The sequence below is a fragment of the Shinella sp. CPCC 101442 genome (assembly GCF_024704725.1).
Lineage (GTDB): Bacteria > Pseudomonadota > Alphaproteobacteria > Rhizobiales > Rhizobiaceae > Shinella.
Genome location: NZ_JALIQS010000003.1, coordinates 849608 through 906663 on the forward strand (window position 1 = coordinate 849608; position 57056 = coordinate 906663).

A 57056-nucleotide genomic window follows, 5' to 3' on the forward strand; every position below is an offset into this window, starting at 1 on the left:
CTCGGCGCCCTCGACCGGGCGATCAGCAGCCTGACGCCCACGCAGATCGCAGCCCTCAGCACCACGCAGATGAAGGCGCTCACGGAAGACCAGGCCGAGGCGCTGACATCGGCGCAGATACGGGTCCTCAGCGCCGCACAGCTTGCCGCCATGGACCCGCAGGATATCGCCACCTTCGCGACCGAGGACATGGCCGCAATCAGCTACAAGGCCGTGCAGGGCCTGAGCACCGCCGCCATCGCGCTATTTTCCGACGAGCAGATCAGCACGCTGAGCCTTCAGGCGCTTGCCGGCTTTTCGCAGGCGCAGACCGCGGCGATGACGCCGGAGCAGATCGCGGCCCTTTCGACCGCACAGGTAGCCCAGCTGAAGCCAGCGCAGATCGCCGCCCTCTCCACCGCCGCCGTCGCCGCCTTCTCCGAAACGCAGATTCCTGCCCTCAGCAGCAGCGCCATCACCGGTCTCAGCGCAGCGCAGATCCGCGCCCTCGGCACCGACCAGATCGAGGCCCTGACACCGGTCCAGACGAAGATGCTGACCGCGACACAGCTCACCGCGATGGGCTCGGATGGCGTCCTCACCTTCTCCTCGGCCGACATCGCCGCCCTTTCCGCCGGCGCTCTCCCCGGCATTACGACCGCTGCGATCGCCGCCCTTTCCAGCCAGCAGATCGCCGGCCTCACCGCAAAGACCATCGTTGGGCTCACCGCCGCGCAGATCGGCGCACTGACCGCTGAACAGGTGGGCGACCTGACATCCGCCCAGGTCCGCGCCATGAGCGCCGGGCAGCTTGCCGCCCTGTCTTCGGAGGATATCGCAGCCCTTTCCGACGAGAGCATTTCCGCCATCAGCGCCAAGGCACTGAAGGGCCTCGGCTCCGGTGCCATCGCGGCCCTTTCCGACGACCAGATTGCAGCCCTGTCGACCGCGCAGATCAACGCGCTGGAGCCCTGGCAGGTCGCCGCCCTGGGCACCGCCGGCATTGCCGAACTCAGCACCGCCCAGATCGCCGCCATGGCCCCGGGCTCGATCTCCGGCCTGACCTCGGCACAGATCGCCGCCCTCGACATGGACCAGTTGGAGGCCTTCACGCCGAATCAGGCACGGATGTTCAATTCCGCGCAGCTTTCTGCGCTCGATGCGGACACGATCGAAGCCTTCTCGACGATGGATATCGCCGCGTTCTCCGTGAACGCCATCGCCGGTCTCGGCACCTCGGCCATATCGGGCCTTTCCTCCGACCAGGTCGCGGCATTCAACGCAAAGGCGATTTCGGGCCTGACGACGGCGCAGATCAACACCCTGTCGGCCGATCAGGCCGAAGCGCTCACGGTGGTGCAGATCCGGGCGCTGACGGCCACCCAGGTCGGCGCCATCGACCCCTATACGTTCGAAGCCTTCACCAGCACGAAGATTGCAGCGCTCCAGCCGCTCGCCATGGTCGGCCTCGGTACGGATGCGCTTGCCGCCCTGACCACCGCCCAGATCGCCGCGATGACGCCCAGCCAGATCGCGGCGCTCAAGCCCTGGCAACTCGGCACGCTCGATGCGAGCCAGGCCGAGGCGCTGACGCCGGCGCAACTGCGCCTCCTCAGCGCAACCCAGCTCTCGGGTTTCGGCGCGGAGGCCCTGGAGACCTTCTCGACCGCCGATATCGCCGCCCTTGCTAACAAGTCGGTCGCCGGCCTCACGACCGATGCCGTCGCGGCACTTTCGACAGACCAGATTGCTGCCCTCGGCGCTGCGGCCTTCTCCAACCTGACGGCCGCGCAGGCCGGCGCCCTCAGCACCGAGCAGATCGGTGCGCTGTCGCCCCAGCAGATCGGCACGCTCAGCGCCGCGCAGCTTCGCGCGCTGGATCCGGACGGTTTCGCTTCGCTTTCCTCCGCCCATATCGCCGCAATCAACGGCAAGGCCATGGCGGCGTTGGGCACAGATGCCATCGCCAGTCTTTCCACCGACCAGATCGCCGCGCTCAGCACCGGCACGATCGCAAGCCTCACCGCCAAGCAGCTCGGCGCGATGAGCACGGCCCAGGCGGAGGCATTGACGTCGGCGCAGGTGCGCGCCTTGACCTCGAGCCAGATCACCGCGCTCGGCGGCGACAATATCGCGACCTTCTCGACCGCGGACCTCGCCGCGATCCACAGCAAGGCCATGCCGGGCCTTCCGACCGGCGCGCTCGCAGCCCTTTCGACCAGCGAGATCGGCGTCCTGACGACCGCCCAGATCGCCGGCCTCACCACGGCGCAGCTGGCCGCCATGGACCCCGAATTCGTCGGAGCGCTGACGACCGACCAGATCGCCGCGCTCAGCACCGGCGTCATCGCCAGCCTCAGCACCGCGCAGATCGCCGAACTGGACACCGCGCAGGCCGAAGCCCTCACATCGGCGCAGGTCCGCGCCCTCTCCTCCGCCCAGCTCGCGGAATTCAGCCCGCAGGAGATCGCAACCTTCTCCACGGCCGATATCGCGGCCATCACCAAGGCCGCTATCGGGCTCAGTGAAGGTGCGATCGCGGGCCTCTCGACCGCCCAGGCGGCGGCACTCAGCCGCAATGCGCTCGCCACCATGACGGCCGTGCAGATCGAGGCGCTGACGACCGCCCAGATCGCCGCCTTCACGACGGCGCAGATCGGCGCCCTCACCTCCGTTCAGGTCGCGGCCCTCGAACCTCAGGATATCCAGGTCCTCTCCACGGCCCAGATCGCCGCGCTCGCCAACCGCGCCCTTTCGGGCTTCACCCCGGGCACCATCGCCGGTCTCAGCTCCGATCAGATCGCGGCCATCAGCACCATCGCCATTTCCGGCCTCACCACCGATCAGATCGAAGCGCTGAACTCGACACAGGCAAGCCAGCTCTCCACCGCGCAGATCAAGGCGCTGACCGCCGCTCAGGTCGCAGCGCTCGGTGAAGACCTCGAAGCGCTCTCCAGCGCGCAGATCGCAAGCCTCAGCACAGCAGCCATTCCCGGCATGACCACCGGCCAGGTCGATGCGCTGACCGCGGCACAGATCGCCGCGCTTTCCACCGCACAGGTCGGCGCGCTGACCGCACTGCAGATCGCAGCCTTCAGCCCCGCCGAAGTCGCGGCCTTCACCACGGCGCAGATCGCGGCGCTGGGTGTCACCGGCATTCCGGGCCTCACCGGCGACCAGATCGAAGCCCTCAGCACCGGCCAGATCGGCGCGCTTTCCAGCCGTCAGATGGGCGCCCTCACCTCCGCGCAACTCGGCGCGATGGGCACCGAGAACCTGGCTGCCCTCACCACCGGCCAGATCGCAGGTCTCAATGCGGCAAGCATTCCCGGGCTCACTTCCGAACAGCTTGCCGTGCTCAGCACCAGCCAGGTCGAGGCGCTGAACGAAGCGCAGGTCGGTGTTCTCACCTCCGAGCAGATCAGCGAACTCGGCACGAACGACATCGCCACCTTCTCCACGAAGGACATCGCCGCGATCACCGCCAGTGCCATTGGCGGCCTGTCGGCGGCAAAGATCGCCTCGCTCTCCGTCGCCCAGATCGCAGCGCTCAGCACCGCCGCCATCGCCGCGATGACGACCGCGCAGATCGCCGCGCTTTCCACCAGCCAGGCGGAAGCCCTGACGAGCACGCAGGTCGCGGCGCTCGGCTCCACGCAGCTTGCGGCGCTTGGCGCGGATGACATCGCCACATTCTCGTCCAAGGACCTTGCGGCCATCCGCTCGGATGCGATCGGCGGTATTTCGACGTCGACGCTCGCCGCCCTCTCGACCGCGCAGATCGCCGCATTCGGCTCGGCCGGCATCAGCGGCCTGACTGCCCGCCAGCTCGCCGCACTCGGCACGGCACAGGCCGAGGCGCTGACCAGCACCCAGATTGCGGCCCTCTCCTCCACCCAGCTTGCCGCCCTCTCCTCCGATGCGATCGCCACCTTCTCGACGCGGGAAATCTCCGTCATCGGCTCCGATGCGGTGGCCGGTCTCTCGACCGCATCGATCGGCGCCCTCTCCACCGGCCAGATCGCGGCCCTCAGCTCCATGGCCATCGGCGGCCTGTTGCCGCGACAGATCGCGGCGCTCAGCAGCGACCAGCTCGATGCCATGACGCCCGCGCAGATGCGCGCGCTCGGCGCCCGCCAGATCGCCTCGCTCGGAACCGAATATATCGCGGCCCTTTCGACGGCGCAGATCGCCGCCCTCTCGACGACCGCGATTTCCGGCCTTTCCGCAGACCAGATCGGCGCCATGACCACGGCTCAGGCCGAAGCGCTCACCAGCGCGCAGGTCGGTGCGCTGACCTCGCGCCAGATCGCCGCCCTCGGCATGGATGACCTCGACACGTTCTCGGTCGCCGACATGGCCGCGATCAGCTCCAGCGCCATGTCCGGCCTGTCGACCGGCATGCTCGCCTCGCTGACGACAAGCCAGATCGCCGCCCTCGGCCCGGCCGGCCTCTCCGGCATGACGAGCGAGCAGATCGGCGCGCTCAGCAGCACGCAGGTCGCGGCCCTCACCACGGCGCAGATCGGCGGCCTGGGCTCCAGGCAGGTGGCCGGCCTTGCCACGGAAGACATTGCGGCCCTTTCACCCGCGCAGATCGCCGCGCTCGGCACGGGCGGCATTGCCGGCCTGACGACCGCGCAGATCGCTGTACTCTCGACCGCGCAGGCGGAAGCGCTGACGAGCACGCAGATCGCCGCGTTCAAATCGACGCAGATCGGCGCCTTCCACACCGATACGATCGAGACCTTCACCGCGCACGAAATGAGCATGATCGGCTCCAGCGCGGTCGCCGGCCTCTCGACGGCGATGATCGCGGTGCTGACCACCGCCCAGATCGCCGCTCTCGACGGTGCGGGCCTGACGAGCGCACAAGTCAACGCGCTGAACTCCAGCCAGCTGGAAGCACTGACCACGACCCAGCTCGCCGCTTTCGGCTCCACGCAGGTCGGTGCGCTCGGCACCGATGACATCGCGCTGCTTTCACCCGCACAGATCGCCGCCATCGGCACGGCCGGCGTCGCCGCGCTTTCGACCGGCCAGGTCGCGGCGCTGGCACCGGATCAGGCCGAGGCCCTGACCAGCACGCAGGTCGCAGCCCTCAACTCCACGCAGATCGGCGCGTTCAGCACGGACGACCTCGCGCTGTTTTCGACCGACGACATGGCCGCGATCAGCTCGCGCGCCATTTCCGGCCTGTCGACATCGGCGCTCCACGCACTGACCGAAAGCCAGATCGCGGCGATGAGCCCGGCCGGCATTTCCGGCCTTGCCAGCGACCAGATCGCAGCGCTGAGCATCGATCAGGTCGAGGCGCTGACGAGCGCGCAGGTCGGTGCACTCACCGCCCGCCAGCTTTCCGCCTTCACCGCCGATCAGCTGCGTACCTTCTCAACTGCCGATATGGGTGCTATCAGCTCGATCGCCATGTCGGGCCTGCCAGCCTCGATCCTGTCTGGCTTCTCCGCCGAGCAGATTGCTGCGCTGAGCCCGGCCGGTTTCTCCGGTCTTTCGACCAGCCAGATCAACGCCCTGAGCACGAGCCAGATCGCCGGCCTGTCCACGCTGCAGCTCGCGGCTCTCGGCTCGCGCCAGATCGGCGCGCTCGGCGTCGATGACATCGCGGCCCTGACCGCAGCGCAGATCGGCGCCTTCAGTGCAAACGGCATTGCCGGCCTCACCGGCTCGCAGGCTGCCGCACTCACGGTGGAACAGGTCGAAGCGCTGTCCTCCACGCAGGTCGCCTCGCTCAGCTCCACGGCGCTGGCAGGCCTCTCGACACAGGCGCTCGATACGTTCTCACTGGACAAGCTCTCGGCGATCGGCTCCTCCGCCATCCGCGGCCTGCCGGCCGGCTATCTCTCGACGCTTTCCGACGCGGAGATCGAAGCCCTCGGCACGGCGGCGATCTCCGGCCTCACCAGCGCCCAGGTCGGCGCGCTCAGCGTCGAACAGCTGGAAGCCTTCTCGGTCGCGCAGATCGGTGCGCTCAGCGTCTCCGGCCTCGCCGGCCTGACGACCGCGCAGATGCAGACCATCTCCGCCGAAGAGCTGGCCGCCATCACCCCCGCGGCCATCAAGGGTCTCTCTTCCGCCGCGATGGGTTCGCTGTCCACGGAGAGCGTCGCGACACTTAGCAAGACCCAGCTTGCCGCGCTGAGCTACAGCCAGATGGCCGCGCTGAGCGCCACCCAGGTCGGCGCGCTTTCGGCCGATCAGGTCGGCGCGCTGACGGCAACGCAGGCTGCGGCGCTGGGGGCCGACGACTTCGGCAGCTTCTCGGTCGACCACATCCTGGCGCTCAGCTCCAACGCCATTTCCGGCCTCAGCACGGCAACGCTTGCCGGCCTCACTTCCGAGCAGGCGGGCGCCTTCACGCCCGGCCAGCTGGCGGCAATGACCTCGTCGCAGACCAGCGCCCTGTCGCAGGCCGGCTCCGGCGGCGCCTCGGTACAGAGCTTCTCGTTCACCGACACGTCGGGGACATCGGCGGGAACGGAGAGCAGTTCGGGCGACGACGAGATCGCCTCGATCATCTCGTCCTATCTCGCCATCTGACGCTTCCGGGCCGAAAACCAAAAAGCCCCTCTCATCCGAGAGGGGCTTTTCATTTGATGATACATCCTGCGGTCAGGACGGATTGTATGTCGGGAAACCGCTGCAATTGCCGTTCACCACCCGGCGGCAATCCCGCGGCCGGTAGAGCCGTTTGTAGCCGCCCTGCTCTGCGCGTAAACGCTGCTTGCGCTGATGCTCCCGAAGCTGCGTTTGCGAGCTGGAATAGTGGACGCCGTCGTCCCGTGGTGCGCCGGTCGTGCAGCCGGCCATGCCGAAAGCGCTTGCCAGAGCAATGGCCGCGACGTTGAAAAGAACGGTTTTCCTGCGCATCCGATCCTCATGCTTCTTGCCCTTCCATACCATGTTCCCGGCCGGCAATGAATGGCTGAGGCCACTTTTCAAAGCGCCGTTCACCGCGCTATAGTCCTGCCACGGCCGGAGGCGGCCGGCAGACCCGCGCTTTTCCAGAAGCATGGCGAACGCCTCCAGAAGAACCTTTCTCCACCGTTCATCGTGGGCGAAGGCGTCGGCAATGCGGGCACTGACGAAGACTTCGCCGTAACGAGAGGAACGGATATGCGTGACTATCGCGACGCCAAAACCATGGCAAAAGCCCTTCGGGAATCCCTTGCCGCCCGCAATACCGAGATCACCCACAGCGAAGCGCTGGAGATCGTCGCCCGCCAGTTCGGCGTGGAGACCTGGAACATCCTGTCCGCAAGGATCGAGACGAAGCCGGAGCCGGCCGGCGTCTCCTTCGAACAGGCGGTTCCGATCGTGCGCATTTTCGACGTGCCGAAGGCGCATGAATTCTATCTGGGTTTCCTGGGGTTCTCCGTCGATTGGGAACACCGCTACGGCGACAACTTCCCGCTCTATACGCAGATTTCCCGTGGGGACCTGCGGCTGCATCTGTCGGAGCATGCCGGCGACGCCACGCCGGGCGGCAACATGGTCGTCTACATGAAAGGCATCCGCGCCTTCCAGAAGGAGCTGATCGGCAAGGACTACCGCTACATGAAGCCGGGCCTGGAAGATGAAGGCACACGGCTGGAGGTGACGGTCATCGATCCCTTCCAGAACCGCATCCGCTTCATGGAGCACAAGGAATAGCAGTTAACCGACGAGGGGTTCGCCCCTCGTCACTCCGCCCGCCAGGCGATGATGCCCTTCAGCCGCGCGTGCGTGTCCTGCGCAAAAGGCATGACGAGCACACGGGCGGGATCGACCGGGCCGGGGAAGGCCAGCGCATTCCACGCAACCTTTTCGAAGCCGAGCGGCCCGTAATAGGGCGGATCGCCGACAAGCACGACGGCTTCCGAGCCCTTGCGCTTGGCGGCGGCGCAGGCGATGGCGAGCAGTTCGCGCCCGATGCCCCGGTTCTTGTGCGACGGCCGCACCGCGAGAGGACCGAGCAGATGCGCCTTCACGCCGCCGGCCAGAACCGGCGTCATGCGAACGGACGCGATCGTCTCGCCGTCATCCGTGCAGACGAAGGAGAGCGACAGGTCGTGCGGCCCCTGCTCGCGGATGCGTGCGGCGGCGCGAACATGCCGTCCGGGACCGAAGGCTTCTTCGTTGATATGTTCGATGGCGTCGTCGTGGGAGGCATCTTCCGTCAGGTAGACGATGTCGTGCTTGAGCATGTTCATGGATCAGGGAACCGGGATACGAAGCTGGGGATGCGGGTTATCGCGCCGCCGCCGAAGGGGGCGCAGCAGGAGCATCAGCGTCGTCGTGGGCTTCCCGTATAGAACATGCCTATCGTCTTCCTCGCCGGCTTGAGCGCCGGTGCTGGTCTGCGCGGATAGCAGAAATTTTCCTTCTGTCAAAGAGCAAAACGCACCGTTCACTAAAAAGCGCCTATCCAGCCATCCCCCATGCGCTATCTATGACCGCACGTTCAGGCCGCGATCGGCGGCAAAGGAGATCATCATGGGCATGCTCGTTGACGGCGTCTGGCACGACGTTTGGTACGATACGAAGGAGACGAAGGGCCATTTCAAGCGTTCCGTCTCGCAGTTCCGCAACTGGATCACGCCTGAGGGCGCCGCCGGCCCGACCGGCGAAGCCGGTTTTGCGGCCGAAGCCGGCCGCTACCATCTCTATGTCTCCTATGCCTGTCCCTGGGCGCACCGCACGCTGATCTTCCGCAAGCTGAAGAAGCTCGAGGATTTCATCACCGTCTCGGTCGTCGATCCGCTGATGCTGGCCAAGGGGTGGGAATTCAAGGGCGAGAACGACGGCACGCTCGATCCGCTGTTTAACGCCTCGGCCCTCTACGAGGTCTATCTCAAGGCCGATCCGCACTATTCCGGCCGCGTCACCGTGCCCGTGCTCTGGGACAAGAAGCAGAACCGCATGGTCTCCAACGAATCGGCAGAGATCATCCGCATGTTCAACTCGGCCTTCGATCACCTGACCGGCTCACGCGACGATTTCTATCCGGAAATCCTGCGCGCCGAAATCGATGCGCTCAACGACACGATCTACGACAACGTCAACAACGGCGTCTACAAGGCGGGCTTCGCGACGACGCAGGAAGCCTATGAAGGCAGCGTGACGAAGCTGTTCGAGACGCTGGACAGCCTCGAAGACCGGCTTTCGACGAAGCGCTACCTTACTGGCGACCGCCTTACCGAGGCCGACTGGCGGCTCTTCACCACGCTGGTGCGCTTCGACCCGGTCTATGTCGGCCATTTCAAGTGCAACATCCGCCGCATCGCCGACTATCCGAACCTCTACGGCTATCTGCGCGAGCTCTACCAGATGGAAGGCGTCGCCGAGACGGTGAACATGCGTCACATCAAGGAGCACTATTACCGCAGCCACACGATGATCAATCCGACGGGTGTCGTGCCTGTCGGCCCGGATAGTCATCTGGACACGCCACATGGCCGGGAGCAGTTGAAGGCGGCCTGATCGCTACCAACAATCCGCGAACGGCGCCCGCCCGGCGATTTCCTCCAGCCGCCGGCGGGTGGCCGCTGTGGTCGTAGCCGGCAGCGCGTCGAGCGCGAAGAAACCGGCTTCGACGATTTCGTGGTCCTTCAGGCGTGGTTCGGCCTGCGTGACGCCATCGCATCGATAGAGCAGGACGTGATCGCGCCGGCTGGTCTGCTTGTTGAAATAGACCTGCAGAAGCTGCGGCGGTGCGCCGAGCGCGAGGTTTCCCTCCTCCCGGATTTCCTTGGCGACAGCTTCCAGCGCCGTCTCCCCCCGCTCGATGCCGCCGCCCGGCAAATGCCAGCCGGGCACATAGCTGTGACGCACCAGGAAGACGCGACCCGCTTCGTCGAAGCAGGCAGCACGCACCCCCATCGTCATGCCCCGGGCAAGCGCGAAATAGACATGCGCGATGCGCGTCAGGGCCCGTGCTGCAAGGTTGCGGGTCGGCGGCGAAGCGTGCTGCGGCTTGTCCTGTTCCATTCCGGCACTTCGCCGGAACCCTAGGGTCAAATCAAGCCTTGCGGCAGGAACGTTCAGGAATATCCACCCGCTTCACGTTTCCCTGCACGGCCATATGCTCTAAGGAGGGGTATGTTCAGACTTGCCCACATATCGGACGTGCATCTCGGTCCGCTGCCCGCCCTCACCTTCCTCGAGCTTTTCTCCAAACGGATCACCGGTTTCGTCAACTGGCACCGCAATCGTCGGCGCCATCTTTTTGCCAATACGCTGGACATCGTGCTCGACGATATCGAGCGGCGTGACCCGGACCATCTGGCGATTACCGGCGACCTCGTGAACCTCGCCTCTTCACTGGAAATCTCCGCGGTCAAGAAATGGCTGCCGGAAGCGGGCACGCCGGAACATGTCTCGGTTGTTCCAGGCAATCACGACGCCTATGTGCGCGGCGCCTATGAAAAGACCACGCGAGCCTGGTACCCCTATATGCGCGGCGATGCCGCACCGGCGGAATGGGAGGAAGACAAACATGTCTTTCCCTATCTGCGCATTCGCGGACAGGTCGCGATCATCGGCTGCTCGACGGCCGTCGCCACCCCGCCCTTTTCCGCATCGGGTTACTTCGGCAGCCGCCAGGCGCGCGAAACCGTCAACCTGCTGCGCGCGACCGGCGAAGCCGGGCTCTTTCGGGTCGTGATGATCCATCATCCGCCGATCCGCGGTGCGACCTCGTTCCACAAGCGCATGATCGGCATCCGCCGCTTCGCCGCGACGATTTCCACCGGTGGCGCCGAGCTCGTGCTGCATGGCCATACCCACCTCAACACCGTGCACTGGCTCGCCGGCCAGACCGGGCAGGTGCCGGTCGTCGGCATCGCCTCCGCCTCGCAGGGCCCGGGCGGCCACAAACCGCCGGCCGGCTACAATCTCTTCACGATTTCGGGCGCGCCGGGAAACTGGAACCTTCTGCGCGAACGCTACGCGCTGACGCAGGACGGCCTTGCGCTGACCCTTGCGGAAACCACGCGCTTCTGACGTTTTACGCGAATAAATTCGCTCTTACATCCGTATTCCCTTCTCAGAGCGGCCTGCCAAAAGCAGGTCGCTCCGAGACGCACGGCATCCGGCAGATTCCGATCGAGAGGGAACCCACGACCATGCTCCGCCACACCATGCTGCTTTCGTTCTGCGCTGCGGTCTCCCTGACGGCGCTTTCGGCTGCCCGCGCGGCCGATTCCGACACCACCACGCCGCCGGTCGCGACCGAAACGACGACGACCTGCACCGACGGCAAGATCTGGAACGAGGAAAAGAAGGAATGCGTCGCGCCCGAGGACATGAAGCCCGCCGACGCCAAACCCGTAGAGAGCACGCCGACCGACGGCAAGGCCAAGACGGAAGAGCAGAAGAAGACCGAGCGCGAGATCGACGACAAGCTCTATACGGCCGCCCGTGAGTTTGCCTATGCCGGCCAGCATGAGAATGCGCTGAGAGCACTGCGCGCCGCCTACAATCAGGAGGACCCGCGCATCCTCAACTACATGGGCTACAACACCCGCAAGCTCGGCAACATCGAGCTCGGCATGACCTACTACAAGCGCGCGCTGCAGAAGGACGAGAACTACATCCTCGCCCGCTCCTATATGGGCCAGGCCCTGATCGAACAGGGTGACACCGAGGGCGCCCGCGTCCAGCTCGTCGAGATCCGCGACCGCGGCGGCGAAAACACATGGGCCTATCGGGCCCTTCTCCAGTCGCTCGGCGGCGAGCGAACCACCTACTGACAGGCCATCGGGCGCCGTTCGAAAACGGGACGGCGCCGGCCAGGATACCATCAATCGTTGAGGAACGCGGGAAACTGCGCTCCAGGATGCCGTTCATGCTTGCAGACCCAAGGAAGAATGTTTCATATCAGGCGGTCGCTTCCCCTAGGGAAGCGAATAGAGTTTTGATCCCGAACGTTTCCTTGGAAAAGCAATGCGTCCGACGGCAGAATCGAATGAGTTCCGGCGAGAATTGGTCAATTTGCTGCCAAAATTGCGCCGTTTTGCCATGACGCTGACGCGCAACAGCAGCGACGCGGACGATCTCGTGCAGGAGGCTTGCGAAAGAGCCATCACGCGGAGTCATCTCTGGAACGGGGAAGGCCGGCTGGAAAGCTGGGTTTATGCCATGACGCGCAATCTGTGGGTGGACGAAATCCGCAAGCGAAAGGTCCGCACAGGGTCAGGCACGGTAGATGTCGCTGAACAGGATACTCTTCACATCGAGGCATCGGCCGACAAGGCGATCTATGCCAAGCAGTTGCACAAGTTGATCATGACCATGCCCGAGGGCCTTTCCAGCGTCTTTCTTCTGGTGAATGTGGAAGGCCACAGCTATCGCGAAGCCGCCGATATTCTCGGCATTCCGATCGGCACCGTGATGAGCCGGCTTTCGGCGGCCCGTATCCGGCTCGCGGCCATGATCTCCGAACAGACGGAAAGGAGGGCCTGAGCGTGGAAAGCACACAGGGTCTCCCGATCGAAGTGCGGCTATCGGCCTATCTTGACGGCCAGCTTCCCCAAGCGGAAATGAACGAAATCGACGACATCCTCGCGCAGAACGACGATGCGCGCGGGGTATTCGAAAAACTGAAGCTCGGCAGCGAGTTCGGCGCCCGTGCCTTCGACAGGATGCTGCAGGAACCGATCCCGCTCGATCTCGTGCGCAACATCAAGGAAGCCCGCACCAGCGAAGACGATGCGCCGAAACTCGGCATCGCCGGCATTCCCGTCGCGGCCACGCCCGCGCCGCGCCGCAGCACGTTCTGGCCGCAGGCCCTTGCCGCGTCGCTTGCGATTTTCATGGCGGGCGGTGTCGCCGGTTATCTCATCTCGGAACAGCAGGATAGCGACGGACCGATCCAGATCGCCGCCGCACCCCGGACCTGGCTGGACGATATCGCGGACTATCATCGCATCTATGCGCGCCAGACGCGCCACCTCGTGGAAGTACCGGCGAGCGACAAGGATCACATCGTGGAGTGGCTGTCGGCGAGCACCGGCGTTGCTTTCACCCTGCCCGACCTTACCGCGCAGAACCTCACCTTCGAGGGTGCGCGCCTGCTGGTCGCCGGCGGTAAGCCGACGGCGCAGCTGCTCTACCGCGACGCCGAAAACGAAATTTTCGCCATCTGTTTCCTGCAGAGCGACCCGGTCGAGGGCAAGACGGCGCTTGCCGAAAGCATGCGCAACGATATCGGCCTCGTCTCGTGGCAGCGGGGCAATGCCTCCTTCGTCGTGGTCGGCCCGTCGGCGGATCCGAACCTCGAGCGCATCGCCGAAGTGGTTTCCACGAGCATCTAAGGCCTCCAGGCTCCGCGCAGAGACCGGCCGCCCGCGTTCATCGCCAGGGCAGCGGTCTCCTTTCTCCTCTCACTCCCAACAATGGCCAAGCGTGAGCGCGCATCCGGCCCTTTCCGCCACTTGTGGTCGCCGTGTCGAATCGGCGATGAGAGACCGGGACATTTCGGGAGAATTCGATGAGCGAAGCGTTCGGCTTCATGTTCGCCTTTTACGGGCTGCTGCTCGGCCTTGCCGTCGTCGAAGTCGCCTCCGGCTTCTCGCGCGCCTATGACGAACGACAACAGCGCAGGATCGGCATTGTCGCCCCGCTTTTCGGCCTGTTGCTCCTCGTCGATCTCATCACGTTCTGGATGAATGCCTGGGCCTATCGCGAGATGGCCGACGTCAACTACATGATCGCCTATGCCGTGGCGGTGGTCGCCCTGCTCTACTATTTCGCCGCCACCCAGGTTTTCCCGAAGGCGACGGAAAAGGATACGCTCGACAGCCACATCATGGAGCACCGGCGCGTGGTGGTGTTCTGCGTGCTCGGCAGCAACCTGATGACCCAGATCCCGCCGGCAATCTCCGCGATCACCACGCCGTGGCCGCTCCCGGATTTCGCGCTCTGGATCACCCTCAACCTGATCTATTACGGGCTGCTCATCGCCGCCGCCTTCGCGAAAAGCAAAACCGTCGTGATAACGGTCGTCGCCATGGCCATTGTCTATGTCCTCGGCGCGACGGCCATCTTCGCCGGCTAAAATAGAAAAGGCCCGGCAGAAGCGCTGCCGGGCCTTTTCTCTTGGATCAGTGGAGTGATCAGCCGCGCGTTGCGAGCACACGGTTGGCGGCCGAAACGATGGCTTCCAGCGAGGCCGTCACGATGTTCGTGTTGATGCCGACGCCGAACAGCTTGCCGCCCGGATGCACCACCTCGACATAGGCGATGGCCGCCGCGTTCGAGCCCTGCTGGAGCGAGTGTTCCGAGTAGTCGGCAACAGACATCTCGACGCCGAGATAGATCGACAGCGCGTTGATGAAGCCGTCGATCGGGCCGGTACCCTTGCCCTCGATGCGCTTCGTCTCGCCGCCATCGGTCACTTCCGCTGCGACGATGCGCGAGCCCTTCTGGCCGGATTCGTCCGGATAGGTGTGGTGATCGACGAAGCGGATGCGCGTGCCGGGCTGCGTGACGTACCGTTCCATGAAGCTCTCATGGATGCGCTTGGCCGGCACCTCGACGCCTTCTTCGTCCGTGATGCGCTGGATTTCGTCGCGGAACTCGACCTGCAGGTTGCGCGGCAGGTTGATGCCGTAGTCTTCCTGCAGGATATAGGCGATGCCGCCCTTGCCGGACTGCGAGTTGATGCGGATGATCGCCTCGTAGGAACGGCCGACATCCTGCGGGTCGATCGGCAGATAGGGCACTTCCCACAAGGGCTTGTTGGCCTTCTTGATGGCCTTCATGCCCTTGTTGATGGCGTCCTGGTGCGACCCCGAGAAGGCGGTATAGACCAGCTCGCCGACATAGGGGTGACGCTCCGGAATGGCCATTTCGTTGGAATATTCATAGACCGACTTGATGCGCTCGATATCGGAGCAGTCGAGCTTGGGATCGACGCCCTGCGTGTACATGTTCAAGGCCAGCGTGACGACGTCGACATTGCCGGTGCGCTCGCCATTGCCGAACAGCGTGCCTTCGACACGGTCCGCGCCCGCCATCAGGCCCAGTTCCGTGGCGGCGATGCCGGTACCGCGGTCATTGTGCGGATGCAGCGAGATGATGACGTTCTCGCGGTTGTCGATGTTGCGGCACATCCATTCGATCTGGTCGGCATAGATGTTCGGCGTCGCCATCTCGACGGTGGAGGGCAGGTTCAGGATCAGCTTGTTGTCCGCCGTCGGCTTCACGATCTCGACGACCGCGTTGCAGATCTCCAGCGCCACTTCCAGTTCCGTGCCGGTGAAGCTTTCCGGCGAATACTCGAACCGGTAGCCGCCGCCGGCCTTGGCGGCCATGTCGGTGATCATCTTGGCGGCGTCGGTCGCGATCTGCTTGATGCCGTGGACGTCCTTGGCGAAGACCACGCGGCGCTGCAATTCACTGGTCGAATTGTAGAAATGGATGATCGGGTTATGCGCGCCTTCCAGCGCCTCGAAGGTGCGGGTGATCAGTTCCGGGCGGCACTGCACCAGAACCTGCAGCGACACGTCCTTGGGCACGTTGCCCTGCTCGACGCACCAGCGGGCGAAATCGAAGTCGGTCTGCGAGGCCGAGGGGAAGCCGATCTCGATTTCCTTGAAGCCCATGTCGAGCAACAGCTGGAACATGCGGGCCTTGCGGTCGTGGCCCATCGGGTTGATCAGCGACTGGTTGCCGTCGCGCAGGTCCACCGAACACCAGATCGGCGCCTTGTCGATGACCTTGCCCGGCCAGGTGCGGTCGGGAATGTTGATCGTCGGATAGGCCTGATACTTGGCGGCGGCCTCGGGCATGCCCTGCTTGGGGGAATGGGTCTTCAAAATCATCGCTTCGTCTCTTCGTCGTCCCGGCATTCGCGAGAAGGTCTTAGCGCAAGGATGGGCGCTTGGCGACGGCGAATGCACCGGAATTCATGCATTGGGGGTGAAACGAGGAGCTATTGCCGGGTGGGCCTTATCGGCCGCCGGGCGCTCCTCAACGAACCCGGCAACCGCGTGTAAGGCCGAGAAGAAGAAGCGAGGAGAAGCCGCGCGAACGCTCGGCGACAGCTGCGCTGCCACGAGAAACCCGTTCGATGATGTGTGCGCTGGTCTTCAACATGATGCCGTCTATACCGGCGGGACGGTGAAAGCGCAAGCACCCGCTGCCTGAAACTTCCGCGGCCGGTGCGTCGTTCATCAAAAGACACAATTGACGTCAACAATGAAAACACGCAGTCTGGGAGACAACCATGCGCTATTTTCCCATTTTTCTCTTCGCCCTTCTCGCCGGATGCATGACACCGCCCTCGCCCCAGACGATCGCGGACAATGCCTATTGCACCCGCCTCTACGGTGCGATCAGCGATTACAAGACCCAGTGCCTCTACGAGCGCTCGATCGGCAACAACGATCCGCGCGATCCGTTCTCGCGCCGCAAGCAATAAAAAACCCTCCGCCAACGGCGGAGGGTTTTTTATGTCTGCGCTGCGGGCCGCTTAGATATCGGCCTGCGAGGTCACGATGCGCGAAACGAGGCCGTAGCCCTTGGCTTCCTCGGCGGAGAGCCAGTAGTCGCGGTCGGTATCCTTGGCGATCTTTTCGATCGGCTGGCCGGTAGCGTCGGCGAAGATCCTGTTCAGGCGCTCGTTCATCTTGATGATTTCACGGGCCTGGATTTCGATATCCGATGCCATGCCGCGGGTGCCGCCCGACGGTTGATGCAGCAGGAAGCGGGTGTTCGGCAGGCAAAGGCGCTGTTCCTTCGGCACCGCGACATAGATCAGCGCACCGGCGGAGGCGACCCAGCCCGTACCGATCATCCAGACCTTCGGCTTGATGAACTTGATCATGTCATGGATCGAATCGCCCGATTCGACATGGCCGCCCGGCGAATTGACGTAGATGCGGATGTCCTCGTCGCTGGCGGCGGCAAGCGCCACGAGCTGCGAGCAGACCTTCTGCGCCAGTTCCTGGTTGATCGGCCCATAGATGAAGATCGAACGCGACTTGAAAAGGTTCGCCTCCGTTTCCTTGCCCAGGGGCAGTTCCGTCTTCTTGTCGTCCTCGTCGCTCATCCAAAGTCTCCGGATTTGTCGTCAGAATAGTCCTGTCGCTGTCAGATAATGCGACTCACTGGCCAAGACAATGCAACAAAACCGATAGAGGGCGATAGAGCCCGCCCGCGAGACTGGAAAACAGGGTAAATGCGTGCCCCTCACCCGCGTCCACGATAAGGCTGCACACCCTGCTCGGGAATCCAGGCACCCGCAGGCGCAGCCCCGGTCTGCCAGAACACATCGATCGGGATGCCGCCGCGTGGATACCAGTAGGCGCCGATGCGCAGCCATTTCGGTTCCAGCAGGCCGACGAGCCGCTTGGCGATGTCGATGGTGCAGTCCTCATGGAAGGCGCCGTGGTTGCGGAAGGAATGCAGGTAGAGCTTCAGCGACTTCGATTCGACCAGCCAGCCGTTCGGGATGTAATCGATGACGATATGCGCGAAATCCGGCTGGCCGGTCATCGGGCAGAGCGAGGTGAACTCCGGTGCGGTGAAACGCACCACGAAATCCGTGCCGGCATGGCTGCTCGGCACCCGTTCCAGCACGGCTGTGTCCGGATCGGCGGGAAGATCGACCGTCTGCCCGAGCTGGGAGAGGCCTGAAACGTCGGTCTTGCTCATCGTGCGATCCTCTCGATCTTGACCCTGATGCCATGCGCCTTTTCGGTTTCCGGCTCGACATGGATGGCGATCTGCGCGCCGGGCTGCACCGCCACAATAGCGTCCTCCAGCCGGTCGCAAATCTCGTGCGCCTGCCCGACCGGCATCGCCGCCGGCACGACGAGGTGGAAATCGACGAAGGTCGCCGACCCTGCCCGCCGGGTCTTCAGGTCGTGCACGCCGAGCGAACCCGTGCCATTGGCGGCGATAGCGGCCTGAATGGCCTCCGCTTCGCCCGGCTCGACCGCATGATCCATCAGGCCATCAACAGAATGGGTGATGACCTTCCAGCCCTGATAGAGAATGTTGAGCGCAACGAGCACCGCCAGCAAGGGATCGAGCACCGCATACCCCGTCACAATCGCCAGGACGAGACCGACGAGCACGCCGGCCGAAGTGACGACATCGGACAAGATATGTTGCCCGTCCGCCGAAAGGGCCGGCGAGCGGTAGCGGCGACCGGCACGGATGAGCACATAGGCCCAGGCGGCATTGATGGCGCCCGCGGCGAAATTGATCGCAAGGCCGAGCAACGGCGCCTCCATCGGCGCCGGTGCGAAGATAGCGGGCAGAGCCGCCTTCACGATCAGCAGCGCCGCGATGACGATCAGCACGCCCTCGAGAACCGCCGAAAGATACTCTGCCTTGTGGTGGCCGAAAGGGTGGGTCGTGTCGGCGGGCCGCGCCGCATAGCTGATCGCCGCAAACGCCACGATGGCGGCCACCACGTTGACGCTCGATTCCATGCCGTCGGACAGGAGCGCCACCGAGCCTGTCACCCACCAGGCGACGAGTTTCAGTCCCATCACGCCCAGCGACAAGGGGATGCTCCAAAGCGCCAGGCGCTTGACCGTGCTGCTATCCGAATTTTCCATAAAGCTCTCCATGCGCATGCAAACGAGTTGCAAAAAGCCTGGTCCATCAACGCAAAACCGCGCGCACGGGGACGTGCACGCGGTTTTCTCTTGCGCTCGATATCGGTCAGTTCGACCGATTTGTCAAAGCCTCAGGCGGCTTTTACCTTCGCTTTCTTGGAGAGATGCGCCACCACGTTCTCGATCATGCGCATACCGGCATCCTGGCCGAGGGTCATGATCGATTCCGGGTGGAACTGCACCGCGGCGACTGGCTCGCTTGTATGTTCGATGCCCATGATCGTGCCGTCCTCGCTTTCCGCCGTGATGATGAAGTCACGCGGCAGGGTCGACGGGTCGGCGAAGATCGAATGGTAGCGGCCGACGGTCACTTCCTTGCCGAGGCCGGAGAAGACGATGCCGGGCTCCAGCACGCGGATGCGCGAGGGTTTGCCGTGCATGGGAACGGCAAGCTGGCGCAGGTCGCCGCCATAGGCTTCCGCCAGCGCCTGCAGGCCGAGGCAGACGCCGAAGATCGGCAGGTTGCGGGCACGCGCCTTCTTGATCGTCGCCTTGCAGTCGAAATCCTTCGGGCTACCGGGACCGGGCGACAGTACGACGAGATCGGGCTTGATCCGATCGAAGATCTCCTCCGGCACGGGTGTTCGCACGGTCGTCACATCGGCGCCGGTCTGGCGGAAATAGTTGGCGAGCGTGTGGACGAAACTGTCCTCGTGATCGACCAGCAGGATATTGACCCCGGCGCCGACGGACGCGACGTCGCGCTGCACCTTGGCGGAATTGCCGGACTTGGCGTCCCGGATGGCTGCGATCATGGCGGAGGCCTTCAGTTCGGTTTCGGCTTCTTCTTCTTCCGGGTTGGAATCATAGAGCAGGGTCGCCCCGGCGCGGACTTCGGCAATGCCATCCTTGATGCGGATGGTGCGTAGCGTCAGCCCCGTGTTCATGTCGCCATTGAAGCCGACCATGCCGATCGCCCCACCATACCATGCCCGCGGGCTCTTCTCATGCGCCTCGATGAAACGCATCGCCCAGAGTTTGGGCGCACCGGTGACGGTGACGGCCCAGGCATGCGAGAGGAAGCCGTCGAAGGCATCCATGTCGTCGCGAAGGCGGCCTTCGATATGGTCGACCGTGTGGATGAGACGGGAATACATCTCGATCTGGCGACGGCCGATGACTTTGACGGAACCCGGTTCGCAGACGCGGCTCTTGTCGTTGCGGTCGACGTCCGAGCACATGGTAAGCTCGGATTCATCCTTCTTCGAGTTGAGCAGTTTCAGGATCTGTTCCGAGTCGGCAATCGGGTCGTCGCCGCGCTTGATCGTGCCAGAGATCGGGCAGGTCTCGATGCGGCGGCCCGACACGCGCACGAACATTTCCGGCGACGCGCCGACGAGATATTCCTGATTGCCGAGATTGATGAAGAACGAATAGGGCGACGGATTGATCGCCTTGAGGCGGCGCGAGATTTCCGAGGGCTTGCTTTCGCAGCGTTCGAAGAACTTCTGGCCGGGCACGACTTCGAAGAGGTCGCCGCGCCGGAAGCTTTCCTTCGCCTTGACGACCAGCTCGGCATATTCGCCGGGGCGGTGGTCGCCATGCGGCGGGATGACGTCAACGGTCTGGAACGGTTCGGGCGCGATGGTCTCGCCCTTGCCTTCCGTGGAAAGACCGTCCTTGGCAAAGTCGTAGCGATCGATCCAGGCCTTGGCGGCATAGTGGTCGACGACGAGGATTTCGTCCGGCAGGAAGAGCACCATATCACGCTGGTCTTCCGGACGCGTGAGCTTCAAGTCGATCGCATCGAACTGGAAAGCGAGGTCGTAGCCGAAGGCGCCGTAGAGGCCGAGGCTGGCATCCTGGTCGGAATGGAAAAGATCGGTCACGGCGCGCAGCACGGTGAAGACCGTCGGCATCTTCGAGCGCTCCTCCTCGGTGAAGACCCGGTCGGGCAGCTTCACGTCGAGGTCGAGCCGGCTTGAGGTGCGTGCGCCGAGCTTCAGCTCAGAAACATCAGCCAGGCGATCGGCGATGAAGGCGAGAAGCACCTCGCCACGGGCATTGTAGGCTTCGATCCAGACGGAACGGCCAAACGAGGAGATGCCGAGCGGCGGATCGACGACGGCGGTATCCCAGCGGGTGTAGCGCCCCGGATATTCGTAGTTTGACGAGAAGACCGCACCGCGCCGCTCGTCGAGCTTGTCGATATAGGCGGAGATCGCATTCGCATAGTCCGCTGCGCGGCGGCGGCGGATGACGGTCACGCCGCCCTTGGTTTCGTAGGCTTCGCCGCCGTCTTCCAGAATTCTCGTCGCCATTCCCCAACTCCGTTTCAGGCCCGGTCTTCGGAAGGCGGCCAAAAACAAAAAAGCCGCCTCGAAGGTTCCGGGCGGCTTGTCGTCTCAATCACGCATGACTGGTCAAGGCCGCCTCAGCGAGCCCACCACCAACCAGCGATGTTGACCATCTTTTCCATGGGCCGAAGTGTTAGCGTGAAGTACGGCGGCACGCAAGAGCCATTGCGGGATTGGCCAGCCTTGCGGGAAATTGCGGCGATGCGGCCTCTGTCTTTGCCAATCCTGCGTAAGGTGAGATCACCGCGCAACAAATTGTCAAGTTCGCGAAATTCGCCATGTCCAGAGATTTGCCCACTGCTTGAGCACGTGCTAATCCCCGCCGCTTGAAACATTAGAATCAAGGCAAATACCCATGGTCGCCGTCATGGTAGAAGAGTTCCGTGAAATGCAGCGTCAGCTCGCGAGCACGCTGGAAGCGTACGAGACCCCCGAGTTCAAGCGGCTCGACAGCCGGATCGCGCGCGTCTTCGACGCGATCTACCGGCATGAGCCGCAGACATCGGAGGAAGCCCGCACCATGACCCGCTTCTTCCTCGACCTCATCGGCGACAACGACGCCGGGGACAATATCCACCTGATCGAAAAGCTGCGCACGATCGTCGACGACTGCGCGACGCGCGGCAATCGTTCGATGGAAATCGCGCACGGCGCCGGTATCTAGTCGACCTGCGGCAACCAATTTGGCCGCCCCGCGTTTCCCTGCCGACCTTGTCAGCCGGGAGACCGACCCATCACATACCGCCGCGCCCTCCTCCTTGTCCTCACCATCCCTTTCCTCGCCAGCGCCGCCGAGTTGCCGAAGGAGGGTCCCCTTCCCGCATCCCGTCCGGAACGGAAAGCCGAGGAAAAGAGCAAGGATGCCGAAAAAACACCGGATGCGACGGTGAAAGCGGACATTGAGCGCAAGGCGAAGGACGAAGCGAAGGCTGAGGCTGAAGCGGAAAAGGCGCGGGCACGTCCGCATGAGGATTCCACGGCGGAAGCCGCCTGCCGGTCGGACCTCAAGACCCTCGGCGTCACCTTCGAGGAGGCGCCGGTCGTCAACGACGGCAAGGCTTGCGGCATCGACAGGCCGGTTTTGCTCAAGGCGCTCCCGGGCGGCGTGAAGGTAGAGCCGGAAGCGACGGTGCGTTGCGACACGGCCCGGCAACTGGCCCGCTGGCTGGATGGATCGGTGAAACCCTCTCTCGATGCGGCGATGCCCGGCGAGACGATCGCCGCACTCTCGCAGGCCTCCGCCTATGTCTGCAAGAACCGCAACGGCGCCGAAGAAGGCAAGATCTCCGAGCACGCCTTCGGCAATGCCCTCGACATCGCGGGTTTCACGCTGAAGAGCGGCAAGACGATCACGATCCGCCCGGCCGACAAGGAGCCGACGCTGGAGGGCGCCTTCCAGCGCGCCATCACCGAGGCCGCCTGCCTCTATTTCACGACCGTGCTCGATCCCGGCAGCGATGCGGCACATCAGAACCATCTGCATCTCGATGTGAAGGAACGGCGTGGCGGCTATCGCTACTGCTGGTAAGGCGGCGGCGCCCTTCCTATCTGTAGCGCGGTACTCGCCACTCCTCCGTCAAAGGGCCTTCCCATGTCGATTTCCGCCTACGAACTCTCCATCCCCACGCTCCAGCGCGGTTTTGCCGTGCTGACGAAATTGCTCGACAAGGCGGAAGCCTTCGCCGACGAAAAGAAGATCAAGCCGGAAATCCTGGTGAATGCACGCCTCGCACCCGACATGCTGTCTCTCGCCGGCCAGATCCAGCGCCTGAGCGACACCGCCAAGGGTGCCGCCGCCCGTCTCACCGGCACCGAGGCGCCGAGCTTTCCAGACGACGAGGTGACGCTCTCGCACCTGCGCGCGCGGATCGCGAAGACGACGGACTACCTCGCCTCCGTGCCGGAATCCGCCTTCGAGGGCGCAGCCGAGCGCACCGTCACGCTCAAGACGCGCGGTGGCGAAGTCAGCTCTTCCGGCAAGGACTACATCCTCGGCTTCGTGCTGCCGAACTTCTATTTCCACCTGACGACCGCCTACGCGATCCTGCGCCACAACGGCGTCGCCGTCGGCAAGCTGGATTTCCTCGGCCGCACGTAAAGGCAATGAAAGGGGCGCCGCGGCGCCCCTTGTCTTCTCAGAACAGGCCTTCGATATAGCCCTGCTCGTTGAGATAGATCTTTTCCGACGACGGCACTTTCGGCAGACCCGGCATGGTCATGATCTCGCCGGTGATGACGACGACGAAGCCGGCGCCGGCCGACAGCCTGACTTCGCGCACCGGAACCGTATGGCCCGAAGGCGCACCACGCAGATTGGGGTCCGTCGAGAAGGAATACTGTGTCTTGGCCATGCAGACCGGAAGATCGCCGTAGCCCTGATCTTCCCAGACGCGCAGCTGGTCACGCACCGACTTGTCGGCGATGACCTCGCCGGCATGGTAGATATCCTTGGCGATCGTCTCGATCTTCTGGAACAGCGGCATCGCATCCGGATAGAGCGGCGAGAACTGCGACAGGCCGGATTCGGCAAGCTCGACGATCTTGTGGGCGAGATCCTCAATACCGGCGGAACCCTGCGCCCAGTGCCTGCAGAGGATCGCCTCGGCGCCGAGCGTCGCGACATAATCCTTCACCGCCTGGATTTCCGCATCCGTATCGGAAACGAAGTGATTGATGGCGACGACGACGGGCACGCCGAATTTCTTGACGTTCTGCACATGGCGGCCAAGGTTCGCGCATCCCTTCTTCACCGCATCGACATTCTCCTTGCCGAGCTCGTCCTTCTTGATGCCGCCATTCATCTTCATGGCGCGCACGGTCGCGACAATGACGGCCGCATCCGGCTTCAGCCCAGCCTTGCGGCACTTGATGTCGAAGAACTTTTCAGCCCCGAGATCCGCACCAAAGCCCGCTTCCGTCACCACGTAGTCGGCAAGCTTCAGCGCCGTGGTGGTGGCGATGACGGAGTTGCAGCCATGCGCGATATTGGCGAAGGGGCCGCCATGCACGAAGGCCGGATTGTTCTCCAGCGTCTGCACGAGGTTCGGCTGCATCGCGTCCTTCAGAAGCACCGTCATCGCGCCGTCCGCCTTGATATCGCGGGCAAAGACAGGCGACTTATCGCGGCGATAGCCGATGATGATGTTGCCGAGGCGCTTTTCGAGATCCTTCAGGTCCGTCGCAAGGCACAGGATCGCCATGACCTCCGAGGCGACCGTGATGTCGAAGCCCGTCTCGCGCGGATAGCCGTTGGCAACGCCGCCGAGTGAAGCAACGATCTGGCGCAGCGCCCGGTCGTTCATGTCCATGACGCGCCGCCAGGCGATGCGGCGGATATCGATATTCTGCTCGTTGCCCCAGTAGATATGATTGTCGATCAGCGCCGACAGCAGGTTATGCGCCGAGGTGATGGCATGGAAGTCGCCGGTGAAGTGGAGGTTCATGTCCTCCATCGGCACGACCTGCGCATAGCCGCCGCCAGCCGCCCCGCCTTTCACGCCGAAGCAGGGGCCGAGCGAGGCCTCGCGAATACAGGTGACTGCCTTCTTGCCGATCCGGTTCAGGCCGTCGCCCAGGCCGACCGTCGTCGTCGTCTTGCCCTCGCCGGCCGGCGTCGGGTTGATCGCGGTGACGAGGATCAGCTTGCCGTTCTTCTTGCCCTTCTGCTCGGCGATGAACTCGGCGCTGATCTTCGCCTTGTCATGGCCATAGGGCAGCAGGTGTTCGGCGGGAATGCCGAGTTTTGCACCGATCTCCAGGATCGGCCTCTTGTTTGCGGCGCGGGCAATTTCGATATCGGACTTCACGTCGGCCATGCGGTGTCGCTCCCTCTTAAGCAATTTGCAACCGCAGTCGGGCTCCTCTCCCGAAGGCGGCACTTTTTTGTCTTGCCGCGCCATTTCATCGTGAAGCCGCCCGCCGCGCCACGCCGTAATTTGCCGCGCGATAGACCAGAAACGACATATGCCGATTAATTTGCGCCCGAAACGAAAACGGCGCGCATCCGGGGATGCGCGCCGCCTTGAAGTTGTGAACGAATCAGCGCGCCAGCACGTCGCGCATTTCAACGAGGTTGGAGCGCACGCGCAGGATATAGAAACCCATCGTGGCAAGGTGCGTCGGCATGATCCAGCCATCCTCGCGCCCGTTCGAGATGATCGCCGGCTGGATATTCAGCGCCGAGCGCAGTTGCTTGATGCTCTCCGTCCAGAGCGGCTCGATGCCGCGCGCCTTGATCACGGCGTCGAAATCCGCCCCCGCGGCGGAAAGGATGCCGTAATAACCGTAGAGCTGGCCATAGGCGAACCAGAAGCGATCATCCGCCCGCGTATCGAACCAGCCGCCGTTGTGGAATTCCGAACGCTCGCGGATGATGGCGGAGGTCGAGCCGATATCGTTGGAGATGCGGTCGAGGAATTCGATCAGATTGTCCGAGCGGCCGTCGAAAATGGCATCGCAGGCTTCCAGCGCCGCGTTGAACTTGCGCAGGTCCGCCATCGCCGTGCGGTAATAGTTCGGCGTCGGCGTCTTCGGCAGCAGTGAATCCGAGCCGAAATACCAGGTTTCCTCGTCGAACTGCATGTTGCCGCGGGCCCGCTGCAGGTCGGCATTGATGCCGGAAGTGCCGCGCACGCGGCCGAGCGCATCGACGAGCTCCACGGCAGTGCGGCGGATCGTCTGGTTCACGCCACGCTGGAAGGCCGCCTTGTTGTCGAGCCAGGGCGTGCTGTCCCAATCGAGCCCGAAGAGCCCGGTCTTATAGAGCAGCATGGAGGAAATCCAGGCGTTCTGGTTGACGTTGAAGTCGATGAGATCGGCCGTCACCTCGACGATCGCCGAACGCACGCAGGTCTTCGGTTCCGGCTCCGCCGCTTCGCCGACAGCCGGTGTCGTGGCAGCTCCACCCGTGGTGTTGACGCCCGCATCCTGCTTGCGCTGGGCGAAATTGTAGCTGTTGACGTAGTCCGGATTGAAACCGCTCCAGGCCTGCGTCTGCCAGATGAAATAGGCGTAGAAGCCGAAAAGCAGGAGAAGGCCGATGCCGATCGGTCCCTTGATGATCCAGCTGCGGGCCTTGTACCAGTTCGCCGCCGTGATGAACGGCCAGAGGATCCAGGCAATCACGAGGCCGATACCCCGGCCGATGGCCGCGAAGATGCGTTGGAAAAACGCGACGATCGGGTCAAGCATTGGTGTCGTCCTCTCTGATGCCGAACAGTTTCCTGCGGAAAGCAGCCTTGTCTTGCAGATAGGTCCGCGTCAACGTCGCAACAACGTAGGCGCGGAACTTTTCGCTATATTGCTCGTAAGCAGCGTAAAAACCCTGCTTGTCGAAGACGAAGCGGGATACGAAATCGTAGGGAACCATCTGTGAAATCAGGCGGTTGACCAACCATTGGTCGGGATGGTCGGGCGCGGCGCGCACCAGCAGGAAGCGCTTGTCGGCCGGGACCTCGTTGATCTTGATCTCGCCGGTCGCGGCCACCGTGCGGATCGCCTCCTGCAGGAAGGGATAGGTGCCGTCGCGGGCGACGAGATTAGCGTTGCGGTGCATCCAGGTCTGCAACCAGATGCGGTCCGCCTTCTCGATGTCCGTGGTCGGGTCACCCTGGTTGACGAGATTGACCACCGTCATGTCGGCGCGATGCTGGAAGAGGCCGGACTGCTCCACCCAGGATGCGCGCGGCAGCTCGAGCCGCTTGGTCGAGGCGAGAAAATCGAAGATGCGCTTGGGATCGTCGAGCGCGATGTAGCTCACCTGCCAGGGCCGCGAACGGCGGAAGCCCGGCACGGTCGGATCGCAGATGACGGTGGTCGTCTTGTCGTCGAGAAAGACATAGACCCCGCCGAAATGGTTTGCCCAAAAGGCCTCGTGGCGGAACACCAGCTGGTCCGGCACCAGCGCGTTCTGCCTGATATCGCCGGTCTGCTTGGCAAGGTCCACCATGCGGTTCAGCATGGCGTCGTCGGCCCAGGCAGTCGGCACCGTCTTCAGCCGATCGACGAGCGCGCGCAGCTCGCCCGCCTTGCCGAGCATGTCCTCGGCCGACAGCACCTTGAAGTGCACCTCGTTGATCGACAGCAGGTCGTCGATATCGTTGACGACCGACACCGAGTCCTCGATCTCGCCATAGAGCGCATCGCGGATGGTGATCGCATTGATCGCCCGCGCATTGGCGGAAAAAAACTCGTGCATCAACGCGGCGGTGTTGGAAAAGCTCGTATGCACGACCGGCAGATTGACCTGTTCCGGCGTCATGATGACGAACCGCCGGTTGACGCGGTTCGGGTCGAGATAGTCCCGGTCGCCAAGCTCGTCGGCGATCTCCGGCGAAAAGCCGGTCATGTCGATGCGGAAGTTCGTCAGCGCCGTACGACGGATGCCGAAGCCGTCGAGCGCCTTGTTGTAGCGCTCGACCAGATGCGGCTCATCCACCGGCAAGAGCCGGCCGTAGATCAATTCGGCTTCGAGGAGGCGTTTCATGCGTGCTTTCTCACCACCGCCCGTCCGCCTTCATCGCCTCGATCTCACGCACGGCCTTTTCGCGCTGGCGCTCGCGGCGGATGATGTCGGTGACGGCGGCGTCGTCGGATTTGTCGGTGTAGCGGAATTCCGAGTCGGCGTAGCGGTTGATCTCCTGGAGGACCATTTCCATCGAGATCGGCCCGCGCAGCTCCTCGATCATCGCCTTCTTCTCGTCATAGCCCTTGTGCATGAAGGCTTGCGGCGTGGCGAACCAGTCGTCCGGCAGCTCCACGTCCATGGCGCGCATCTTGATCGCGTCGGTGATGTTCTTGATGGCGCGGCCGGTGAAGCGCGGCTCGGCGATCTTGATGCGGTGGAGATACGCGCCGACATCGGCGAGCGACTTGACCGCACCGTGCTCCTTCTCATGCGCTTCCCAGACGGCGAGAAGGCCGTCTTCCTGCGGCCTGGCATGCTGCTCATAGGAGGTGGAAACAGCACGCTTGATTTCCTGCCCCTCGAACAGCTTGTGCTCGCCGAGCGGGATCGAATGGTTCTTGCCGACCAGCATGGCAAAAATGTCGATGTAATCGTCCTCGGTCTGCGGCCCGTCCACCAGCCAGCGGGCACCGGCGCGCTGGCGCAGCGCATCGTCGACATTCTCCGGATAGTTGGAGAACATGCCGAAGGTGCAGTTGCCGCGGATGACCGTGGATGCGCCGGCAAAACTTTCCATCAGCACTGCCGTCACCTCGTGCTGGCCGGCCGATGCCCGGTCGTCTGAGCGCTTGGCAGCCACCTGATCCACATCGTCGATCGTGCCGAAGCCGATCGCCTTCGGGTTGATGACATTGTTAACGAATTCCTTGCAGTTCTGGCCGGATTTGCCCTGGTAGGAGGAAATCTGGTCGACACCGAAATTCTCGTAGTGGAAGGCGTACCCGGCGATCTCGCAGTAATCGTTGACGAGACCGGCAAGCATCTGAATGAGGATCGTCTTGCCGGTGCCCGGCATGCCATCGCCGATGAAGGTGAAGAGGAAGCCGCCGAGCTCGACGAAGGGGTTGAGCTGCCGCTCGAAATCATAGGCGACGAGCATCTTGGCAAGCTTCATCGCCTGATATTTGGCGATGTGGTTGCCGATGATCTCTTCCGGCTTCTTGAAAGTCATGACCAGCGGCTTGCGCTTCTGGCCGGGCGCGACATCGAAGCCGGACAGCGTAAAATCATCCTGCTCGATGCGGATATGCGCGTTCTCGAAACCGGCAAGCCCGGTGAAGCGCGCCCGGCGCCCGATCAGCCCTTCGATCGCGACCCGAGAAAAAGCGCGTGCTCGACTGACGAGCGCCGCATCGTCCGGCGCGCCGGCAATGGTGCGGTCGAGGCCGGCGACCATGCTCTTCAGCGCATCCTGCGGCGTATCGAACAGATAATCCGGCTCGCCACCGTCTTCTACCGGCTCCCCCTCGCCCAGCAGCGTCGCGCCGAGATAGGCAGCAAAGGTGAAGGCGGCAATATAGGCGGATGCGGCGAGCAGCGCCTTGAACTGGTTTGCCTCGTCGCCAGCCAGCGGCGAGGAAAGATTGCGTGATTGCAGGCCTTCGAGATTGGTCTGGCGGGAAAACGCGTCCGTCACCGCCAGCGCCACCTGCACGCCACGCCGCGCGCGGAAAAGCACGGCATGCTGCTGCGGTGAAAGCAGCGGATCGGCCACGCGCACGGATTGGATTGTCTTCGCCAGCTCCACCTCGCGCGTGCGCCGGGTGCCGGCGGTGGAAACGGTCGAGACGAAGCGTCGCCCGGTGCCGGCGAGCGCCGTACCGCTCTTGCCGTCCTCGCTTTCGAGGATGACGAGCTTGGTGACGAGGCTCTGCGCCATGGCCTGATGCTTGGCGATATCGTCTTCGTGGATCGTCGTCAGTCCGGCATTGAGGCTCATGAATTAGCCCTCGCTGATCACCTGGTTTCCGGAAATCACATGTACCTTGTAGGCGCCGAAGATGCCGGCGGTCTCGCCGGCCGCATACAGCGCCTGGTAGGCATCATGCGGCACGAGCGCATGTTTTTCATATGCGCTGACGCCCATGCGGGCGGCTTCGAGGTCGTCGGTCTCGATGTGGAATTCTTCCTGCGCCGGGGTGGAACTCCAGAAACCCTTCTGGGCCGGACGCTCGGCCTTGGAGAACACCTCCTGCACCGTCCAGGTCAGCAGCCAGGCATTTTCAGGCTTGCGCACCTTGGAGAGGATTTCGTTGACGCGCTCGTTGTTCTCGGTGATGCCGGCCGAATAGAACGGCCCAAGCACGATGCGACGCAACTGCTTGGGATGCAACGTCGGGAAATCCTTGTCGAGATTGGTGGCGATCGTCACCGGCGTCAGCGAATAGGCGCTGTTCTTCAGCGTGAAATCGTCGAAGCGGCTGGCAAGCTCCGGGTTGAGCAGGCCGCCGACCGGCAGCGGAATATCCACCTCCGGGTTGAGCTTGCCGTCCTGCCCCACCAGCATCTTCATGACGTTTTCGCTCGAATCCTCGATCGTCGCCATATAGACCATCGGCAGCGTCGCCGTGCCATCGAAGGCACCCCAGCAGACGACGTAGTAGGGCCGCATGGTCTTCGGGTTGACCGCCACCCGGATCGTCTCCGGCAGCACGAAGGGTGAAAAAATGTCGCCCTTGCCGATCTGCTCGAGATAGAGCCGCTCGGCCATGCGTGACTGGAGATCGCTCGGGAAGGCCTTCTGGCGCAGGATGAAATCCGCCATCTCGCCGCGAAGCTGGTCGGCATTCGGAATGGCCGCGAGGCGTTTTTCCGCGCTCTGCCGGTCGTTTTCCAGCTCCAGCACATTCTGGTAGACCGGAAATCCGCTTTCCGCCCGCGAGACGCGGAACTGCTGGACGAAGCCGATGCGGTTTTCCCAGCAGGCAAACGAGGCCTTCAGCCGCGCCAGATAGGGCACGACGACCTCACCCACCACGCTGTTGCGATAAAGCGGCGAATTGCGATCTGCCAGAAAGATCTCAAGGCCACCCAGGGCCGACCGGATGGTCGAGAAATATTGCGCGATGGCGCTGTCGGCGGGGACGTTCATTGGGCAGATACCCCGTTACCCGTGTATGCGGGCAATACCCCCCTCTGCCCTGCCGGGCATCTCCCCCACACGGGGGGAGATTGGATGGGGCGAACGCCTCGCCGATGATTGACGTCGCGCTGAATGCAGTGCCTGCGCCGCTCGCCGATCTCTCCCCTTCTGGGGGAGATGCCCGGCAGGGCAAAGGAGGGTGACACGATACGCGACCTCGGCATGCAGACTATCACTGCTTCACGTAATTCGCAGTGTTGTGCTTATCCATGACCGCCTGGAAGCGGCGGGCGAAGGCATCGTCGGCGAGCTTCTTGCGGCGCTGGATGTCCTGCGTCGACAGCATGTTCTTCTCGTGCATTTCGAGAAGGTCGCCGATATGGCGCTGCGCCGCCGAGCCGATGCCGGCCATGGTCTCTTCCGCGGCGGTATCGACCTGCGAACCGAGCGTGTTGATCTTGTGCGCGACGTCCTGCTGGGCGGCCGTCTTCAGCGAATCCTCCAGCGCCTTGTAGAGCACGATACGCTGCTCGGTATCGATCGTCAGCTTGTTGATCAGCGTGTTCTGCGCGGCGATCTGGTTGTTCAACGAATCGACGAAGGTCTGGAACATCGAGGTGTAGCGCTCCAGCGTCTGGCTTTCGGCCAGAAGCTCCTGCTCTTTTGCCTGCATCTGGTTGTATTCGGTCGCCAGCGCCGAACGCTCGCCTTCGAGGTCGGTGCGCGCCTTCTGGTCGGTGGAGGCGGCGATGCGGTTTTCGAGGTCCATGAGAAGCGGATTCAGTTCCTCGATGCGCTTCTGCGTCGCCTCAAGGTTCACCATCGTGCCCTTGCGACGTTCGATAACCTGAACGAGGCTCGCTTCGGAGGTCTTGTAGCGCTGGTCGAGGATCGACTTCTGCTCTTTCAGGATGCCGACGATCGTGTCGGACTTGGACAGCAGTTCCTGAAGATTGCCGGCGAGCGACATGTTGCGCACGCGGTCGGTGCGCATGCGCTGCATCTTCTGCTTGGAGAAGATGCCGATGAATTTTTCGTAACCCGTATAGCTCTTCATGCTCTCGAATTCGGTACCAAAAATGTTGGTCGCGTCTTCGAGGCCGATGATGAGGTCGGCGATGTTGCCTTCCATCACCTTCTGCTGGTTGATGACGTCAGAGATACGGGCGTTCTCGATGTCGAAATTGACGTCGCCGAGCTTGGTGTCCGCCTTGGCGAACTGGTCGAGCACGGTGCTCGACTGATCCATCTTGCTGCGCATCTGGTTCACGACGCTGCGCGTCTTCTCGATTTCCGCATCGAAGTTCTGAAGTGTGGCCATGCCTTGTCCCCTTAAAACTCTCCACGGCAGACGTCTGCGCCGTCCGATTTATTCCATCGCAGCAACACTATACGATTTCAGACAGATAGGAACCTGCCCCGCACAAGATGTGGGACGCGCGAGCCCACCCGCAAGGCCGGGCGCAAAATTTTCCACAAGCCGCTAGTACCCCGCCGGTGCCTTCAGATAAGCGATGAGATTGGCGATATCCTCGATCTTCTTCAATCCCGCGAAGGCCATCTTGGTGCCCGGCACCATGGCCTTTGGCGACATCAGATATTCGGCAAGCAGCGCCTCGTTCCAGACCTTGCCGTCCTCGGCAAACGCCGTCATTCGCGCGGAATAGCTGTAGTCTGCGATGGAGGCGACCGGTCGCCCGACGATGCCGGACAGCGTCGGCCCGACGCGATTGACCGGTTCGGTCGAATGGCAGGGCGCACATTTCTTGAAGACCATCTTGCCAGCCACCGCATCGCCCTCGGCAAAAGCCGGGGCAGCGAGACAGAGAAAGATGGCAAGTGTCAAAAGCGGTTTCATCCTGCGTCCCCTTTGCCGCCCGCCGCTCTCACTCACCATTCATGATGTCGTCCCAATGACGGCGGCAATAGGAAACGTACTTGTCATTGCCGCCGATTTCCACCTGTGCGCCATCCTTTGCCGCCTTGCCGTCCGCGCCTAGCCTCACGACCATCGTCGCCTTGCGGCCGCAATGGCAGATGGTGCGCACTTCGCGCATTTCATCGGCGATGGCGAGCAGTGCCTTCGAGCCGGGGAACAGCTTGCCCTGAAAATCCGTGCGCAGGCCATAGGCCATGACCGGAATGGAGAGCCGGTCGGCGACGCGGGCAAGCTGCCAGACCTGCTCTTCGGAGAGGAACTGGGCCTCGTCGATAAAGACGCAGGCGATGTCGCCATCGCCGTCGCCCTTCAGTTCTTCGATGTGGCGGTAGAGATCGTCGGTGTGGTCGAAGGCGATGGCATCCGAGGTCAGCCCGATGCGCGAGGAGATGCGGCCCTGGCCGGCGCGGTCATCGAAGGAGGCGATGAAGATCGCCGTGCGCATGCCACGTTCCCGGTAATTGTAGGACGCCTGCAAGAGCAATGTCGACTTGCCCGCGTTCATCGTCGCGTAACTGAAATAGAGCTTGGCCATGATTTTCTCCGTCCCTGCCTCATGACGCGGGAAGGCGCAATTTTCCAGCCGGAAAGGGCGGAAAACCACAGAAAACAGCGCGGCCCATCCGTTGCGACATCCATGTGCACAATTGCGAACCGGCCCGAAATTTATTGGACGATTCAGCAGCTTCCGGTTACGCCAAGGCGCTTGAAAGCATATCGTTTTGATGATTGGCTAAACAACCAGTTATAAGGGGAGCTATAAAATGAAGACTGCATCACCATTGAAGACCTTTCTTGCCGCCGCCGTATCCGTCCTCGCACTTGGCGTCGCCCATGTTTCGGCCGCCGAAGCGGAAAGCTGTGGCAAGGTCCGTTTCTCGGATGTCGGCTGGACGGACATTACCGCCACGACCGCGACCGCGACCGTCGTCCTGAAGAGCCTCGGCTACGAAACGGAAACCACCGTACTCTCCGTTCCGGTCACCTACACCTCGCTCAGCAACAAGGACATCGACGTTTTCCTCGGCAACTGGATGCCGACCATGGAAGCCGATATCAAGCCATTCCGCGAGGACGGCTCGGTCGAGACCGTTCGCGAAAACCTTGAGGGCGCGAAATACACGCTCGCGACCAATGCCAAGGGCGCCGAACTCGGCATCAAGGACTTCGCCGACATCGCCAAGCAGAAGGAAGCGCTCGGCAACAAGATCTACGGCATCGAGCCGGGCAATGACGGCAACCGCCTGATCATCGACATGGTTTCCGGCGACAAGTTCGGCCTCACGGGCTTCGAGGTCGTTGAATCGTCCGAACAGGGCATGCTGGCGGAAGTGGCCCGCGCCGAGCAGGAAGGCACCCCGGTCGTCTTCCTCGGCTGGGAGCCGCACCCGATGAACGCCAACTTCAAGCTCACCTACCTGACGGGCGGCGACGACGTCTTCGGCCCGAACTTCGGCGGCGCGACGATCTACACCAACGTACGCAAGGGCTACACCACCGAATGCCCGAATGTCGGCAAGTTCCTGCAGAACCTCAAGTTCTCGCTGGAGATGGAAAACCAGGTCATGGGCAAGATCCTGAACGACGGCAAGGATCCGGAAACGGCGGCGACCGAATGGATCAAGGCAAATCCTGCGGCCATCGAGCCGTGGCTTGCAGGCGTGACCACCAAGGACGGCAGCGGCGAGGCCCTGCCGGCTGTGAAAACGGCACTCGGTCTCTAATAGACCGAAAAAGGGCGGGGAGGAAACTTTCCCGCCCTTCTTGCCTCCGGATACTGCACTCCAGCAAGCAGGCCCGAGCGGCCTTGCTTGCCACGTTTTGCGAATCTAGCGTGCATCGTCGAACTCCAGCCAGGGACATACTCTCGTGGATTGGCTTACCGTCTCAAAAATTCCGATCGGTCCGATCGCCAAGGAAGCCGTCAGCTGGCTGACGACGAATGGCAAGGGACTGTTCGATTTCCTCAAGGTCTTCCTGCAGGCCGGCATCGATGCCGTGCTCTTCGTGCTGCAAGGCCCCTTCTCCAGTGCCGGCGGCAAGTTCGGTTATGCGATAGCGCTCATCCTGCTCGTCACGGGCGCGAGCTGGTATTTCCGCCGCTCGATCGGCGTTGCGGTCTTCACCTTCCTCGGCCTGCTGCTCATCGTGAACCAGGGCTACTGGAAGGAAACGACGGAGACGCTGGCGCTCGTGCTGGCGGCGACCGGCGTCAGCATGGTCGTCGGCGTGCCGCTCGGTATCGCCGCCGCGCGCCGGCCGTGGTTCTACTCGATCCTCCGGCCGATCCTCGATCTCATGCAGACGATCCCGACCTTCGTCTACCTGATCCCGGCGCTCATTCTCTTCGGCCTCGGCATGGTGCCCGGCCTGATCGCAACGGTGATCTTCGCGATCCCGGCGCCGATCCGCCTCACCCGCCTCGGCATCATCTCGACGCCGCCTTCGCTGGTCGAAGCGGCCCAGGCCTTCGGCGCGACGCCGAGCCAGGTGCTGCGCAAGGTGGAACTGCCCTTCGCGACGCCGCAGATCATGGCCGGTCTCACCCAGACCATCATGCTCTCGCTCTCGATGGTGGTCATCGCCGCCCTCGTCGGCGCCAAGGGTCTTGGTGTTCCGGTGGTGCGCGCGCTCAACACCGTGAACATCTCCATGGGCTTCGAGGCCGGTCTCTGTATCGTGATCCTGGCGATCATCCTCGACCGCCTCTTCCGCTCTTCCGACGATGGAGACGCATGATGACTGAATCCGTCGTCTTCAAGAACGTCTCCATCATCTTCGGCGACAGCCCGCAGAAGGCGCTGGCGATGGCCGATGCGGGCAAATCGCGCGACGAGATCGGCGCAGAAACCGGCCTCGTGCTCGGCGTCGCCGATGCCACGCTGTCGATCACCGAGGGCGAGATCCTCGTGCTGATGGGCCTGTCCGGCTCCGGCAAGTCGACGCTTCTTCGCGCCGTCAACGGGCTTGCGCCCGTGGTGCGCGGCGATGTGCAGGTGAAGGCCGGCAGCGGCAGCGTGAACCCCTATGCATCGACGCCCAAGGCGCTGCGCGACTTCCGCATGCACACCGTCTCGATGGTGTTCCAACAGTTCGCGCTGTTGCCCTGGCGCACCGTCGCCGACAATGTCGGCTTCGGCCTCGAGCTTGCCGGCGTGCCGGATGCCGAGCGCAAGGCGCGCGTTGCCGAACAGCTCGAACTCGTCAACCTCGCCAAGTGGGCAGACCGCAAGGTGAACGAGCTGTCGGGCGGCATGCAGCAGCGCGTGGGCCTCGCCCGCGCCTTTGCAACGGGCGCGCCGATCCTGCTCATGGACGAGCCGTTCTCGGCGCTCGACCCGCTGATCCGCACGCGCCTGCAGGACGAGCTGCTGGAATTCCAGCGCCGGCTGAAAAAGACCATCCTCTTCGTCAGCCACGATCTCGACGAGGCCTTCCGCATCGGCAACCGCATCGCCATCATGGAGGGCGGACGCATCATCCAGTGCGGCACGCCGCAGGATATCGTCAAAAACCCAGCCAACCAGTATGTCGCGGATTTCGTGCAGAACATGAACCCGATCACCATGCTGACGGCGCAGGACGTCATGCAGCAGGGCGCCTCCGCCAATGGCAGCGTAACCGCAACCGCGACACGGGAGACCCCGCTTGTCGACATCCTCGACGCCATGTCGCGCACGCCCGGCAATGTCGGCGTCGTCGAAAACGGCACGGTGATCGGCACGATCAGCGCACAGGATGTCGTGACCGGATTGACGCGGCACCGTCGTCGCGGCTGACAGACCGCCCCGATCGGATTAGATAAGGCAGCGCCGAAAACGGGCGCTGCCTTTTTCATTTGGAAAGACGACCGGAGCAAGCATGATGGCCGAGAAGGATAAACCAAGCGTTCTGCGCGAAACCGACGACGACGCGCGTCGCCTTGCCCGCACCCTGCTGCGGTCGGCCCGAAGCTGCGCACTCGCGGTTATCGAGCCGGAAAGCGGCGCGCCCTTCGCCAGCCGCACGCTGACCGGCACGGATACGGACGGCACGCCGGCCATCCTCGTCTCGGCGCTTTCCGTCCACACCCAGGCGTTGCGCCGCGATCCCCGCGCCTCGCTGCTCGCCGGCGAGCCCGGCAAGGGCGATCCACTCGCCCATCCGCGCCTGACGGTCATCTGCGAGGCCGAGGAGGTGGCGCGGGACAGCGACGCCCATGCGGCATTGCGCGAGCGATTCGTCCGCCGCCACCCCAAGGCAAAGCTCTATGTCGATTTCCCGGATTTCGCCTTCTTCCGGCTCGTGCCGCTGCGCGCCCATCTCAACGGCGGCTTCGGCAAGGCTTTCGTGCTCACCGCCGATGACCTGCTGATTCACTCGGCCGCCCGCGGCGCGCTCGCTGAAATGGAGACCGGCGCCATCGAACACATGAACAGCGATCATGCGGAAGCAGCCGGCATCTATGCCCGCCACTATTGCGGTGCGAAAGACGGCGAGTGGACCATTGTCGGCCTCGATGCCGGCGGTATCGACCTTGCGAGCGGTGACAAATTGAAGCGACTGGAGTTTTCACGCGAACTTGATCAGGCCGTGGAACTGCGCAGCGAACTTGCGCGTTTGCTTCGGGAAGCAAGGGCGACGGGCTGAATTTCAAGCGTTTTCCGATCCGTCCGCCTGGACGCTTTCCGCGATTACGAGAGAGGTATTATCGCCATGCGTGCACATACCCCCATTTCTTGCAATTGATGAGAGGTATTTTGCTTATATGCTAACAAGCGCATTCACATAAAATCACATGTTTTGAAGCGGAAACGCCCAAAGGAGTTTCAGATGAACAAGATTTCAGACGCAGAACACGCGCAGGCCGAAGTCGCATCCGACTTTCTTTCCGCCATGGCGAATCCGAAACGCCTGCTGATCCTTAAGGTGCTGGTCGAAGGCGAGATCGCCGTGGGCGCGCTTGCGACGCATGTCGGCCTCAGCCAGTCCGCGCTGTCGCAGCACCTGTCGAAACTGCGCGCACAGAACCTCGTGACCACCCGCCGTGACGCCCAGACCATCTACTATTCCAGCAAGTCTGACGCCGTCCTTATCGTGCTCGATGCGCTCGACCGCATCTACAAGGCCGCTGGCAACAGCGCCTCGGAAAAGAAGCTCCGCATCGCTTGACGTGCTATCATCCGTTGATCGGCAACGCCCTGGATGGCCATCCGGGGCGTTTTGTTTTGGAGCAGGACCTTGAGCAAATCCCACGATGAGATGGACGCAATCATAAGGGAGATCGCCAACGAGCCGAAGCGGGATAACCGTTCGTATCTGGCGGCAGTCGCCAAGGCCCGCGATGCGGTTGCCCAGGCGGAAGCGCATTTCGACGCACCTGTAAAAGTCACCACGAAAACCAAGGTAAAGGCCAGCGGGAAGTTCGTCGTGAAATTGACGTTCGAAAGAGCGGATTGACCGTCCGGAACCTCGGATTCGGCTATCAATCGGCGATACCACGCCCGCGCGAACGACCGGCGAACACCGCTTGACGCCCGTCGGCGCGTTGTTAATTTGACCATCAGGTAAAAATCACCATCCGGGCCGTCCCCGCATGTCAAGGATCATGGAGAGACCGCATGTCCAACCGCCTCAACACACCCAACGATCTGCGCGCCTTCTGGATGCCGTTCACGGCAAACCGGCAGTTCAAGAAGGAACCGCGGCTCTTCGTCGGCGCCAAGGACATGTATTACACCACCCATGACGGCCGGCAGGTGCTCGACGGCACCGCAGGCCTGTGGTGCGTCAATGCCGGCCATTGTCGCCCGAAGATCACCGAGGCGATCCGTGAACAGGCCGGCGAACTCGATTATGCGCCGGCTTTCCAGCTTGGCCACCCCAAGGCCTTCGAGCTTGCCAACCGCCTCGTCGATATTGCGCCCGAGGGCATGAACCACGTGCTCTATACCAATTCCGGCTCGGAATCGGTCGAGACCGCGCTGAAGGTCGCGCTCGCTTACCATCGCGCCAAAGGTGACGGCTCGCGCTTCCGCCTTGTTGGCCGCGAGCGCGGCTATCACGGCGTCAATTTCGGCGGCATCTCCGTCGGCGGCATCGTCTCGAACCGCAAGATGTTCGGCACGTTGCTGACCGGCGTCGATCACATGCCGCACACGCATTTCCCCGACAGGAACGCGTTTTCGCGCGGCGAGCCGGAACATGGCGGCGACATTGCCAGCGAACTCCAGCGCATCGTCACGCTGCACGACGCCTCTACCATTGCCGCCGTCATCGTCGAGCCGGTCGCCGGCTCCACCGGTGTGCTCATCCCGCCGAAGGGCTACCTGCAGAAGCTGCGCGAAATCTGCACGCAGCACGGCATCCTGCTTATCTTCGACGAAGTCATCACCGGCTTCGGCCGTCTCGGCGCGCCCTTCGCCGCGCAGTATTTCGACGTGAAGCCCGATATCATCACGACGGCCAAGGGTCTCACCAACGGCGTGATCCCGATGGGCGCCGTCTTCGTGACGTCCGAGATCCACGATACGTTCATGAACGGCCCGGAGCACATGATCGAATTCATGCACGGCTATACCTATTCCGGCAATCCGATCGCATGCGCCGCAGCCCTCGGCACGCTGGACACCTACAAGGAAGAGGGCCTTCTCACCCGCGCAGCCGAACTCGCCTCCTACTGGGAAGACGGCCTGCATTCGCTGCGCGATTGCCCCAATGTCATCGACGTCAGGAATGTCGGCCTGATCGGCGCCATCGAGCTGTCTCCGATTGCCGGCGAGCCGACCAAGCGGGCCTTCAACGCCTTCCTCAAGGCCTATGAGAAGGGCCTGCTCATTCGCACGACGGGCGACATCATCGCGCTGTCTCCGCCGCTCATCATCGAAAAGCACCATATCGACGAGCTGTTCGGCACGCTGCGCGAGGTCCTGCAGAACAACATCTGATCGCGCCCATCAGGCATGCAGGATGGCGGCTTGGGCCGCCATTTTCGTTTAAGGAATCAGAGTGGGCGCAGGCGGCCGGAATAGTGCACGACGGTTCCGATCCCCGGCAGTGCAATGGGCACGTCGAAACAGAAATCCTCGCCCTCCGCCCATTCCCGCGCCTCGCTTTTCGGCGCGAGCCGGAGCGGCATGGAAATGCCGAAGACGGTCCAGCCGCGCATCACCATCGTCAAGCCGCGATCATCGGATGGCAGATCGAAGGAAAAACGCATCGGCCCGAACCGCTCGACGAGGCGTTCGCCGGACTGACTGAGTTCGCTGGAAAATGTTCTGCCGGAAAAATCCCGCGTCCAGCGCTCGACCCCATCCCGCTCCTCGAAGGCGACATGCAGGTCATGTTCGCCCTCCGGCGGGAAGCGCATGACGGCGCAGACAAGCCGGGCCAGCGGCGAGCGGCCGCGCGTGACCCGCCCTCGCCCCACAGCACCCAAATCTCCGACGACGTCATGCAGGTCGCGCACCGGTCGGGGCATGGCGTCATAGGCCGGGCCGATGATGCGCCGGTAGAGCGGAACATAGGGCCGGTCCTCTGTCGCATGGGCAATGGCAAGCCGCGAAAAATGCGGTTCGAAGTCATCGAGCGCAACCGCCCCCGCCGCATGTCGCGCGCCCGGCGCAAGCGTTCGCGCAACAATGGCATCGGCCAGAACATGGGCGGCAATGGTCGGGATTTCCGGCCCATCCCCCTTTTCGGCAATCAGCGTCCAGCGGCGAACGCGCGCACCGGCCTCGCCCCATCCCTTCACCTCGATGGTCATCGCCGAACGATCCGAACCGAGACGGGCGCTCAAGCCTTGCAGCGGCAGCAGCCATTTCGCGAAGGGGGAAAGCGATCGGAGCCATCGCCATTTCACCGGCCAGCTCAGGAGCCAGAGCGTCAGGAGCTGGAAGGAAAACTCCGGCCCGGCCCGAAAGATTGTTGCTGGCCGACCCGGAAGCGTATCCGGCACGATCGTATGGTCCGGCACATCGGCAAGCGCCACCATCCGGCGGATCGGCGCCCGGCCGGGCACGAAAAACCTCACCCACCGCAACCGATGCCAGCCGGTTTCCCCGTACCAGCGCCCGGCGCGCCAAAGGCGGAGCGGCTGACCGACATAACTGAGGATCGCCGACGCCACAGAGGCTCCCACCGTCGCGCGGTTGGAAGCGCTGATCGCCATTTCGACGCAGCGCACGTCCTCCATGTCCGCCGTCAACATCGCAATCACGGCACCGGAAAGGACGGGCACGCTCGATCCGCCGGATACGACAACGACGCCGGCTGCCCGCGCCGCCGCATCCAGCCGCCCGATGCCGCAGACGAAATCCCGCGCGTCCGCAAGGTCGACATAGTGCACGCCGCAGGCGATGCAGCCTTCGGCGACCTGATAACCGCTGCCCTGAAACGGGCCTGCTGCATCGATCAGCAGATAGGGGCGATGGGTTTCCAGCAGCGGCCGCAGATCCGCGTTCCGGTCGGCCACCAACGCCCGCGCATTTGGCAAATCCGCCGCAAGGCGCTCGGCCGCCGCGCCATTGCGACCGGCGACGAGCACCGCCCAGCCATCCGCCGCCAGCCGTCGGGAGAGACGGGCGCCAAAACCACCGTAACCGCCGAGAATGACAACGCTTTTCAAAGCACCCGGTCCGCATCCCCCGATGACGGCACCCAGCAGGTCTCGCGTCGCCCGAAGAAGCGGTAGCGATTGCGCGCCAGCCAGCGATAGGCGGGATCGCGCAGGAAGCGGGGAATGAAACGCAGCACGGTTGCGGCCCTCCAGGGCCAGCCGAGACCGGCATAGATCGACAGTACCGCGTCGCTATCCTTCAGGAGACGGTCGCCATCGACCACGATGAGGCTTTCCGGATTTGCCGGATCGATGCCGAAGCGGCGGTAGAGCCCCGCACCCGTCGATTTCTGCATGGAGGCGAGCCGGAAGCGGCGGGCATGGTCGTGGCGAAGCACGAATTGCGCATTGGCCGAGCAGAGAACGCACTCCGCGTCGAAAACGATGATCGGCCCCGCACTTTCGCCTTGCTCCATGCCGTCATCCTATTTCGGCGTCCCGCTGCTATCAACCGAATTCACCGGCCGTCGGCGCGCAATGCCCGGCGATACACGCTAGAATGCGACAATTTTCCGTGAAAGGAGATTCGATGCCGGACCCTATCCGCATTGCCAATGCAGACCTCTCAATCGACGTGTCCCCGCTTGGCGCCGAAATGCAATCCATCACGACGGCAGACGGCAAGGCCTGGCTCTGGAACGGCGACGCCGCCTTCTGGACCGGCCGTTCGCCCGTGCTCTTCCCGATCGTCGGCAAGGCGCCCGACGATACGCTGCTGATCGACGGCACCGCCTATCCGATGGCCCAGCACGGTTTCGCCCGTCGCCGGGAATTCGCGCTGGAAAGCACGACAGCAACCGTCTGCCGCCACGTGCTCGAAGCGTCCGACGAAACGCGTTCCGTCTATCCGTTCGACTTCAGGCTTGCCGTCGAACACGGCATCGAGGGCCGGACACTCACGGTCTCCGCGGATGTGGAAAACCGCGGCGACACGCCGATGCCCTTCGGCTTCGGCTACCACCCTGCCTTCCTCTGGCCTCTGCGGGGCGGCGCGGGCAAGCCACACACAGTGACGCTCGACAACGCCGCCGAACCAGAGCGGCAGCCGTTGGAAAAGGGGCTGCTCTCGGCGACCCGCACGCCCTCCCCCTTCATCAAGGGAAGGCTGGTGCTGGCGCAGGATCAGTTTCTGGACGACGCGATGGTCTTCCCCAAGGGTGCGGGCGATGGCCTCACCTATGCGGCAGACGGCGGGCCGGCGCTCGAATTCCGGTTCGAGAACCTGCCGAACCTCGCGCTCTGGACGAAACCCGGCGCTCCCTTCCTCTGCATCGAGCCGTGGCACGGCACGGCGGCGGAATTCGGCGGTTCGCGTGAGTTGAAGGATCGTCCGTTCACGACCGTGCTTCTCCCCGGCGAAAGCCGGCGTTTTGCCTTCTCCGTCACCTTTCCCGGCTGATCGGCCTTTCTTCTTGCCGCGACGTCGCTAGAGTCTCCGAAAAGGATTCGGGAGACGTCGCCATGGCCGATTTGGAACGCTACATCGATCAGGGAACCGGCCGGGAACCCGCCGACATCGTCTTGAAGGGCGGACAGTTCTTCGATCTCGTGACAGGTGAACTCGTCGCCTCCGACATCGCGATTTCGGGGGAACGCATCGTCGGTACCTGCGGCTCCTATATCGGCCGCACGGAAATCGATATTACCGGCCGCATCGTCGTGCCTGGCTTCATCGATACGCATCTGCACATCGAGTCCTCGCTGGTGACACCGCACGAATTCGACCGTTGCGTGCTGCCCTATGGCGTGACGACCGTCATTTGCGACCCGCACGAGATCGCCAATGTGCTGGGCACGGAAGGGATCGAATTCTTCCTCGACAGCGCGCTGGAAACCATCATGGATATCCGCGTGCAGCTGTCGAGCTGCGTGCCCGCGACGCATCTGGAAACATCGGGCGCGGACCTGCCGATCGAACGGCTGCTGCCCTTCCGAAACCACCCGAAGGTCATCGGTCTTGCGGAATTCATGAATTTTCCGGGCGTGATCCACAAGGATCCCGTCTGTCTTGCCAAGCTCGAGGCCTTTCAGGGCGGCCATATCGACGGCCACGCGCCGCTCCTGCGCGGCAACGACCTCAACGGCTATCTCTCCGCGGGCATTCGCACCGAGCATGAATGCACGACCGCCGAAGAGGCGCTGGAAAAGATCCGCAAGGGCATGCATATCCTCGTGCGCGAGGGCTCGGTCTCCAAGGATCTGCTGGCGCTGCTGCCTGTCATCACCGAGCGGCTGTCCCCCTTCATCGCGCTCTGCACGGATGACCGCAACCCGCTCGACATCGCCGAGCAGGGTCATCTCGACTATATGATCCGCACCGCGATCAACCATGGCCGCGCACCGCTCGCCGTCTATCGCGCCGCCTCCATTTCCGCCGCCAAGGCATTTGGCCTCAGCGACCGCGGCCTCGTCGCTCCCGGCTGGCGCGCCGACCTCGTCGTCATCGACACGCTGGAAGACTGCAAGGCGGAAATGGTCTTCTCCGCCGGCCGCAGGGTGGACGACGCGCTCTTCGCGACCCGCAAGCCCGTCGCTCCCGTCGGCCTCGACAGCGTGAAGGCCCGACCGGTCAACGCCGCCCATTTCGCCGTGCCCGTCACCGATGGCGAAACACCCGTCATCGGCGTGCTGCCGGGAAAAATCATCACGGAGCATCGCCGCTACCGGCTGCCGGCCCGCGGCAACCAGACGACCGTCGATCTCGCACGCGACATCATCAAGGTCGCCGTCATCGAGCGCCATGGCAAGAACGGCAACCATGCCAATGGCTTCGTGCAGGGTTTCGGGTTGAAGAAGGGCGCAATCGCCTCGACCGTCGGCCATGACAGCCACAATATCTGCGTCGTCGGCGTGGATGAGGATGACATGGCGCTCGCCGCCAACCGCCTCGGCGAGATCAAGGGCGGCTTCGTCGTTGTCGCGGACGGCAAGGTCACCGGCGAGATCGCCCTGCCCGTCGCCGGCCTGATGAGCCTGGAACCCTATGAGAGCGTGCGCGATACCCTGCACCATCTCCGCCAGGCCGCCTTCGCGCTTGGCGCGACGCTGGAAGAACCCTTCCTCCAGCTGGCCTTCCTGCCGCTGCCGGTCATTCCGCATCTGAAGATTTCGGACCGGGGCATGGTGGATGTGGACCGGTTCGCGTTGATCGGGTGAGATCAACCAGTGCTGAAATCAATCTCGTCGATATCGAGATAACGGCTTAGAACACGCACGAGAACAAGCTCAGCCGGCGCGGCACGATAAAACAGGACGTAGTTTCCAACGAGGAAACTGCGCATACCGTCCGCCAGTTCGGAGCGCAATCGGCCTGCCTCGGGGTGGCTTGCAAGTTTTCGCGCGACTTCCGCAAACCGATCGAGAAGACGGTCGGCGGCCGTTTCGTTGTCATCTGCGATGCATCGCCAGATTTGCACCAGGTCTTCTTCCGCCCGTGGAAGACGGACAACCTCACGCACGGCTGGCCTTTGCACGCTCCGCCCGCGCTCGGGCTTTAATCGAGTCCATATCGAGCGGAGCGGCCGGGCCGCTTTCCAGCCCTTCCTGAATAGCGTCCCTCAAGGCAGCAATCTTGGCTTCGCGCTGCCTCTCGCGGTCTTCCAGCAGGCGCAGACCGTCACGCAACACCTCGCTCGCACTGGCATAACGACCGCTCGCGAGCAGATCGCGCACGAAGGTTTCATAGTGATTGCCGAGCGTGTAGCTGGATGCCATGGCAGAACTCCGAAAATATCACTTTATGATACTATCGAGCTCCAAAACCCGCAACCTCACAGCCGCACGCACGCCATATCCAACCCATCGAGCTCGATCGCCCCGTTCTTCAGCTTGGCGCCAAAGCCCGGCACCGGTAGCGGCTCTCCGAGCTTCAGCGATTTTGGCGGCACGAACTCCGCCTTTTCCCGCGTCAGGTTGAAGACGAAGAGCAGCTTTTCGCCGCCTTTTTCGCGCGTGAAGGCGAGGATGTCCTGATTGGAATTCACGAAGGACATGTCGCCGTCGTGCAGGGCCTCGTGGCCCTTCCGGAAGGCAATCGTCGCACGGTAGTGGTTGAGCACGGAGCCCGCGATCCTTTCCTGCGTATCGACGGCATGGCGGGCATGGTCCTCCGGCACCGGCAGCCAGGGTTTGCCCGTGCTGAAGCCGGCATGGGCATCGCCATGCTGCCAGGGCATCGGCGTGCGGCACCCGTCACGCCCCTTGAAGGCGGGCCAGAAGCGGATGCCGTAGGGATCGCGCAGGTCCTCGAAAGCGAGGTCCGCTTCGGTCAGGCCGAGCTCTTCACCCTGGTAGAGGCAGATCGAGCCACGCAGCGTCGAGAGCAGCGTGACGGCGAGCTTGGCAACGCGCTCGCGCTCTTCCGGCACCCGGATGAAACGGCTGACATGACGGTTCACATCGTGGTTGGAAAACGCCCAGCAGACCCAGCCATCCGTCACCGCACGCTGGAAGCTCTGTACGCACTTGCGCACATGCTCGGCGGTAAAATCGGGCCCGAGCAAGTCGAAAGTATAGCACATGTTGAGCTTGTCGCCGCCACCGGTATACTCGGCCACCGTCTTCAGCGAACGGGCGCCGTCGCCCACCTCGCCGACCGTCATGCGCCCCTCGTATTCATCCAGCAACGCCCGGAACCGCTTGAGGAAGGCGACGTTTTCCGGCTGCGTCTTGTCGTAGCGATGCGTCTGCATCCCGTACGGGTTCACGTCGGGCGCATCGAGACCGATGCCATCGGGATCGGGCTCATGGGGCGGGTTGTCGCGCAGCTTCTTGTCGTGGAAATAGAAGTTGACCGTGTCGAGGCGGAAGCCATCCACGCCGCGGTCGAGCCAGAAGCGCACGGTCTTCAAAAGCGCGTCCTGCACATCCGGGTTGTGGAAATTGAGGTCCGGCTGCGAGATCAGGAAATTGTGCATGTAATATTGCTTGCGCACGCCGTCCCATTCCCAGCCGGGGCCGCCGAAGATCGACAGCCAGTTGTTGGGCGCCGTGCCGTCCGGCTTCGGATCAGCCCAGACATACCAGTCCGATTTGGGGTTGGAGCGGCTGGAACGGCTTTCGACGAACCAGGGGTGCTGGTCAGAGGTGTGGGAAATCACCTGGTCGATGATGATCTTGATGCCGAGCCGATGGGCTTCCGCCAGCATCGCATCGAAATCGGCGAGCGTGCCGAACATCGGATCGACGTCGCAGTAATCGGACACGTCATACCCCATGTCGCCCATCGGCGACTTGAAGAAGGGCGAAAGCCAGATGGCATCGACGCCGAGCGAGGCGATATGTCCAAGCCGCCTGGTGATGCCCCTGAGATCCCCTATGCCATCACCGGTCGTGTCCTGAAAGGAACGCGGATAGACCTGGTAGATGACCGCGCCGCGCCACCAGTCGTCGACTTTCTTAGGGGACTTCGCCATGTCTTCCTGCTCCGTTTTCCGATGCGTCTCGCCAAGATGTAACGCGGGGCCAGAGGGGCGTAAACGGCAAGTGTCCCGATTTTTCAAAGGTTGACGAAGCGACCCCGGGTCTGAATGATGCCGGCAAATTCCATAGAGAAGGTTGACCGTATGACCGATGACGTCACGCTTTCCCGCGCAGAGGCAATCGATCTGGCCAGAACAGCGCTCGTGCGCGTCGGCATGGTCGAGGGCGCGGCATCCGCGCTCGCCCGCGCGGTGGTCGATGCCGAATCGGTCGGGAAAAGCACAACAGGGTTCGCGCATCTGACGGACTATCTGCGTGGTGTCATCGACGGGCGCATCGACGGGCGAGCCGAACCGCAGATCACCTCTCCGGTGCCCGCCATCACGAAATGTGACGCCATGGGCGGCATCTCGCAGTACGGCTTCGACATTGCCTGCGAGGAACTGGCCACCAAGGCCAAGGCGCTCGGCGTTTCCATATTCACCTCGCACAACAGCTACACGACGGGAGAACTCGGCTGGTATGTCGCCCGGCTTGCAGAACAAGGCCTCGTGGCACTGGCCGCGACGAACGGGCCGGCGCTCCTGGCGGGAGCAGGCAGTACGCAGCCCGTCTACTGCACCAATCCGCTCGCATTCGCCGCCCCGCTCGAAGACGGGCGACTCGTGCTGATCGACCAGGCCTCCAGCGCCACCGCCTTCGTGAACATACGCCAGGCGGCCGCCCGCGGCGAGACGATCCCCGACAGCTGGGCACTCGACCAGGACGGCAAGCCGACCACTGATCCTTTCGCCGCCATGCAGGGGGCGCTGCTCGCCTTCGGCGGCGCGCGTGGCGCCAACATCGCCCTTATGGTGGAAGTTCTGGCCGGTGGCCTCACCGGCGCCAACTGGTCGCTCGATGCCCCGGATTTCCAGGCGGGCGATACGTCGCCGGGCGCAGGCCTCTTCGTGCTCGCGCTGGCACCGCAGTTGCTGGCGGATGATTTCCCGGCACGGCTTGCGCGACAGGTCGAACGCCTTTCGGGCGGCTACGGCGTGTATATTCCCGGTCTCGACCGCGTTGCCAGACAACGCGCGGCGGAAAGCGCCGGCATCGTCTTGCCCCGCCAACTCTTTGACAGTATTTCCTCTTTCCGGCGGAATTAGCCGGGGGGATTTCAACATGGCAGGACGACTGCTCTCGATCGGCGAGTGCATGGTGGAACTGATGCAGGCCGAGGGTGGCCTGATGCGCAAGAGTTTCGCCGGCGACACGTTCAATACCGCCTACTATGCCCGCCAATACCTGCCGGCCGAGTGGAGCGTCGATTACTGCTCCGCCGTCGGCACCGACAAGATTTCCGAGGAAATGCGCGCCTTCATCGCCGGCCATGGCGTCGGCACGGACACGATCGCCCGCATCGAGGGCCGCTCGCCGGGCCTCTACATGATCCATCTTGATCATGGCGAACGCAGCTTCTCCTACTGGCGTTCCGCTTCCGCCGCCAAACTGCTGGCGCGTGATGGCGACCGGCTGCGCGCCGCCATGGAGGCCTCCGATATCATCGTCTTTTCCGGCATCACGCTGGCCATCCTGCCGACCGAAGACGTCGACACGCTGCTTGCAGAGCTGCGCCGCGCGAAAGCCGCCGGAAAACGTGTCGTCTTCGATCCGAACATCCGCCCACGCCTCTGGGACGATGCGGCGTATATGCGCGCGACGATCACTGAAGGCGCGCGCGCTGCGAGCCTCGTCATGCCGAGTCTCGACGACGAGACCACGCATTTCGGTGATGCCTCGCTGGAGGAAACGATTGCCCGCTACCGTGCACTCGGCGTCGATGGCCTGGTGGTGAAGGATGGCGAAAAGGGCGCGACACTCGTCTTCGGCGACGAGCGCAGCCATGTGCCCTCGGCCAGGGTCGAGACGATCGTCGATACGACCAGCGCCGGCGACAGCTTCAACGGTGCCTTTCTCGCACGCCTGGCAACGGGTGGCAGTCCGCAAGAGGCCGCCCGCTTTGCCGCGAACGTCGCCGCCGCCGTCATCCAGCATCACGGCGCGCTGGTGGCGAAGGACAAACTGCCCGACGGCGATTGATCGGATCGGCACCAAAATCGAGCGCCCGCGCACCGACGCGGGCGCAGATCCATCCTAATCTTTGCCTGCCTCCTATCGAAGACAGGAAAGATCCATGCCCACACCCCATCTCTTCGCGGCCCTTGCCGCCGCCCTCTCCCTTTGCCCGCTCACCGTCAACGCCGCCGATTTTGCCGTCACCAGCGAGGCCTTCGCCTCCGGCACGGTGCAACCCGCGCAGTTCTCCGACATCATGGGCTGCACCGGCGAAAACCTCTCGCCCGATATCCACTGGTCGAACGCACCCGAGGGCACCAAGAGCTTTGTCGTCACGATCTATGACAAGGATGCACCGACGGGCTCCGGCTGGTGGCATTGGGTTGTGGTGGATCTGCCCGCAGACGCGACCTCGCTCGCGGCCGGCACAGGCCGCGGCAAGGCGGCATTGCCCGACGGCGCGCGCATGACGCCGACGGATATGGGCGAACCCGGCTTCCTCGGCGCCTGCCCGCCTGAGGGGCCCGAACATGACTATACGATCACCGTGAAGGCACTCGGCATCGACAAGCTGCCAGTGCCGGACAACGCAACGCCCGCCATGGTCGGCTTCGTCAGCAACATGAACGCGCTCGCCACAGCAACGATCTCGGCGAAGGGCAAGCGCTGACCGCAAATGCCTTGTCCGGGCCTGTCGAGAAAGGATAGGCTCGGGCGAGACAGTGGATGGACCGCATGAACATCGCCATACGCCCCGAAATCGGCGCCTCGGCCCGCATCGTACAGTACAACCGTCTGCGCTATGCCAACATCACCATCACCAGGCCCGTCCTCATTCTGGTCGAGGGCGGCACCAAGATATTGCGCCGTGGTGACGAGGAATGGGTGGTGCCGGCCGGGGGATGCGTCGCGCTTGCGCAGGGCGAGGTGTTCGACGTGATCAACGCCGCCGATGGCGCCGGCCTTTACGAAGCGCGCTGGATCGCCTTCGAGCCCGACACCGTCGCCGCCTTTGCCACCCATCCGGGTAAGGGCGTCCCGTTCGAGCGCGCCTTCATTGTCCAAGGCCCGCATCTGGGCTTCCATCGTGCTTTTGCCGACTGCACGCAGGCGATCGTCGAACCCGGCAGCATTCCCGATGAAATCGCGCGCCATCGGCTCGGCGAACTGCTGCTCTGGCTCGATCTTGCCGGCGGACGTTTCGCCGCCCCGCGGCCCGCAAGCTTCAGCGCGCGTGTGCGCGACCTCTTCACCGCCAATCCCCATGCCGCCTGGACGAGCGCGCATCTTTGCGCCTCGCTTGGTGTCAGCGAGGCGACGCTAAGGCGCAAACTGGCCGCGGAAAAGTGGTCGTTCCAGACGTTGTTGATCGATGTGCGCATGTCGATTGCCATGCAGCTTTTGCAATCCACCGACCTGTCGATGCTGCGCGTCGCCGAAGCGATCGGCTACCAATCGCAATCACGTTTTGCCGCACGGTTTCGCGCGCGCTTCGGCTTTGCACCGAGCGCGATCCGCGGGCACATCAGGCCAGATCCCGAGATCAGCGCTTCTTCTTCGCCTTCGAAGCAAACGGGTTATCCGCAGCCTTGAAGTGGATACGGATCGGTACGCCCGGCAGGTTGAAGTCGTTGCGCAGGCCGTTCGTGAGGTAGCGGATATAGGATTCCGGCAGCGCATCCGGGCGCGTACAGGATATCATGAAGCCCGGCGGACGGGCCTTCACCTGCGTCATGTATTTCAGCTTCAGGCGGCGGCCGGAAACGGCCGGTGGCGGATGCTGCGTCTGCTGCGCATCCAGCCAGCGGTTGAGCTTGGCGGTGGAGATGCGGCGGTTCCAGGTGCGGTCCGTTTCGATCACGGCCTGCATCAGCTTGTCGAGGCCACGGCCCGTCTGACCGGAGACCGGCACGGCGCGGATGCCGCGCGCCTGCGGCAGCAGGCGGTCGGTCTTTTCGCGCAGGTCGGCAAGCACCGCCTGCGGATCGTCGATGAGGTCCCACTTGTTGAAGGCGAGAACGGCGGCGCGGCCTTCGCGCAGCACGAAATCGACGATCTGCAAATCCTGCTTCTCGAAGGGGATCGTCGCATCGAATATGATGACGACGGTCTCGGCAAAGCGGATGGCGCGCAGGCCGTCGGCGACGGAAAGCTTTTCCAGCTTCTCCTGCACCCTGGCCTTGCGCCGCATGCCGGCCGTGTCGAACATTTTGATCGTGCGACCTTTCCAATCCCATTCCACAGAGATTGAATCGCGCGTGATACCGGCTTCCGGGCCGGTCAGAAGACGATCTTCACCGAGGAAACGGTTGATCAGCGTGGACTTTCCGGCATTCGGGCGGCCGACGATGGCGACGCGCAGCGGCTTCGTCTCGTCATATTCCGGCTCGTAGTCGTCGTCCTTCTCCAGGCCTTCGGCAGCGGCCTCGGCGCGCAGATCGACATCGGTGACGGCCTCGTCCTCTTCGGGATAGGCGCGCTCCTCCCCGATCGCCGCGACGATGGCATCGCGCAAATCAAGCATGCCCTGGCCGTGCTCGGCGGAGATCGCAGTCGGTTCGCCGAGGCCAAGCGTGTAGGAATCGTAGAAACCACCGTCCGAGCCGCGCGCTTCCGACTTGTTGGCGACGAGCACAACGGGCTTGCCCTTGCGGCGCAGCATGTCGGCAAGCGCGGTATCGACCGGTGTCAGGCCCGTCTTGGCATCGACCACGAAAAGCGACAGGTCCGCCTCGTCGATCGCCGCTTCCGTCTGGGCGCGCATGCGACCCTGCAGCGTCTCGGGCGCGGCCTCTTCGAGACCGGCCGTGTCGATGATGCGGAATTTCAGGTCGATCAGGCGCGCATCGCCGGGGCGGCGGTCGCGGGTGACGCCGGGCGTGTCGTCGACGAGCGCAAGCTTCTTGCCCACGAGCCTGTTGAACAGGGTGGACTTGCCGACATTGGGGCGTCCGACAATGGCGACGGTGAAGCTCATAGTGTTGTTCCGTTTCGTGACCGGCGAAAAGGCCGGCTTCAGGAGGACAGCTTGCCGCTTGCCGAAATCAGGTCAAGCAGCATCTGCGCGCGGTTGGCGACATTACGCGGGCTTTCGCTGTCGTTGATGATTGCGTCGAACCATTCCTTGGCGCGGGCATAGTCCTCGTGCTTGTAGGCGGAGAGGCCCAGAACCTCGCGGGCGGAGTGGCGCAGCGCGCTCTGCGGCGTGGCGAGCTGTTCGACTTCGGCAGAGACCTGCTCATAGGTGCCGGTATCGACCAGCAGATAGGCGGCGCGAAGGCGCGCGGCATCGCGCACCGCTTCCGGCACCGAACTGTCCTTGGCGATTGCCGAGAACGCGTTGACGGCGCCCTGTGTATCCGTCGCGGCAAGCAGCGAGGCCGAGCGCATGCGCGCAAGCACAGGATAGGCGCCAAAGCCGTCCTTCTCGAGCGCGGTGAGCGCTGCGAGCGCCTCATCGTTCTTGCCTTCGCGGGCGAGCGTCAGCGCGGCAAGGAAATTGTCGCCGGCAGCGGATGCTTCGCTGTCGCGCCAGTATTCGTAGCCTACCTTGCCGATCGTGCCGAGAACGACGAGGACGGCGGCGGCGATGAGGATGCGGCCAAAACGCTTCCAGACCAGACGCATCTGATCGGAGCGCAGTTCCTCGTTCACCTCACGGATAAAGCTGTCGTCCTGATTTACCATTCCCTGCCCGGCTCTTGCTGACGATTGGAGTTCGCGCCTTCTACCCCATTTTCACGGCGTTGTAAGGGGGCAGGCGCGAAAAGCCCGGGGATCAGGAGGCGATCAGGGCAATGGAGCGACGCCGATCACCAATTCGTGCAGCTTGAGGACGATCACCGCATAGAGCGCGAGGCCAGCAACGGCGGCAATCAGGTCGTACTTCGCCGAGACGAAAACCGGCAGCTTCGTCTCGCCCGCCGCAATGCGCTTCTTCAGCGTGATGCGCAGGATGACGGCCCAGGCGAGGATCGCCACGAACAGCAGCACCGAATAGCTCTCGCCATTCGCCAGGAGATGAGCGAGCGCCCAGATCTTGATGGCGACGAGGATCGGGAACTTCAGCTTCGTACGGATGTGGCCGGCCGGGAGGAAGCCGGCGACGAGACAGATCGAGGCGACCAGCATCAGCGTAAGCGCGATATGCGCCATGAAGGTCGGCGGCGTATAGACCGCGAACACGCCAGCCCCGCCATTCGCCCGCGCATCGACGAAGCCATAGGCGATGAGCGCGAGGCTCAGCAGCGAGAGGATGCCATGCACCGCCATCCAGCCCGGCTTGCCGAGCGCTGCGATGCCGGCATTGCGCAAGCCCGGCGCGACAGGGCGCAAGAGATGGGTGACGATGAAGAGAACGAGACCGGCGATAAGCAACGTCATGGAAATGTCCCTTGAATAAAAGCCGGCCCGATAGCCGTTTCCCTTTGGAATAGCCTTCGCGGCGCCATAATTCCAGTCCGATCAAAGGATTGCCGCATTCCGAAACGATGACAGACCCTTTGCAAATTGTCGCGGGTAGCCATGTTGTCTCGATTTCTCCTCCTCTCCCTTGCCGCAGCCCTCGCCGCGAGCCCGGTTCTTGCCAAGGACGACGCGATCGAACCGGCCAGACGCAAGCAGCTCGTCATCGTTTCGTTCGACGGCGCGCATGACAACCTGCTGTGGGAGAAGAGCCGCGCCATGGCCAGGCGCACCGGCGCGCATTTCACCTACTTCCTCTCCTGCACCTTCCTCTTTCCGAAGGCGGAGCGTGCGCAATACCAGGCCCCGCATGAAAAGCGCGGCCGCTCCAATGTCGGCTTTGCACCCGACAAGGAGGACACGATCCTGCGACTGGGTGAAATCTGGCTGGCGAAGCTGGAGGGCCACGATATCGGCAGCCATGCCTGCGGTCATTTCGATGGCGGCAAGTGGAGCGCGGAGGACTGGAAGGACGAATTCACCTTCTTCCAGCAGGCCCTGAAGACGGCGTGGCAGAATGCCGGCGTCGGCGAACGGGAACCCGCCGGCTGGCAGGACTTCGCCAGCAAGGACATCAAGGGGTTTCGAGCGCCCTATCTCTCGGCGGGCAGCGGACTGGTCAAGGCATTGGAGGCGAGCGGTTTTTCCTATGACGCCAGCCTCGTGACCAAGGGGCCGGCCATGCCCGTCGCAAGCGGAGAGATCCAGCGCTTCGGCCTGCCGCTCATTCCCGAAGGCGCGGCACAGCGTCCGGTCATCGCGATGGACTACAATCTCTATGTCCGCCATTCCAAGGGCAAGGAGAACCCGGCAAGGAGCGCCGCTTTCGAGGAGAGCACGCTTGCAGCCTATCGCGCTGCCTTCGCAAAGCAGTATGCCGGCGAGCGCATCCCGCTCCAGCTCGGCTTCCATTTCGTGGAGATGAATGCCGGCGCCTATTGGCGGGCGCTGGACACGTTCCTGACGGAGACCTGCGGCAGGAGCGATGTCGCCTGCGTGAGTTACGCCGAGGCGATCGACATTCTCGCCAAGGAAAAGAAGGCGGCCGGAGCCGCCCTCTGATTTCGAGATTTACTTCGCCAGGTCTTCGTTGCCGCCGACCTCGACGAACTGCCGGTCGATGCTTGGAAGTTCCTGGCCTTCGATCGCCGCTTCGAAGGCGCGCAGACGCTTGTGGATCGATTGCAGCTCGATGATCGTCGACCAGGAATTCACCAGGTACTGGAACGAGCTGGACACCTGGCCGAAGGCCGTCAGAATCTGCTGCAGGATACCATAGGTGATCTTGCCGCCGACGATGGTCGGCACGAGGATGAAGTAGACGAAGAGGTTGTCCGCCTGGATGTAGAACATGCGGGCGACGTTGAAATAGAGATAGTGGAAATAGAGGCGGAAATAGTTCGTCCGGACGTTGTCGAAGAGTTCGCGCACCGTCGGCGGCTGGGCGCGCGCAGCGTCGTCCTCGCCGTAGACCAGTTCCTTTCGATAGGCGGCTTCCACACGCTGGTTGCGGAACTCCAGCCCCGGCAGCTTGATGCCGACAAAGGCGAGCAGGAAAGTACCGAAGGCCGACCAGAGGATTGCCGCCCAGAACAAGGCATGCGGAATTTCACCGATAAAGGGCATCGGGCCGATATGCACGGAGAGCGCAAAAAGCACGGGCAGGAAGGCGACCAGCGTCATCACCGCGTCGATCAGGCTGACGCCGAGACCTTCCGTGATCGACGCAAAGCGCATCGTGTCTTCCTGCACACGCTGCGAGGCGCCTTCGATGTGGCGCACGCGCGTCCAGAGCGACATGTAATAGTTGTTCATCGCCGAGCGCCAGCGGAAGACATAGTGGCTGACGAAGAAGCGGGTGATCACGTAGACGAAGACGCTGATGAAAGCGATCTGGCAGAAGATCAACATCAGGTCGAAGAAGTTTTCGACCTTGACGGTGCTGTTCGGCTGGAAGGCGCCCATCAGCGTATCACCGAACGGGCGACGCCAATTGTTGATGGCGAGCGAGACCTGAACGCTGAAATAGGTCGAGAAGATGATGAAGGCCGAGCCCCAGATCGACCAGTTCGTCCACGGATGGTCCTTCGCCTTCACCTGCCAGAACACGCCGAAGATGACGGTGCAGAGCAGGAAGTAGGTGTAGAACCAGATGTTGTCAGGCGTGATGAAGTAACCGAGCCCGACTGGAGGATCCGTACCCTCGGGCAGCGGCGGCAGGCCAATCAGCGCACCGAAACTGGCGCCGACCGTGTACCACACCCCGATAGCAAACAGCGTCCAGACGACGAGAGAAGTGAAGAACAGCTTCGGCTGCGGGAAGAAGGAATGGAACAAGGCGCGAAACTTTCATTTTCTGATGGCAGCAGCGCCGCCGGTTCGCGCAGAACCTAGAGGAGTTTGCGAATGGCAACAATTGCCAAGCGCCCGGATTACCGAGATTTAATGGAAAGCCCTCCCCCCAGGACGAAGGCTACGGCGGCAAGAAGCAGGATCGTGGCGGCGGCGAGACTGGGCAGGACATAACTGCCGGTGCGTGCGGCAAGGAAGCCCGCGCCAAGTGGCCCCAGGATCTGCCCGACGCCGAAGGCGGCCGTCATCAGCGCCAGGACCTGGCGCGGGCTTTCACTCGCCAGAACCCGGCCGAGTTGCAGGCCGTAGGCCGTGATGACGATGAAGGTGAGGCCGAGCAGAGCCCCGCCGATCAGAGCCGAGGCGGGGAATGGCAGCACGACGGTGACGGCAACCCCGACCACTTCGACAAGCAGCGCCGCCAGATAGGCCGCCGCGACGCCATGGCGCCGCTCCATCGGCTTCCAGGCGATGACGGAGATCGCGGCCGATGCGCCGGTGACCAGCCAGGTGAGACATTCGAGCAGCGGGCTCTGCGCACCTTCCCGCGCGATGGCGACGATGAAGGTGGCGGTGACGACATAGCCGATGCCGAACAGGCCATAGCTCAGCGTCAGCGCCACGAGCGGCCGCGTCCAGACGATCGACGGTTCGCGCCGCCCTCCGGCATGACCTTCCGGACGGGGCAGGAGCCGGACGACGGCCGCAAGACCGATGGCACCGAGCAGCGCCCCGGCCAGCCAGTCGATGCGCCAGGTCGGAATGGCGAACGGCCCGATCAGCGACAGGAGATAGACCAGCACGGCCGAAACCGCGATGCCGCAGCCGACGCCGGAAAAATGCGCCATCTGCACACGCGGGTCACCGTGGCGCAGCCCGATGGAAAGCACGATGCCGGAGGTGAAGATCATGGCGAAGGCGCTGGCAAGCCCCGCCAGGAAGCGGACGACGGAGAGCGCGGCAACGCCCGAAAGCAGCCCCATGGCGACGAGCAGCACGACGGTGGACACCAAGGCCCCCAGGGCAATGCGCCGTTCGAGGCCCGCGGCCCAGCCATAGGCAGCAAGTACCGCACCGAGCAGATAACCCGCGAAATTGGCGGCGGCGATGATGCCGGCGTCAGCGGCGTTGAGCCCCAGGCCCGTCATCATGCCCGGCAGCACGGGCGTATAGAAGAAACGGCCGAGGCCCATGGCGACGGCCATCGCGATCGCGCCGGCCAAGGCCGCCCGGACGGGCTCGCGCGACAGAACTGGAGTGCGGTGCATCATGCCGTGACCATCGCACTGCAACATGGGCACGACAAACAAGATTAATTGATCGTCGGATCAGCGCCCGTGAAGGCTCAAGCTTGGAATGTTTAGCCCGGCAGCGTCACCACCAACGGTCCGTTGCGCGTTGCGACGACCGTATGCTCGAACTGCACCGTCGGCGCACTCGGCTCGCTGTAGAGCGTCCATTCGTCCCGGTCGCCGCTTTCCGCCCAGTTGGCGCCGAGCGACAGGAAAGGCTCGACCGTGAAGACAAGGCCATCCGTCATGCGGCGCTTTTCCTGCGGATCGGGCCAGGTGGCGATTTCCGTCGGCTCCTCGTGCAGCGAGCGGCCGACACCGTGGCTCGCCAGATTGGCGATCAGCGTGTAGCGGTTTTTTCGCGCGAATTCGCCGATGGCATTGCCGACCTGCGCCAGCGGCTTGCCGGCCTTCACTTCCTTGAGACCGACCCACAGCGCCCGTTTGCCATCCCGGCACAGCCGCTCCACGGCCGGCG

53 protein-coding genes (2 of these 53 running past the window's edge) are annotated in these 57056 nt (G+C 63.3%); 26 read left to right on the top strand and 27 right to left on the bottom strand.

What is annotated here, in order from left to right:
• Positions 1-6537: the 3' portion of an S-layer family protein gene (locus MUO32_RS14610; protein WP_257949047.1), read on the top strand. Its footprint begins 228 nt before the window's first position; 6537 of the gene's 6765 nt are visible here — the last part of the coding sequence; the start codon falls outside the window, past its left edge; its stop codon occupies positions 6535-6537.
• Between the two features lie 72 nt (positions 6538-6609).
• On the opposite strand, the gene MUO32_RS14615 is transcribed toward MUO32_RS14610, so the two are convergent.
• The gene (locus MUO32_RS14615; protein WP_257949048.1) at positions 6610-7011 is read right to left on the bottom strand and encodes a hypothetical protein; all 402 of its coding nucleotides are present in this window, start codon (positions 7009-7011) and stop codon (positions 6610-6612) included.
• 102 nt (positions 7012-7113) lie between these two features.
• On the opposite strand from MUO32_RS14615, the gene MUO32_RS14620 reads away from it, so the two are divergent.
• Positions 7114-7650, top strand: coding sequence for a glyoxalase superfamily protein (locus tag MUO32_RS14620; RefSeq protein WP_257949049.1), 537 nt, complete (start codon positions 7114-7116; stop codon positions 7648-7650).
• A gap of 29 nt (positions 7651-7679) precedes the next feature.
• On the opposite strand, the gene MUO32_RS14625 is transcribed toward MUO32_RS14620, so the two are convergent.
• Positions 7680-8183, bottom strand: a complete 504-nt coding sequence (locus MUO32_RS14625) for an N-acetyltransferase (protein WP_308311293.1) — start codon at positions 8181-8183, stop codon at positions 7680-7682.
• Between the two features lie 289 nt (positions 8184-8472).
• Here MUO32_RS14625 and MUO32_RS14630 point away from each other — a divergent pair, with 289 nt between their 5' ends.
• Positions 8473-9459, top strand: a complete 987-nt coding sequence (locus tag MUO32_RS14630; protein WP_257949051.1) for a glutathione S-transferase family protein — start codon at positions 8473-8475, stop codon at positions 9457-9459.
• 3 nt (positions 9460-9462) lie between these two features.
• Here MUO32_RS14630 and MUO32_RS14635 read toward each other — a convergent pair whose 3' ends face one another.
• Positions 9463-9966, bottom strand: coding sequence for an NUDIX domain-containing protein (locus MUO32_RS14635; protein ID WP_257949052.1), 504 nt, complete (start codon positions 9964-9966; stop codon positions 9463-9465).
• A gap of 111 nt (positions 9967-10077) precedes the next feature.
• Here MUO32_RS14635 and MUO32_RS14640 point away from each other — a divergent pair, with 111 nt between their 5' ends.
• The 5 genes from MUO32_RS14640 (at position 10078) to MUO32_RS14660 (ending at position 14035) form a co-directional block, all read left to right on the top strand.
• The gene (locus tag MUO32_RS14640; protein WP_257949053.1) at positions 10078-10980 is read left to right on the top strand and encodes a metallophosphoesterase; all 903 of its coding nucleotides are present in this window, start codon (positions 10078-10080) and stop codon (positions 10978-10980) included.
• Between the two features lie 122 nt (positions 10981-11102).
• A complete protein-coding gene (locus tag MUO32_RS14645) occupies positions 11103-11729 on the top strand; it encodes a hypothetical protein (RefSeq protein WP_257949054.1) in 627 nt (208 codons plus the stop codon).
• A gap of 193 nt (positions 11730-11922) precedes the next feature.
• Positions 11923-12441, top strand: a complete 519-nt coding sequence (locus MUO32_RS14650) for an RNA polymerase sigma factor (protein ID WP_257949055.1) — start codon at positions 11923-11925, stop codon at positions 12439-12441.
• Positions 12442-12443: 2 nt separating this feature from the next.
• Positions 12444-13292 (top strand): anti-sigma factor, encoded by an 849-nt coding sequence (locus tag MUO32_RS14655; protein WP_257949056.1) that lies wholly within the window; start codon positions 12444-12446, stop codon positions 13290-13292.
• Between the two features lie 176 nt (positions 13293-13468).
• Positions 13469-14035, top strand: coding sequence for a hypothetical protein (locus MUO32_RS14660; protein ID WP_257949057.1), 567 nt, complete (start codon positions 13469-13471; stop codon positions 14033-14035).
• A gap of 58 nt (positions 14036-14093) precedes the next feature.
• Here the strand turns inward: MUO32_RS14660 and leuA are convergent, their stop codons facing one another.
• Positions 14094-15803 carry a 2-isopropylmalate synthase gene (gene leuA, locus MUO32_RS14665; protein ID WP_257949058.1) on the bottom strand — a complete coding sequence of 570 codons (1710 nt, stop codon included), beginning with the start codon at positions 15801-15803 and terminating at the stop codon, positions 14094-14096.
• A gap of 404 nt (positions 15804-16207) precedes the next feature.
• Between leuA and MUO32_RS14670 the strand changes: the two genes are divergently transcribed.
• The gene (locus MUO32_RS14670; protein ID WP_257949059.1) at positions 16208-16402 is read left to right on the top strand and encodes a hypothetical protein; all 195 of its coding nucleotides are present in this window, start codon (positions 16208-16210) and stop codon (positions 16400-16402) included.
• Between the two features lie 51 nt (positions 16403-16453).
• On the opposite strand, the gene MUO32_RS14675 is transcribed toward MUO32_RS14670, so the two are convergent.
• The 4 genes from MUO32_RS14675 to MUO32_RS14690 all read right to left on the bottom strand — a co-directional run bounded on the left by MUO32_RS14675 (position 16454) and on the right by MUO32_RS14690 (position 20872).
• On the bottom strand, positions 16454-17032 hold the full coding sequence (locus tag MUO32_RS14675) for an ATP-dependent Clp protease proteolytic subunit (RefSeq protein ID WP_257949060.1): 579 nt from the start codon (positions 17030-17032) through the stop codon (positions 16454-16456).
• A gap of 140 nt (positions 17033-17172) precedes the next feature.
• Complete coding sequence (gene queF, locus MUO32_RS14680) at positions 17173-17637, bottom strand: preQ(1) synthase (RefSeq protein WP_257949061.1); 465 nt, start codon at positions 17635-17637, stop codon at positions 17173-17175.
• Positions 17634-18551, bottom strand: a complete 918-nt coding sequence (locus MUO32_RS14685) for a cation diffusion facilitator family transporter (RefSeq protein ID WP_257949062.1) — start codon at positions 18549-18551, stop codon at positions 17634-17636. The genes queF and MUO32_RS14685 overlap by 4 nt, the downstream gene beginning before the upstream one ends.
• Before the next feature lie 131 nt (positions 18552-18682).
• On the bottom strand, positions 18683-20872 hold the full coding sequence (locus tag MUO32_RS14690) for an anthranilate synthase (protein WP_257949063.1): 2190 nt from the start codon (positions 20870-20872) through the stop codon (positions 18683-18685).
• 391 nt (positions 20873-21263) lie between these two features.
• Here MUO32_RS14690 and MUO32_RS14695 point away from each other — a divergent pair, with 391 nt between their 5' ends.
• The 3 genes from MUO32_RS14695 to MUO32_RS14705 all read left to right on the top strand — a co-directional run bounded on the left by MUO32_RS14695 (position 21264) and on the right by MUO32_RS14705 (position 23006).
• Entirely contained in the window at positions 21264-21572 is a 309-nt protein-coding gene (locus MUO32_RS14695; protein ID WP_257949064.1) for a hypothetical protein, read from the top strand.
• Positions 21573-21794: 222 nt separating this feature from the next.
• A complete protein-coding gene (locus MUO32_RS14700) occupies positions 21795-22436 on the top strand; it encodes an extensin family protein (RefSeq protein WP_257949065.1) in 642 nt (213 codons plus the stop codon).
• 63 nt (positions 22437-22499) lie between these two features.
• The gene (locus MUO32_RS14705) at positions 22500-23006 is read left to right on the top strand and encodes a DUF1993 family protein (RefSeq protein WP_257949066.1); all 507 of its coding nucleotides are present in this window, start codon (positions 22500-22502) and stop codon (positions 23004-23006) included.
• 37 nt (positions 23007-23043) lie between these two features.
• Here the strand turns inward: MUO32_RS14705 and MUO32_RS14710 are convergent, their stop codons facing one another.
• The 8 genes from MUO32_RS14710 to MUO32_RS14745 all read right to left on the bottom strand — a co-directional run bounded on the left by MUO32_RS14710 (position 23044) and on the right by MUO32_RS14745 (position 32930).
• Positions 23044-24723: a formate--tetrahydrofolate ligase gene (locus MUO32_RS14710; protein ID WP_257949068.1), complete on the bottom strand. Its 1680-nt coding sequence runs from the start codon at positions 24721-24723 to the stop codon at positions 23044-23046.
• A gap of 223 nt (positions 24724-24946) precedes the next feature.
• Positions 24947-26098, bottom strand: a complete 1152-nt coding sequence (locus tag MUO32_RS14715) for a DUF2333 family protein (protein WP_257949070.1) — start codon at positions 26096-26098, stop codon at positions 24947-24949.
• A complete protein-coding gene (locus MUO32_RS14720; protein ID WP_257949071.1) occupies positions 26091-27392 on the bottom strand; it encodes a DUF6638 family protein in 1302 nt (433 codons plus the stop codon). The genes MUO32_RS14715 and MUO32_RS14720 overlap by 8 nt, the downstream gene beginning before the upstream one ends.
• 10 nt (positions 27393-27402) lie before the next feature.
• On the bottom strand, positions 27403-29313 hold the full coding sequence (locus tag MUO32_RS14725; protein ID WP_257949073.1) for an ATP-binding protein: 1911 nt from the start codon (positions 29311-29313) through the stop codon (positions 27403-27405).
• A 3-nt stretch (positions 29314-29316) separates the two neighbouring features.
• Complete coding sequence (locus MUO32_RS14730; RefSeq protein WP_257949074.1) at positions 29317-30465, bottom strand: hypothetical protein; 1149 nt, start codon at positions 30463-30465, stop codon at positions 29317-29319.
• Positions 30466-30688: 223 nt separating this feature from the next.
• Positions 30689-31777, bottom strand: a complete 1089-nt coding sequence (locus MUO32_RS14735; protein ID WP_069058026.1) for a hypothetical protein — start codon at positions 31775-31777, stop codon at positions 30689-30691.
• A 162-nt stretch (positions 31778-31939) separates the two neighbouring features.
• Positions 31940-32314 (bottom strand): cytochrome c family protein, encoded by a 375-nt coding sequence (locus MUO32_RS14740; RefSeq protein WP_257949075.1) that lies wholly within the window; start codon positions 32312-32314, stop codon positions 31940-31942.
• A 28-nt stretch (positions 32315-32342) separates the two neighbouring features.
• Entirely contained in the window at positions 32343-32930 is a 588-nt protein-coding gene (locus MUO32_RS14745; RefSeq protein WP_257949076.1) for a thymidine kinase, read from the bottom strand.
• A gap of 229 nt (positions 32931-33159) precedes the next feature.
• Between MUO32_RS14745 and MUO32_RS14750 the strand changes: the two genes are divergently transcribed.
• The 7 genes from MUO32_RS14750 to MUO32_RS14780 all read left to right on the top strand — a co-directional run bounded on the left by MUO32_RS14750 (position 33160) and on the right by MUO32_RS14780 (position 39321).
• Positions 33160-34119, top strand: a complete 960-nt coding sequence (locus tag MUO32_RS14750) for a choline ABC transporter substrate-binding protein (RefSeq protein WP_257949077.1) — start codon at positions 33160-33162, stop codon at positions 34117-34119.
• 145 nt (positions 34120-34264) lie between these two features.
• The gene (gene choW / locus MUO32_RS14755) at positions 34265-35134 is read left to right on the top strand and encodes a choline ABC transporter permease subunit (RefSeq protein WP_069058023.1); all 870 of its coding nucleotides are present in this window, start codon (positions 34265-34267) and stop codon (positions 35132-35134) included.
• A complete protein-coding gene (gene choV / locus MUO32_RS14760; protein ID WP_257949233.1) occupies positions 35134-36174 on the top strand; it encodes a choline ABC transporter ATP-binding protein in 1041 nt (346 codons plus the stop codon). The genes choW and choV overlap by 1 nt, the downstream gene beginning before the upstream one ends.
• Before the next feature lie 85 nt (positions 36175-36259).
• Positions 36260-37024, top strand: coding sequence for a HugZ family protein (locus tag MUO32_RS14765; protein WP_257949078.1), 765 nt, complete (start codon positions 36260-36262; stop codon positions 37022-37024).
• A gap of 183 nt (positions 37025-37207) precedes the next feature.
• Positions 37208-37546, top strand: coding sequence for a helix-turn-helix transcriptional regulator (locus MUO32_RS14770; protein WP_257949079.1), 339 nt, complete (start codon positions 37208-37210; stop codon positions 37544-37546).
• Between the two features lie 69 nt (positions 37547-37615).
• Positions 37616-37834 carry a hypothetical protein gene (locus MUO32_RS14775; RefSeq protein ID WP_257949080.1) on the top strand — a complete coding sequence of 73 codons (219 nt, stop codon included), beginning with the start codon at positions 37616-37618 and terminating at the stop codon, positions 37832-37834.
• 161 nt (positions 37835-37995) lie between these two features.
• Positions 37996-39321, top strand: a complete 1326-nt coding sequence (locus MUO32_RS14780) for an aspartate aminotransferase family protein (protein WP_257949081.1) — start codon at positions 37996-37998, stop codon at positions 39319-39321.
• A 56-nt stretch (positions 39322-39377) separates the two neighbouring features.
• Here MUO32_RS14780 and MUO32_RS14785 read toward each other — a convergent pair whose 3' ends face one another.
• Positions 39378-41000, bottom strand: coding sequence for an SDR family oxidoreductase (locus MUO32_RS14785; RefSeq protein ID WP_257949082.1), 1623 nt, complete (start codon positions 40998-41000; stop codon positions 39378-39380).
• Positions 40997-41407: a thiol-disulfide oxidoreductase DCC family protein gene (locus MUO32_RS14790; RefSeq protein WP_257949083.1), complete on the bottom strand. Its 411-nt coding sequence runs from the start codon at positions 41405-41407 to the stop codon at positions 40997-40999. Before MUO32_RS14790 ends, MUO32_RS14785 begins: the two co-directional genes overlap by 4 nt.
• Before the next feature lie 113 nt (positions 41408-41520).
• On the opposite strand from MUO32_RS14790, the gene MUO32_RS14795 reads away from it, so the two are divergent.
• Positions 41521-42390: an aldose 1-epimerase family protein gene (locus tag MUO32_RS14795; RefSeq protein ID WP_257949084.1), complete on the top strand. Its 870-nt coding sequence runs from the start codon at positions 41521-41523 to the stop codon at positions 42388-42390.
• Positions 42391-42452: 62 nt separating this feature from the next.
• The gene (ade, locus tag MUO32_RS14800; RefSeq protein ID WP_257949085.1) at positions 42453-44147 is read left to right on the top strand and encodes an adenine deaminase; all 1695 of its coding nucleotides are present in this window, start codon (positions 42453-42455) and stop codon (positions 44145-44147) included.
• Between the two features lie 2 nt (positions 44148-44149).
• Here ade and MUO32_RS14805 read toward each other — a convergent pair whose 3' ends face one another.
• From MUO32_RS14805 to MUO32_RS14815, 3 genes are read right to left on the bottom strand one after another with little or no spacing between them, the layout of a single operon-like run.
• A complete protein-coding gene (locus MUO32_RS14805) occupies positions 44150-44449 on the bottom strand; it encodes a type II toxin-antitoxin system RelE/ParE family toxin (RefSeq protein ID WP_257949086.1) in 300 nt (99 codons plus the stop codon).
• Positions 44442-44705, bottom strand: a complete 264-nt coding sequence (locus MUO32_RS14810; RefSeq protein ID WP_257949087.1) for a type II toxin-antitoxin system ParD family antitoxin — start codon at positions 44703-44705, stop codon at positions 44442-44444. Before MUO32_RS14810 ends, MUO32_RS14805 begins: the two co-directional genes overlap by 8 nt.
• 56 nt (positions 44706-44761) lie before the next feature.
• Positions 44762-46405 carry an alpha-glucosidase gene (locus tag MUO32_RS14815; RefSeq protein ID WP_257949089.1) on the bottom strand — a complete coding sequence of 548 codons (1644 nt, stop codon included), beginning with the start codon at positions 46403-46405 and terminating at the stop codon, positions 44762-44764.
• Between the two features lie 150 nt (positions 46406-46555).
• On the opposite strand from MUO32_RS14815, the gene MUO32_RS14820 reads away from it, so the two are divergent.
• The 4 genes from MUO32_RS14820 (at position 46556) to MUO32_RS14835 (ending at position 50063) form a co-directional block, all read left to right on the top strand.
• On the top strand, positions 46556-47560 hold the full coding sequence (locus tag MUO32_RS14820) for an Ldh family oxidoreductase (protein ID WP_257949090.1): 1005 nt from the start codon (positions 46556-46558) through the stop codon (positions 47558-47560).
• A gap of 16 nt (positions 47561-47576) precedes the next feature.
• The gene (locus MUO32_RS14825) at positions 47577-48494 is read left to right on the top strand and encodes a sugar kinase (protein WP_257949092.1); all 918 of its coding nucleotides are present in this window, start codon (positions 47577-47579) and stop codon (positions 48492-48494) included.
• Positions 48495-48588: 94 nt separating this feature from the next.
• Entirely contained in the window at positions 48589-49140 is a 552-nt protein-coding gene (locus MUO32_RS14830; RefSeq protein ID WP_257949093.1) for a YbhB/YbcL family Raf kinase inhibitor-like protein, read from the top strand.
• Positions 49141-49205: 65 nt separating this feature from the next.
• Positions 49206-50063, top strand: a complete 858-nt coding sequence (locus MUO32_RS14835; RefSeq protein WP_257949094.1) for a helix-turn-helix domain-containing protein — start codon at positions 49206-49208, stop codon at positions 50061-50063.
• Here MUO32_RS14835 and der read toward each other — a convergent pair.
• The 3 genes from der to MUO32_RS14850 form a co-directional block, all read right to left on the bottom strand.
• A complete protein-coding gene (gene der / locus MUO32_RS14840) occupies positions 50014-51447 on the bottom strand; it encodes a ribosome biogenesis GTPase Der (protein ID WP_257949095.1) in 1434 nt (477 codons plus the stop codon). The genes MUO32_RS14835 and der overlap by 50 nt on opposite strands.
• A gap of 38 nt (positions 51448-51485) precedes the next feature.
• On the bottom strand, positions 51486-52157 hold the full coding sequence (locus MUO32_RS14845; protein ID WP_257949096.1) for a tetratricopeptide repeat protein: 672 nt from the start codon (positions 52155-52157) through the stop codon (positions 51486-51488).
• A 102-nt stretch (positions 52158-52259) separates the two neighbouring features.
• The gene (locus tag MUO32_RS14850) at positions 52260-52853 is read right to left on the bottom strand and encodes an NnrU family protein (protein ID WP_257949097.1); all 594 of its coding nucleotides are present in this window, start codon (positions 52851-52853) and stop codon (positions 52260-52262) included.
• Positions 52854-52994: 141 nt separating this feature from the next.
• Here MUO32_RS14850 and MUO32_RS14855 point away from each other — a divergent pair, with 141 nt between their 5' ends.
• A complete protein-coding gene (locus tag MUO32_RS14855) occupies positions 52995-53996 on the top strand; it encodes a polysaccharide deacetylase (protein ID WP_257949098.1) in 1002 nt (333 codons plus the stop codon).
• Positions 53997-54005: 9 nt separating this feature from the next.
• On the opposite strand, the gene sbmA is transcribed toward MUO32_RS14855, so the two are convergent.
• The 3 genes from sbmA to map form a co-directional block, all read right to left on the bottom strand.
• Positions 54006-55271 (bottom strand): peptide antibiotic transporter SbmA, encoded by a 1266-nt coding sequence (gene sbmA / locus MUO32_RS14860; protein WP_257949099.1) that lies wholly within the window; start codon positions 55269-55271, stop codon positions 54006-54008.
• A gap of 95 nt (positions 55272-55366) precedes the next feature.
• A complete protein-coding gene (locus tag MUO32_RS14865; RefSeq protein WP_257949100.1) occupies positions 55367-56557 on the bottom strand; it encodes an MFS transporter in 1191 nt (396 codons plus the stop codon).
• Positions 56558-56646: 89 nt separating this feature from the next.
• On the bottom strand, positions 56647-57056 hold the 3' portion of the coding sequence (map, locus tag MUO32_RS14870) for a type I methionyl aminopeptidase (protein ID WP_257949102.1). Its footprint extends 343 nt past the window's final position; 410 of the gene's 753 nt are visible here — the last part of the coding sequence; its start codon lies beyond the right edge, outside the window; the stop codon is at positions 56647-56649.

What these genes read in the sequence shown, in the direction of transcription:
- MUO32_RS14850 (WP_257949097.1), bottom strand. Translation starts at nt 52,853, where the DNA reads ATGACGTTGCTTATCGCCGGTCTCGTTCTCTTCATCGTCACCCATCTC.
- MUO32_RS14810 (WP_257949087.1), bottom strand. Translation starts at nt 44,705, where the DNA reads ATGGCATCCAGCTACACGCTCGGCAATCACTATGAAACCTTCGTGCGC.
- ade (WP_257949085.1), top strand. Translation starts at nt 42,453, where the DNA reads ATGGCCGATTTGGAACGCTACATCGATCAGGGAACCGGCCGGGAACCC.
- MUO32_RS14835 (WP_257949094.1), top strand. Translation starts at nt 49,206, where the DNA reads ATGAACATCGCCATACGCCCCGAAATCGGCGCCTCGGCCCGCATCGTA.
- MUO32_RS14705 (WP_257949066.1), top strand. Translation starts at nt 22,500, where the DNA reads ATGTCGATTTCCGCCTACGAACTCTCCATCCCCACGCTCCAGCGCGGT.
- MUO32_RS14735 (WP_069058026.1), bottom strand. Translation starts at nt 31,777, where the DNA reads ATGGCCACACTTCAGAACTTCGATGCGGAAATCGAGAAGACGCGCAGC.
- MUO32_RS14795 (WP_257949084.1), top strand. Translation starts at nt 41,521, where the DNA reads ATGCCGGACCCTATCCGCATTGCCAATGCAGACCTCTCAATCGACGTG.
- MUO32_RS14865 (WP_257949100.1), bottom strand. Translation starts at nt 56,557, where the DNA reads ATGATGCACCGCACTCCAGTTCTGTCGCGCGAGCCCGTCCGGGCGGCC.
- MUO32_RS14615 (WP_257949048.1), bottom strand. Translation starts at nt 7,011, where the DNA reads ATGCTTCTGGAAAAGCGCGGGTCTGCCGGCCGCCTCCGGCCGTGGCAG.
- MUO32_RS14660 (WP_257949057.1), top strand. Translation starts at nt 13,469, where the DNA reads ATGAGCGAAGCGTTCGGCTTCATGTTCGCCTTTTACGGGCTGCTGCTC.
- MUO32_RS14815 (WP_257949089.1), bottom strand. Translation starts at nt 46,405, where the DNA reads ATGGCGAAGTCCCCTAAGAAAGTCGACGACTGGTGGCGCGGCGCGGTC.
- MUO32_RS14765 (WP_257949078.1), top strand. Translation starts at nt 36,260, where the DNA reads ATGGCCGAGAAGGATAAACCAAGCGTTCTGCGCGAAACCGACGACGAC.
- der (WP_257949095.1), bottom strand. Translation starts at nt 51,447, where the DNA reads ATGAGCTTCACCGTCGCCATTGTCGGACGCCCCAATGTCGGCAAGTCC.
- MUO32_RS14675 (WP_257949060.1), bottom strand. Translation starts at nt 17,032, where the DNA reads ATGAGCGACGAGGACGACAAGAAGACGGAACTGCCCCTGGGCAAGGAA.
- MUO32_RS14625 (WP_308311293.1), bottom strand. Translation starts at nt 8,183, where the DNA reads ATGCTCAAGCACGACATCGTCTACCTGACGGAAGATGCCTCCCACGAC.
- MUO32_RS14725 (WP_257949073.1), bottom strand. Translation starts at nt 29,313, where the DNA reads ATGAGCCTCAATGCCGGACTGACGACGATCCACGAAGACGATATCGCC.
- MUO32_RS14715 (WP_257949070.1), bottom strand. Translation starts at nt 26,098, where the DNA reads ATGCTTGACCCGATCGTCGCGTTTTTCCAACGCATCTTCGCGGCCATC.
- MUO32_RS14790 (WP_257949083.1), bottom strand. Translation starts at nt 41,407, where the DNA reads ATGGAGCAAGGCGAAAGTGCGGGGCCGATCATCGTTTTCGACGCGGAG.
- MUO32_RS14640 (WP_257949053.1), top strand. Translation starts at nt 10,078, where the DNA reads ATGTTCAGACTTGCCCACATATCGGACGTGCATCTCGGTCCGCTGCCC.
- leuA (WP_257949058.1), bottom strand. Translation starts at nt 15,803, where the DNA reads ATGATTTTGAAGACCCATTCCCCCAAGCAGGGCATGCCCGAGGCCGCC.
- MUO32_RS14730 (WP_257949074.1), bottom strand. Translation starts at nt 30,465, where the DNA reads ATGAACGTCCCCGCCGACAGCGCCATCGCGCAATATTTCTCGACCATC.
- MUO32_RS14750 (WP_257949077.1), top strand. Translation starts at nt 33,160, where the DNA reads ATGAAGACTGCATCACCATTGAAGACCTTTCTTGCCGCCGCCGTATCC.
- MUO32_RS14670 (WP_257949059.1), top strand. Translation starts at nt 16,208, where the DNA reads ATGCGCTATTTTCCCATTTTTCTCTTCGCCCTTCTCGCCGGATGCATG.
- MUO32_RS14635 (WP_257949052.1), bottom strand. Translation starts at nt 9,966, where the DNA reads ATGGAACAGGACAAGCCGCAGCACGCTTCGCCGCCGACCCGCAACCTT.
- MUO32_RS14770 (WP_257949079.1), top strand. Translation starts at nt 37,208, where the DNA reads ATGAACAAGATTTCAGACGCAGAACACGCGCAGGCCGAAGTCGCATCC.
- MUO32_RS14830 (WP_257949093.1), top strand. Translation starts at nt 48,589, where the DNA reads ATGCCCACACCCCATCTCTTCGCGGCCCTTGCCGCCGCCCTCTCCCTT.
- MUO32_RS14690 (WP_257949063.1), bottom strand. Translation starts at nt 20,872, where the DNA reads ATGGCGACGAGAATTCTGGAAGACGGCGGCGAAGCCTACGAAACCAAG.
- MUO32_RS14645 (WP_257949054.1), top strand. Translation starts at nt 11,103, where the DNA reads ATGCTCCGCCACACCATGCTGCTTTCGTTCTGCGCTGCGGTCTCCCTG.
- MUO32_RS14685 (WP_257949062.1), bottom strand. Translation starts at nt 18,551, where the DNA reads ATGGAAAATTCGGATAGCAGCACGGTCAAGCGCCTGGCGCTTTGGAGC.
- MUO32_RS14855 (WP_257949098.1), top strand. Translation starts at nt 52,995, where the DNA reads ATGTTGTCTCGATTTCTCCTCCTCTCCCTTGCCGCAGCCCTCGCCGCG.
- MUO32_RS14710 (WP_257949068.1), bottom strand. Translation starts at nt 24,723, where the DNA reads ATGGCCGACGTGAAGTCCGATATCGAAATTGCCCGCGCCGCAAACAAG.
- MUO32_RS14825 (WP_257949092.1), top strand. Translation starts at nt 47,577, where the DNA reads ATGGCAGGACGACTGCTCTCGATCGGCGAGTGCATGGTGGAACTGATG.
- MUO32_RS14695 (WP_257949064.1), top strand. Translation starts at nt 21,264, where the DNA reads ATGGTCGCCGTCATGGTAGAAGAGTTCCGTGAAATGCAGCGTCAGCTC.
- MUO32_RS14620 (WP_257949049.1), top strand. Translation starts at nt 7,114, where the DNA reads ATGCGTGACTATCGCGACGCCAAAACCATGGCAAAAGCCCTTCGGGAA.
- queF (WP_257949061.1), bottom strand. Translation starts at nt 17,637, where the DNA reads ATGAGCAAGACCGACGTTTCAGGCCTCTCCCAGCTCGGGCAGACGGTC.
- MUO32_RS14780 (WP_257949081.1), top strand. Translation starts at nt 37,996, where the DNA reads ATGTCCAACCGCCTCAACACACCCAACGATCTGCGCGCCTTCTGGATG.
- MUO32_RS14720 (WP_257949071.1), bottom strand. Translation starts at nt 27,392, where the DNA reads ATGAAACGCCTCCTCGAAGCCGAATTGATCTACGGCCGGCTCTTGCCG.
- MUO32_RS14630 (WP_257949051.1), top strand. Translation starts at nt 8,473, where the DNA reads ATGGGCATGCTCGTTGACGGCGTCTGGCACGACGTTTGGTACGATACG.
- MUO32_RS14650 (WP_257949055.1), top strand. Translation starts at nt 11,923, where the DNA reads ATGCGTCCGACGGCAGAATCGAATGAGTTCCGGCGAGAATTGGTCAAT.
- MUO32_RS14820 (WP_257949090.1), top strand. Translation starts at nt 46,556, where the DNA reads ATGACCGATGACGTCACGCTTTCCCGCGCAGAGGCAATCGATCTGGCC.
- MUO32_RS14740 (WP_257949075.1), bottom strand. Translation starts at nt 32,314, where the DNA reads ATGAAACCGCTTTTGACACTTGCCATCTTTCTCTGTCTCGCTGCCCCG.
- MUO32_RS14845 (WP_257949096.1), bottom strand. Translation starts at nt 52,157, where the DNA reads ATGGTAAATCAGGACGACAGCTTTATCCGTGAGGTGAACGAGGAACTG.
- choV (WP_257949233.1), top strand. Translation starts at nt 35,134, where the DNA reads ATGACTGAATCCGTCGTCTTCAAGAACGTCTCCATCATCTTCGGCGAC.
- MUO32_RS14745 (WP_257949076.1), bottom strand. Translation starts at nt 32,930, where the DNA reads ATGGCCAAGCTCTATTTCAGTTACGCGACGATGAACGCGGGCAAGTCG.